The sequence below is a fragment of the Oceaniovalibus sp. ACAM 378 genome (assembly GCF_008085915.1).
Lineage (GTDB): Bacteria > Pseudomonadota > Alphaproteobacteria > Rhodobacterales > Rhodobacteraceae > Oceaniglobus.
Map to the genome: position 1 here is coordinate 171,741 of NZ_VSJK01000005.1, position 57,671 is coordinate 229,411.

A 57,671-nucleotide genomic window follows, 5' to 3' on the forward strand; every position below is an offset into this window, starting at 1 on the left:
CCTGTCGCTCAGCGAAGACTTCAGCCCCGCCAGATCAACGACCTGCGGCGCAGCGTCAGCGAGGCGGCGGATCACGCCCTGTACAGCACTATCCTGCCCCTCTTCCCTGACGCGGAACGAGATCGCATCCGCGCCGCCCGCCAGCGAAGTTTCAATCGTGACGGGCCGCGCGCCAGCTTTGCGGATCGGGCGACGCCAGACCACATCATCCAGCGCAAAGGCGCCGTCGGGCAAAGCACCGGCCAGACGCGCTGCTGCCGCGGCCAGTTCCAACGACACCACCCCGGGCAAAACCGGATCGCCGCCCACATGATGATCAGACAGCACGAATTCATCGCCGCTCAGCACGCTGCGGAAACGACATTCGCCAAGCGTCGAGATATTGCGCTGCAACAGCGGGTGAAGCGGTCCGGCCTGATCCTTGGCGCCCAAGGACAGGTCCATCCAGTGCCGCTCCCGCTCGAACGGATAGAGCGGCGCGTGAATCCGGCGGCCCGGTGTGGTCAGCGAGGTTGGCCAATCGTCCACCTGCCCCGCCACCCAGTCCTGCGCCGCCGTCAGATCGAAATCTGCGCCACTGGCCCCGACGATCACTGCGGCAGGCAGATCGGGCCCGTGGCCTTCAACGGTGGCAATAATATCGTCAGCGCTGTTGCCCACAACGACACAGCGCATCGCCATATGGTCGCGCCCCGATTGCAGCGTGAAGGCAAGGTCGCCAAGGGCATCGCCGCCGTCGCGCAAATGCTGCGCAAGCTGCGCAACCCGCTGCGCCAGGGCCGCTGTGCTGCGCGCCGAAACAGGCAAGACCACCGTCCCGCCGGGCGCAGCGGCCTCGGAGCGAGCGGGCGGTTCTTCCAGCACAACATGCCCATTGCTGCCGCCAAAGCCAAAAGAGCTGACGCAGGCGCGGCGTGGTGCGTCCGTACGGCGCGGCCAATCCGTTGGAGTCCCTTGGATATGAAATGGCGACCCATCAAGTTCGATCAGCCGGTTCAACCGCGAGAATCCAACATTGGCCGGCCGCCGTTCATGGTGCAGCGCCGCCAGCACCTTGACGATTCCGGCAACACCCGCCGCACCTTCCAGATGGCCGATGTTGGTCTTGACCGAACCAATACCGCAGCGCCCCGCGGCAATCGCGACTCCATGATCCCGCGCCAGCGTGGCGAAGGCTTGTTTGAGGCCGGAAATCTCGATCGGATCGCCAAGGGGTGTGCCGGTGCCATGTGCCTCGATATAATCGACGGTGTCGGGTGCCACCCCCGCCGCATTATGGACCTGAACGATCAGTTCGGCCTGCGCAGCCGGGTTCGTCACGGTCAGAGAATTCGTCCGCCCACCATGGTTGATCCCGACACCGCGGATCACCCCATGGATCGGATCGCCCGCTTTGATCGCTGCAGCCAGCGGGCGCAGCAGTAAAACCGCGCCGCCTTCGCCGCGCACATAGCCGTCTGCCGCCTCGTCGAAAACGCGCGCCTGCCCGTCTTTCGACAGCATCCCCGCCTTGGAAAAAGCGATGAAATGGTTGGGCGACCAGACGAGGTTGACCCCGCCCGCCAGCGCCATGTCACATCTGCCATCCTGCACCGCGATCACTGCATCATGCACTGCCGTCATCGACGCGGCGCAAGCGGTGTCATTGGTCACGCTGGGGCCTCGGAAATCGAAGAAATGCGAAATCCGGTTGGCGATGATCGACAGGGAAATGCCGGTGGGCGTATAGGCGTCAAGCTGTGACAGGTGCTTTTCCAGCAGCTCGGCATAGTCCCAATGGCACACGCCCATGAAGACACCCGTGCGGCTTCCGGCCAGATCGGAGGCGCGGTATCCCGCATCCTCCAACGCGTGCCAGCTCATCTCAAGCGCGATCCGCTGCTGCGGGTCCATCCACGCCGCTTCGCGCGGCGAAATGCCAAAGAATTCCGCATCGAACCGGTCGGCGCCTTCGATGAATCCAGCGCGGGTGCTGGCGGTGAAATTGCCCTTTCGCGGATCGCCCAGAAGGGCGCTGGCATCCCAGCGTTCGGCGGGCACCTCGGAAATCATCGAGCGTTCGCCATCAAGCACGTCCCAGAACGCGCCCATGGTTTCGGCGCCCGGAAGCCTCAGGCCGATGCCGACGATGGCGACCGGTGCACGGCGCGGGGAAATATCGTCCGCGCTCACGCCAGCGGCCCCAGCATCGCAGACACCCGGCGGTTCAGCACCTCGGCCGCACCTTCAAGCAGGCGCAATCCAATCTCATCAGCATGGCGGGCACGCCAGTCTTCGATTTCCGTGCCCGTGGCAAAGGCGTTGAACGCGCCTTGCGCCGGGCCGCAGTGCACCTGGAAATCCACCTTGTGATCCAAATCACCCTGCAAGGCCCATTGCGTCGTATCCTTGAAATACCTGCGAAAGATCAGCGCCATCCGATGCTTTGGCATACGCTCGGCCCGCTCAATCTCGGCCGCCGGATAGCTGCGCGCGACGTCTTGGAACACAGCGTCCAGATCGCGTCCGAAATACCGGTCTTCGATCTGGCGGCGCAGTTTCGCATCAAGAGCGTCGATGCTGTCATACTGACGATACAGACCCACAAGGCGTTCCGCCCGCGCCGGAAAGAACACACCTTTCTTCAACACCTGCACCTTCGAGCCAAGCTCGAACATCTCACCCGAGGGGGCATAGGCGGTATCGTAGACCGCAATGCCCTGCAGCATATCCTTGACCGCATCGCTGGTGCCTGCCTCGGCCGTGCATTGGTTGATCGAGCCTGTGACGATGAAATCAGCGCCCAGCATCAAGACGGCTGCCACCGCCTCGGGCGTGCCGATACCGCCGCCTGAGCCCACGAAGATCGGACCGAAATCAGCGAAACGCCGCATTGCCGCATCCCGCAACCCCAGAATCGGCGGTAGCAGCGCAAAGGGCATCCCCTGATCGGTGTGGCCGCCAGAATCGGATTCGACGCAGATCGCATCGGCCATGGGCACTTGGGCCAGCAGATCGGCCTCGTCCCGGGTGATCGCGCCCGATTGCAGCAGCCGTGCGACGATGGCTTCGGGCGCTGGGGCAAGGAATTGCGCCGCCACATCGGGACGCGACACTTTGGCGATGATCCGGTTGGTGGCCCGCGTCACGCCACCGTCGCGCCGCAACCCCTTGGCGCGGTAGCGTACAAGCGCCTGCGTGACCTCCATGAAGGCCGAAGCCTCAACCATGCGCACACCTTCGTCGAGCAGAAGATCGGTCAAATCGTCCTCAAGGTGGGGGCGGTTGACATGGGCGATGAAATTGACGCCGAAGGCATCGTCAGCCCCGAGGGCAGCCTTGATGTCACGAACCGCGCTGCGGATTTCATCGCCGGGCAGGCCCGCCGCCCCAAAGAACCCCAAAAGCCCGGCGCGTCCCATCCGAACGACAAGATCGACCGACGCGATCCCTTGGTACATTGCCCCGCTCACATAGGCATGGCGCAGCCCGAAAGCATCGCAGAACCCCCGCGACCCCAAGTTCTCGACGGTGAACCGGCGGGCGCGCGGTGTGTCCGATGCGGCATTACAGAGCGTTTCGCGCGGCGCGCTGATTTCAGCAGCGGGCAACGGCCCGGCCTCGATCTCGGTTCGCTTGAACATCGGTCTGACGACGGGCGGGCCGTCCGGGCCGAGCTCGATCGTATCGCCAAACCTTACCCCCTGCGCCATCAGATAGCGCAGACTGTCCGACCACCTGACAGGTGCCGTGATCTGTTCGATCAACCGGGCGCGCAGACTGGCATCGTCGTGCGGGCGCGCAGTGACGTTCGAGATCACCGGCACCTGAAGCGGGGCAAATTCTGTCGCGGCGATATCATGCGCAAAGGCGTCAGCCGCGTCCTGCATGAAAGGCGTGTGAAAGGCCCCGCTGACCGGCAACATGATATAATGGGTCGCACCCGCAGCCAAGAACGCAGCTTCGCCCGCCTCGACCGCTGCGCGGCGGCCTGACACGACGATCTGGCGTGGTGTGTTGAAATTGGCTGGGTAAATATCGCTCAGCCCTTCGCGCGCGATCAGATCGTTGATCGCCCCGGCGTCCAACCCCAGAATCGCCGCCATCCCGCCGCCCGACGCCTGCGCCATCAGCGCGCCGCGCCGCATGACCAGCCGTAGCGCTGGGCCGAACGCCAACGCGCCGGCAGCAAACAGCGCGACATATTCTGCAACGCTGTGCCCCAGGACAAAATCGGGCACCGCGCCGCCATCTTTGCGGTATTGCAGGTATTTCAGGGCGTTGACGACGAATAGCGCTGGCTGGGTGAATTGCGTCTGGCTCAATTTTTCGATCGGGCCGCTGCGGCACAATTCGGCGATGTCATAGCCAAGGATATCACCCGCTTCCGCAGTATATTGCGGGAAAAGATCGAAAAGTGCTGCGCCCATGCCGAGCCGCTGAGCGCCTTGGCCCGGAAAGAGAATTGTCGTCATTTACCCATTGGCTCTTCGTTAAAATCGCTGCCGCGACGCACCCATTCGACTTTTCCCAGATCCATCTTCACCACACGGTCGGCCACCCCCCAATATTTTTCATCATGGCTTGTCACGATGACAAGTTTCCCCCGATCTCGCAGGAGAGGGATTAAGGAATGGTAAAAATAGTCACGAAAATTGACGTCCTGCTCGGCAGACCATTCATCGAACACGTAAACCGGTCGATCCTCAAGCAGTGCTGCGATCATCGCAAGGCGCTTGCGCTGGCCGGTGGACAGGTGCAGCTGATCGAATTTTCCATCCGCGAATGTCACCTTTCCGGTCAGACCCATCTCGTCAATCAGTCGGTTCACCTGTCCCGGCGCAATATGCTCAAGCCCGTAAAGCCGGTCGAACAGGTGAAAGTCCACAAAAACCGACGAAAACAGCTCGCGGTAACCGGCCATGTTGGCCGGTGTCACTGCGACTTGATCGGCGCTTATCCACCCTGATCGCAGCGGATAAAGCCCGGTCAGCATACGCAGTGCGGTGGATTTACCGCTGCCATTGCCGCCGACGAAAAACACCACCTCGCCGCGATCAAGCGTCAGATCCAGAGGGCCGACCGCATAGGCACCCGGATCGGTGGCATCATAACTGAACCTCGCCCCGTTCAGCGATATGGCTTCAAACCCGCTGAACTGCGACGCCGCTGCGCGGGCCTGATCGGGGGTGATGCCCGGAGAGCGCGACAGTTCGCGTTCGACCGTCAGGATTGATTGCAGCCCCGCCTCGGCCCGCAGAAACATCGGCGACTGGGCCAATGTCACCGAAAGGGTGCCCATGCAGAACAACAGGATCGGGATCAGTTGGAATATGACTGCCTTTTGCCCCGTGGCGTATTCAGGAAAGACAAACACCACAAACCCGAGCATCGCAAAGGTCGCCAGACTGCCCAACAGGATCAACGCGACCCAGTGCTCCACCGATTTCACCAACAGCCGTTCCAGCGCATAGGACCGTTTGCGATAGGCGGCGTCGATTGCTGCGGCCCGGCGGGCGTTCAGGCGCAGTTCCTTGGCGCCGTGGATGATATCGAGGATGGTATCCATGGTGCGCGCCTGCATCCGCTCCACATGGCGCAGCACATCGGCAAACCGCCGGTTGATCGCGCGATAGCCGACCGCGCCCAGCCCCACCGTGGCAATAAAGATCACGAAGGCCAGCGGCGACAGATACAGAAGATAGATCAGTGAGACCCCCAGCAGGATCATCTGTTGCAGCGCCTGAACAATCAGCGGGAAGGTGACGGAAAGATGGTTCGTCTCTTTTGCGACGAGAGAAAACAGCCGCCCCCGGCCCAACCCGTCGGCCACCAAAAGCTCAGATTTGCGCAGGTCATCGGCAATCGTCAGGCGCTTGCGGGTCAAAAGATCCTCGACAATGGCCATGGAGCGCAGCAGCGAAAACTGGTTCGCGGCATAATAGATCACAAAGGCACCGGTGAACACGCCCCAGGCAAGGGCGCTTGGCGGTGCTCCGTTCGAAACCGCCTCGGCGACACGGGTGATCACCACGATCAGCGCGGCATTCGCCAGTCCGGCGATCAGGGTAAAGCCCAACATCGCCCGCAACTGCGCCCTTTCGGCGCCGCGCAGGAATTCAACCAGCGCCATCGTTCACCTCCGGCGCGGGCAGAACCATTCCCAGATCAAGCTCCAGCCGCCTGTCGCAACAATCCCAGTACCGGTCGTCATGGGTCACGGCCAACACGGTTTTGCCGCGCGCCTTCAGCCCGGGCAGAAGTTCGGTGTAAAACAGGTGGCGGAAATGGGCATCCTGATCGGCGGCCCATTCATCCAGCACATAGATTTCCCTGTCCTCCAGAAGCGCGACAATCAGGGCCAGACGCTTGCGCTGACCGGTGGACAGATCGCGTGTGGTAAACCGTCCGTCGCGGTATTCTACCTTGTCGGTCAGCTCCATACGCGCGATCAGACGGCTCACCTCGGTCGGGTCGACGTCCTCCAGCCCGTAAAGCCGGTCGAACAGGTGAAAATCGGTGAAGATAACTGAAAACAGCCCGCGATAGGCGTCAATCTGATCTGGCGTGACCGGCTTGTCATCGCACAGGATACGCCCTGCATCGGGCCGGTAAAGCCCGCACAAAAGCTTGAGCGCGGTGGATTTTCCGGTGCCATTCCCACCGGTCAGGAACAGGATTTCACCTCGGTTCAGCGACAGATCCAGCGGCCCGGCGGTGAATGGCACAGCGCCGGTTTCGTCGACGTAATGAAACACCACACCGTCCAGCGCGATTGTGGTGAAACCGCCAAACGCGACGGGCGAGTCCGCCGTCGGCGCAGCGCGGGGCGCAGGATCGACCAGTCGGCGTTCCAGCGCGTAAAGATGGCCCAGCCCCGCCTCGGCCCGGCCGATCAGCCGCACCACCGACATCATCGCGGCAAACGGGCCAAGGGCAAATACGGTGGCACCGACGATCTTGTAAATTGTGTCGGTGTACCCGCTGAAAAAGATCGGCAGGACGAACACCACCATCCCGACCAGCAAAAAGATGAACGCATTGCTGAACTGCAAAAGCGCGACCCACCGCGCGCCAAGTCCCATCACAGTATCCTGCAACTGACGCGCGCGGATCTCGAAATGCGCGAACAACGCGTCGTTCTTGTCAGCGTTCAGGCGGATTTCCTGAAACCCCAGCGTGAAATGCGACAGCGTGGCAAGCATGTCAGCCTCGCGGTGATGCACGTCGACCATCGAAGCCGCCAACGCGTTCTGCCGGTTGATGAAAAAATACATCGCGAACAGGGTGAACCCTGCCACCAGTACGAAGGAAATCAGCGACAGCGTGGCGATGTACAGCAGCAGGAACAACAAAAGGAAACCGCTCTGCGCCGCACCGATCAGCAATGGCAGCGTTTGCGCCAACTGGTCGGTTTCCTGTGAGACGGTGACGTGGATGTCCGCCTCGCCCAGGCGTTCGAGGGTGCGCAGGTCCGCGCGCGCCACTTTGCGAACCAGCCGCCGGCGCGTTGCCTCAATCCTGCGCTGCACAAATCGGTTGGCAAAAAGCAGCGAGGCCCGGTTGGTCAGCAGGAACAATGTCAGAACAAGTGCATAAACCACGATCAGCCTTGGGCCGATATCAACGCCCGACCACAGCCGCTCGGCCGCATGGTTGATCAGCCCGACAAGCCCGGCATTTGCCAGCCCCGCCACTCCGGTCATTGCGATGACGAACCGCCTGTCGGCCGGTTCCCCTTCGTTCAACAGACGAAGAATGTTGTTATGCGACATTAACCCCCGCCCAAACCTTGATAACGACGGGCCAAGGGCGCACCCTGACCGCGTTGATCTTCCGTGCGCCGATCTTGTCGCAGTTACGGGAAACGACCCCTCTCCCGTATTATTAAAAGCTGACGCACAGTCAATGGCGCTGTGTATTTTTCAAGCATTTGCCTAATGTTACATGGTTATTTCAATCGACATGCTTCCCATAGGGCGTTTGAGTGACTAGGAGTGTGACTGCCGACCCCCTCAGACATACGGGTGCCATGACAAAGATCCGCGATTTCATCGAAGAGCAGTTTCTCATCGAATTTGACGAATCCTTTCCCGCAGATTCCGACCTGTTCAAAGAGGGGGTGATGGATTCTTTCGGCTATATCCAGATGATCCGTTTTCTGGAAAAGGAATACGGCGTGACGTTCAGCGAACAGGAAATGACCGGCGACGTGATGGTCAGCCTGACGCAGATCGAACAGGCCATCGCCCGCAAGACTTCGGTCCCGGCAAAGATCGGATAGCGTCGGATGTGCGGCATCGCCGGATTGTGTGCCCCCGCCATTGGCGCCCCTGCCCTGACGCAGGACGTGACGCGCATGCTGGCGCGGATTGGCCATCGCGGGCCGGACGGGGCGGGTTATGTGGCGGACAATGGGTTTGCCATGGGGGCGGTGCGTCTGGCGATCATCGATCCGACAGCGGGTGCGCAACCGATCAGCGATGAAACCGGGCGTTATTGGATCTGCTACAACGGTGAAATCTACAACTACCGCGAATTGCGCGCCGAACTGGTGGCGCAGGGGCGGCGTTTTCGCACCCGTTGCGATACCGAAGTCGTGTTGCAGGCCTGGCTTGCCTGGGGGCCTGCCTGTCTGGCCCGGTTCAACGGTGGTTTCGCCTTTGCGATCTATGACAGCGAAACCGGCGCGGTGTTTCTTGCGCGTGACCGGTTTGGCAAGCGGCCGCTGTTCATCGCGCGGCAGAACGGTGCGCTGTATTTCGCCTCCGAGATGAAGGCGTTTCTGGCCATTGACGGCTTCAGGTTTGAGCAGGACCCGGCACAGGTGGCTGCGATTCTGGCGCAATGGACGCCGCTGCCCCACCAATCCGGATTCCGCGATATCGACGCCCTGCCCATGGGCTGTTGGATGAAATGGCAGGCCGGGATCGCCACAGTACACACCTATGACAACCTGCGATTCGATCACGGCCCCGCTGTGACAACCGAGGCTGAGGCGCTGGAGCGGATACGCGACACCCTGACCGACAGCGTACGCCTGCGGTTGCGCAGCGACGTCGAGGTCGGCGTGTATCTCAGCGGTGGCGTGGATTCCGCGATCATCGCCGCCCTTGTGCGCGATATCACCGACAAGCGGCTTGCGACATTCTCGGTTGAGTTTGAGGATGCCGAATTCGACGAATCCGCCGATCAGCGCAGCGTCGCCGCACATCTTGGCACCGATCACCACGCGCTGCGCATCAGCCATGCCGATATTGCCGACGCCACCCCCGACGCGGTGTTCCACGCCGAGATGCCCGCATTTCGCAGCGCCTTTGTGCCGATGTATCTGTTGTCGCGCCGCACACGCGACGAAGGGATCAAGGTGATCCTCAGCGGTGAGGGCGCTGACGAGGCATTTCTGGGCTATGACCTGTTCAAGGAAACCATGCTTCGCGAGCATTGGCACAGCTTGTCCGATGCCATGCGCCGCGACCGGCTGGCGCGGCTTTACCCGCATCTGTCGCACTATGGCGCCGAAGATATCGCCGCCGTCGCCGGCCTTTACAGCCAGTTCTCGACCGAACGGATGCCCGGTCTGTTCTCCCATGAAATGCGGTTTCAGAACGGGCGGTTCTCGGCCCGGTTGATGGCGGGCAAGGATGATCCCTTTGCGTCAATCGCCGCCCTTGTCGCCGACGAAGACGGATTTGCCGGGCTTTCGGCGGTGCAAAAGGCGCAATGGCTGGAGTATAAAACGCTTTTGCCCGGCTATCTTCTGTCGACCCAAGGCGACCGGATGAGCCTGGCGCACGGGGTCGAAAACCGCTGCCCGTTCCTTGACCCGGCGGTGTTCGCGCTGGCCAATGCCACCAATCTGAAATTTGATGACGGCTACACCGAAAAACGCCTGCTCCGCGAGGCATTTCGCGGCAAGGTGCCGGACTCGATCATCGACAAGCGCAAGTTTCCCTATCGCGCGCCCGATGCCGCCGCGTTTGCGGCGCACAGGCCCGATTACCTTGATCTGATCCTGAGCGATGATGAACTGGCGAAAATCCCGTTCCTTGACGCACGCTTTGCCCGGCGCTTGGCGAACAAGGTGCTTTCCCGCCCAGCGGGCGAGGTGTCGACCAAGGAAAATCAGACCTTCATGTATCTGCTTTCGATCACGCTGCTGCATCGCAGCTTTGTCCGGCGCGAAGGCCAGCCCACACCCTGCTTGCCGCCGCTTGAACGCGCGATCGATCTGACCAAGGGGCGCGTCACGTCTCCCATGGGAGTTTGAGTTCGGTGACATAGCGGCGGATGTCGGCAATCACATCCGCGTCGGCGAAAATCGCGCGGTTTGCGTCAAGCGCGCGGGCGCGGTCGGCCACAGGATCGCCGGTGATCCCGCCGAGATACGCCTTGTACTGCGCGATGGCCGGTTTGCGCAGGTGACGCAGCCGCGTCAGGTGCTGGCGCAGCGCCGTCTCGGGATCGTCGGCCACAATATCGACCAGCCCCGCCGCATGGGCGGCGGCGGCACCGATTGGCCGGGTCATCAGCGTCAGGTAATGGGCGCGCTGCCGCCCGATCCGCTGCACAAGGAACGGCAGCACGCAGGCCGGATAAAGCCCGAACAAAAGTTCGGACAATCCAAACGACGCGCTGCGACCGGCAATGGCAATGTCGCAGGCGGCGACGAACCCGACCCCGCCCGCATTGACCCGCCCGTGAACCAGCGCGATGGTCACAAACGGGCCCTGAGCCAGCGTCAGCCATAGATCGTAAAGCGGCGCGGGATCGCCCGCCGAACCGCTGGACGATACCGCCTGAAAATCGCCGCCGGCGCAAAACACCTCGGCACCGCCCTCAAGCACAATCACCGACACAGCATCGCTTGTGCATCGGGCCAGAACCTCGCCTATCTCGGTGATCATTTGCGCATTGATGGCATTGTCGGCAGCGGGCCGGTTCAACCGGATCCGGCACACAGCTTCGGCGGTGGTGACTGTGATCGTTTCGTGGCTCATGGCGCACCGATTATCAGCGCGGTCGAAATACCGCCGAAGCCAAAGGAAAACTTCAGCGCATGGTTGATCGCATGGGTTGCGCCGCCCGGCCCGACCCAGCCAAAGTCAGGGTCCAGCGGCGTTTCAAGGTTGCGCGTGGGGTGCAACCGTCCCTCGGCCATCTGCATCAGCACCGCTGCCACCTCGACAACGCCCGCCGCCGACAGGGGATGCCCGGTGATCGATTTCGTCGCGTTGATCCGGGCATGGCCCAGACCCAGACTGCGATAAGTCTCAATCTCGGTTGCATCGCCTGCGGGTGTGCCAGTGGCGTGGCCGCTGACATAATCGATATCGGCTGCGGTCAATCCTGCCTCGGCCAAGGCGCGTTCGGCCGCCTGTACCTGCGCCGCGCTGCAAGGTTCGGGGCCGCGCGTGCCGTCGGCCACCTGCCCCGCGCCAAGCAGACGCCCGAGGATCGCGCCGTCGTCGACATCGCCGGAGCGTTGCAGCACCAGGGCGGCGCAAGCCTCGCCATACAGAAAACCGTCGTGGTCACGATCCATCGGCCGACACGCCCGTCCGGGGCTATCGGCAAAGTGCGGTGCGCCCATGGCCCCCATCGCGCGCAACGCCTGAAGGTCATGCGCGCCCGGATCCTGCATGGCGCCAATGACGATACAGGCATCCACCGCGCCCGCCCGCAACGCCTCGGTCGCCGAAATGATCGCAACCGCTCCGCTGGCCGAGGCGGCGCCGACCGTGCGCGCGAAACCGCGGATCGCAAACGCCGCCGTGCAAAGCCCGCAAATGTCGGTATCGAGAAACATATGCCCATGGCGCGGCGGTACATAGACCAACCGGTCGCTGTAAGCGCGCAGGGCCAGCGCCTGTTCCCGCGCCATCAGGTTCGTGCCTCCGACGATCAGCCCGATCCGCTCCGGCGCAACGGCATCAAGCCCCGCCTGATCCCAGACCTCAGCCAGCGATGAAAGTGCAGCCCGTGCCGAAAACGACGCAGTGCGTGCCTGCCGGGGGGGCAGAATGTCGGGTGGATCGGGCATCTCGACACCAAGGAAAGGCGGCGTATCAGCGGGAGATTCGCGCCCTTCGCGCCGCAGCACACCGAACAGATCGGGCGCATCGAACAGGGCGTGACGGAACGCCGGTTTGCCGTGCCCCGCCCCGCAGCCAACGCCGATTCCGGTGATGGCAATATCCATCCACTCAACCGCCGCTTTTGGCCGCAAGAAGATCGGCCAGTTCGCCAATGTTGCGCGGGCCATGCAGATCGACCATCGGCACCTTCAATCCAATCTCCTCCAACGCGGCGAGGATGATCTCGCTGCGCTCCATGGAATCGACTCCGAGATCGGCCAAAACGTCACCCCGCGCGATCGGGTGGGTTTCAAGGTCAGGCACCGTGTCGCGGATCTGCGCGACGAGAAGGCCAAAGATGCGTTCGCTGTCCATTTATCTTTTCCAAAGCGACCCTGCGTCAGGCCCAGATATAGTTGCGGTGGTAACTGTCGATACTATCAAGAACAAGCCGCGCGCCCCCGGTATCGCGCCAGGCCGCCGGAATCAGATGCCGGTTGATCTTTGCGTCGCGGGTGCCAAACCGCACCGCCGAGGCGCCGGACAACAGCGTTTCATATTCGTCAATGCTCAGGCTGTGGCGGTCGTCCAGAACGCGGGAAATATTCATTGCGCCCAGTCGCGCCGCCCCTTGTGCATCAACGACACCGCTGAAAAACTCAGAACAGCAACCGGAGCCATAGGAAAACAGCCCGACGCGCAGCGGTTCAGACAGATCAACGGTGTCAATCATCCCGGCCAGCGCGAAAAACACCGATCCGCCCGCCGTATTGCCGACCCGTCTGCCATAGGTCAGGCTGGGCGTCAGCCGGGCTTTGAAATCGGCGGCGATGTCATTTGGCGGCGCCTTGTAGTGTTTGCGCATCAAGTGGCGATGCGCTCCCTTGACCATGCCGCCAAACGGCGTGTGAAAACACAACTGGTCAAAGGTCTCGCGAAAATCGGCCCCCTCCACCCGGCGGGCATAATCGTCAAACGCGCCAGCGCAGCAGTCGAGATAGGCCATCAGCGAAAGATCGGCATCCCCCGCCTCGGTGTCGGGGCCGGGGCGGCAGGTGTCCATCACCTCGAACGCGTGGTTGCCATAGGCACCCGCATCCAGCCGCAGGATGTGGGGCGTGTCCGACACCACCATCGCGGCAGCCCCGGCGCCCGACGTCGGTTCGGAATAGGCCCATTCCTGCACCGCGTTCCCGTCAGCCAGTGCAAAGCGTGAAATGTCGGTCGTCACCACAAGAGCCTTGGCGCCGGGTGATGTGGCCGACAGCACGAAATTTGCCGCCATCTGGAGACCCGCAGCACCGGAATAACAGGCCTGCTTGATCTCGAACAACCGACAGTTCGGCGCAAGGCCGAGGTGGCGGTGCAAATAGGTCGAAAGCGATTTGCCGAAATCCAGCCCCGATTCCGTGCAGGTGATCACCATTTCGATCCGCGCGCGCTCGGTCTCGCTCATCGCGTCTATGAGAGGTTTGGCGGCGTTGACGGCAAATGTCACCGGATCCTCGAATGGCAGGGCGACGGCCTTTTCGCTCATCAACAGGTTTTCGAACCGCGGCAGATCCAATCCCCGGTGATCGCACAAGGCGCGCACGTCAAGACAGGCCGTGCCGCCGAAGAGGTTCAACGCCTCGATACCCACGGCCCGGCTCATACCCGCGCCTCCAGACGAATCGGCAGGTGGGCAAGGCCGCGCGCGTTCATCCGATCCAGCCGCCATTGCGGCGCACCCGCCGGGGCAATCACGGCAAAGCGATCAAACATCGCACCAAAGGCGATCTGCGCCTCAAGCCGGGCAAGCGGCGCGCCGATGCACACATGCGGTCCACCGCCGAACGTCATCTGAGCGTTGGCAGCGCGGCCAAGATCCAGCGTGTCGGGCGCATCGAACCGCGCCGGATCGCGGTTGATCGCACCAATCAGGCCGATCACCGGCGCGCCCTTCGGGATTGTCACGCCCTCAACCTCGAAATCCTCGCGGGCGACGCGCAGGATCATGTTGCCGCCGGGCTCGAGCCTTAGAAACTCTTCGATTGCGGTGCGCATCAGCCCCCGGTCTGCCGCCAGCCGGGCCATGGCGTCGGGATCGCGCAGCAGCAAAAGCATTCCGTTGCCGATCAATGTGACGGTGGTTTCATGGCCCGCCACCAGCATCGACACGAGGTTGGTCAGCGTTTCCTCTTCGTCCAGCGTACCATCGGAATGGGCTGCCATGGCCATGTGCATCAGGCTACCGGGTGCGCCGGGTTCGGCAATACGAAGGCGAAGGAAGGATTTGAAGTCGTCCAGCGCTTGCAGCGCCTCAAGCTTTTCATTCGGCCCGATCAGGATATCGCCGATCCGGATCAACGAAGCGCTCCAACCCGCGATCTGCGAGTCCATGCTTTGGGGAATATCGAACAGGTCGCACAGCACGCGCAGCGGCAGGGGGGCTGCAAAATCCTCGATAAAGTCGATCTCGCCCGAGTCGGGCATCGCAGCCAGCAATTCATTTGCGCGCCGCTGAATCGCGGGGGCCAATGCTGCCATCGCCTGCGACCGAAACGCCGGTTCATACACTTTACGCATACGCCGGTGATCGGCCCCGTCGCAGTTGATCATCTGCGGCTGGAATTCCGAGAACAGGCGGAATCCGTTCGGGTCCGCCGCGGCATAGGCCGGATCGTTCCACCCGCCGATCCAGTTGCGGGTGTCGCGCCCCATTGCGGTGGATTTCGCAATCCGCGCAAAGGCGGCGTGACCCAGCACAAAGAAGATGCCGGTCGCCGCGTCACGCTGTACCGCGCCGCCTTGGCGCAGCCTGGCAAGGGTCGGATAGGGGTTTTCCAGAAATTCCCTGTCCGACAAGATCGCCCACCAGTCGGGCGCGGTGCCCTCAACCATTTAAACACCGGAAATCGCCGCCCCCCGCGCCGAATCGCTGCGTATCAAGCTGCCTGACCGGTGCACCACCAACGGCCAGAGGCTGCGCTGACGCCGGATCATCCGGGACCCTGATCGTTTCCACCTTGTACAAAGCTTCGGCAAATTCCGCCTCGGCCGTCCGAGCCTCGCCGCCGGATCGCGCGCCAAGATCCCGCAGGTCGACCGCGCCATCACGCGGCCGCGTCACACAATGGGCGGCAGGATCGTCTGAGAAGGCCTCATGCCTCGAAAAATCCACCCCATGAGGATTGATGCAAAAGAGTCCGGTTCTGTCAGGCAAGGTCGTCGATTGGGCCATGTGCATCTTTTTCCGTTTACATTAAGAAGACATACGGGAACTCACACACGCCCGGAGCCACGACTGTTTCCCATCGGTTCAACGGCGTCAACTCGAATGGCAGGCTTTGCATGAAGGTAAGGGCGATCAGCGATCTGCACCTTGCGAGTGCCGTCAACCGCGATGCACTCGAGGCGCTGGCGGACCACGGCGACGACTGGCTGATCGTGGCGGGCGATGTGGGCGAGAAATTCGAACACCAGCGTTTCGCCTTCGAAACCCTGACGCGGCGGTTTGCGCGGGTGATCTGGGTGCCGGGCAATCACGATCTCTGGGCAATCCCCGAGGAACCGGGCGCGCGCCCGATGGCCGGGCAAGAACGCTATAACGCATTGGTCGATTGTGCACGCAGCTTTGGCGTGATCACCCCGGAAGATCCCTATCCGGTGTTTGACGGCGCTGGCGGGGCCCGCCTGATCGCGCCGCTGTTTCTTTTATACGATTACAGTTTTCGCCCCGATCATGTGTCGCGCGACGAAATGATTGCCTGGGCGCGTGAGGGCAATGCGGTCTGCGCCGATGAAACCTTTCTCGCCCCCGATCCCTGGTCCAGCCGCGAGGCATGGTGCGCCCATCGCATTGCCGTCAGCGAGGCCCGGCTGACCGCCCTACCCCCGGATCTGCCGACGATTCTGGTCAATCACTATCCGCTGCGCGCCGATCTGATCACGATTCCACGAATTCCACGCTTTGTCCCATGGTGCGGCACACGGCAAACCGAGGATTGGCACCGCCGCTTTAACGCCAGCGTCGTGATCTCGGGCCACTTGCACACCCGTCGCACCGATTGGCGTGATGGCACGCGCTTTGAGGAAGTATCGCTTGGCTATCCCCGCCAATGGGATCAGCGCCGGGGTATCGCGCCCTATCTGCGCGACATCTGGCCGCCACCCATGGCGAGCGCCAGCACCTGATCCAGCGGCGCCGGTCCACCGCAAATCTCCAGCGTCAAGGGGTGCGGGTGGCGCATCGCCAACGCCAGCGTGTGATCCCGCCCGGGATCGGGCCGCACGAATCGCCAGAGCGCCGGGTCATCGCCCAAAGCATCGTCAAACCGGATCGTGCAGTCTTCAAGCTGAAAGGAAAACGCCTGTAACGGCTGCGAAAGCCCCTTGCCGATCGCCTTTACATAGGCCTCTTTCAGGGTCCAGAATGCCAGAAATGTTGCGACTTTCCGGATCTCGGGGGCAGCAGCCAGAACAGCCTGTTCGCAGGGGGCAAAATGGCTTTCCGCCACAGCAATCGCCCCGACGTTGCGGTCCAGCCATTCAACATCGACGCCGATATCGTGATCCACCGTCAGCGCCGCCGCCGCCATCCCCCGCGTGTGCGAGATATTGATGCGCAGGCGTGTCCCGCCCGGTCCGGCGATCACTTCTGGCTTGCCGTGATCACCCGTCTCGAAGGAAAAATCGCAGGGCCTGCGCCCGGTGCAAAAGGCCAAAAGACTGCGGCAAAGCGCATGCGCCAGAATGTAGGAATGGCGGTCACGTTCGAAATGAAAGCGGGCGGCGCGGGTGCGTTCTTCGGGACTGAGCAGCCCGGCCAGCACTTCCCAATCGCCCGGCGCGATACACTCGGTTGCCAGCCACCACAGCGCAACGCGATCCCGGCTCACCAACACGTTGCCACCCTGCACCGGCCCATGCGACAAGAAGCCTTCGTCAATCGGATCGATGTTCATGGCTTCCATTCCTTCGGATCTTCCTACTGCGTTCTGCTTTTCCGGGCAGGGTTCGCAGTATTTTCATATGGCCGCCGGGATGATGCAATCACAACCGGTGTTCCGCCAATGGATGGAGATCGGCGACGCCATCGTTCACCGCGCCGAAGGGTTTTCGCCCCTTGCCATCATCTATGACAAGGCCCGCGGCAAACACGAGGCTTTCGATCAACTCGAACACTCTCACCCTGCCCTGTTCATGGTGCAATTCGCGCTGGCCAAACAGGTTCAGGCGCTTGGCCTGCGTCCCGATCTTCTTTTGGGGATGAGTCTTGGTGAATTCGTCGCGATGAGCGTGGCAGGCATGATTCCGTTCGAAACCGCCCTGCTGGTCATAGCGCGCCAACCACGGGTGTTTGACAGTACGGTGGCCCCCGGCGCGCTGATCGCGCTGCTTGCCTCGCCTGCCGAAATTGCCGCCGTGCCCGGGATCGAAAAGATTGCCGAGATTGTGGGTGTGAACGGCGCGCGCCATTGCGTTCTGGCCTGCCTGGAAGCCGCGCGCGCCGATGTCACGGCAGCGCTCGACCGAGCCAAGATCGCACACCAGCGTCTGCCAGTGCCCTTTGCCTTCCATTCCCGCTGGATCGAGGGGGCAAAAGACCGATATTTGGCCTCGGTTGCCGATCTGCGGCTGGAGACGCCATTCTGGCCGGCCTGGTCGTCGCGCCTCGCTGCTCCGGTGCACCGGGCCGATCCCGCCCACCTCTGGCAGATCGTGCGCGGCCCGATGCGGTTGCGCGAAACCGTGGCAGCGATCGAGGCGCAGGGCGGCGCCCATTACATCGACCTCAGCCCGACAGGCACGATTGCGGCGATCCTTGGTCAGGACGCCACAAAGGGTCCGTCGCGCCGCACGGCCCTCTTGTCGCCCTTCGGCAAGGACAGCGCGCGACTCGATTCCCTGATGGCGCTGACCTGATGACTTTCTCCGGGAAATGCGAGGGGAATATGGGCGGAAAAACACGAAAGTCCGCCCTATGATGCCCTAGGAGAAGTGCGGCGCGGCGATCCCGCGAAATGCAGCACTTTTCAAGGGTTGGGCCGGCATGGCGTTATGCCAACGCACTATTTTCGCAAAGGCAACCGGCTCGCAGCTCTTGGCAGATTGCATTACAATTGCCGGACGGCCAACGGGAACGGCGTGGGTTATGGTTCGCCACTCGGGGTCTGTTCCAGGGCAAGCCGTGCAGCGCGCCAGCCGGACAAGTGATGGGCGCGCAGGATTTCGCGCAGAAGTGGGCCTTCCCGCCGGACAAGGGCATCGAGGATCTGCTCGTGTTCGCGCACGGCGCGATCCCAACGGTTCAGATCATTATTGCCGGCAAAGCGGAAGCGTCTGATCCGCGCAGATTCTCCTGCGTAAACCCGGGACAAGGCGGCATTTTGCGCTGCATCGATGATCTTCTGGTGAATTTCCTGGTTCAGATGAAAATATGACATCAACTCGTGGCTTTGGAAGGCCTCGACCATGCGCTCGTGGAGTTGGGTGATTTCTTCGATCGCTTCGGGCGTCGCGCGTCGTGCTGCGCGTTCGGCGCCGATGCTTTCAAGGCCGATCAGTATCTCGATCGAATCCTCCACGGCTTCAAGCGTAAGCGCCACGACGGTCGCGCCGACGTTGGGCCGGATCGACACCAACCCCTCGCCTTCGAGCACCTTGAAGGCTTCGCGCAGGGGCGTGCGCGAAATATTCAATTTCTCAACGAGGATCCGCTCATTGATCCGGCTGCCGGGTTTAAGTTCTCCGCTGACGATCAGGTCGCGGACGTGTTCCGTCACAAAGGCTGAACGCTGCCCGTGGCGCGGTTCGATGATTGGGGACGGAACTGACATGGATACCTCCGATTTCCTGCAATTACCCTTGCACCGCACGAAACTCAAACAAACGTTTGACGTACTTTATTTTGCATGCAATACGCTCGCTAACTGATCAAGTATCATGGATAGTGTGTAATTCCTTCACATATTGCATGCAACTAGATCAAATAATCTGAAAACGACCACCTTTGGCAGGGTCGCGATATACGAACGGAACGCACGGATGAATTATCACACGTATTTCAACCGACAGGGGCGCACGGTCGAGTGTTGCATCATCGGCACCGGCGGATTCGGGCGCAGCTTTCTGGCTCAGGGGCTGGTCGTGCCGGGGTTGTCTGTCCGGGTGGCCGTCGACATTGACGCAGAGATCGCCGCCGAGAGCCTGCACAACGTGGGTATCGAGCAGAGCAATATTCGCATTTGCACCGATATCGAGACGGCCACGCAGGCATGGAAAGACGGCGCCTTTATCGCGGCGGGCAGTTACGAGTTCGTCGCCGCCCTGCCTGTCGAGGTGGTGGTCGAGGCGACCGGCAATCCAGAGGTCGGAGCGCATCACGCCCGCCTTGCAATCAAGGCCGGGCGCCACGTTGCGATGGTTTCGAAAGAGGTCGACAGCGTGGTCGGCCCGGGACTTGCCGCCATGGCGCGCGACGCAGGCGTGATCGTGACGCCGGTGGACGGTGACCAGCCCAGTCTTTTGATCGGGCTTATCACATGGGCCGAGGTTCTGGGCTTCGAAATTGTAGCGGCTGGCAAATCCAGCGAATACGATATGGTCTATGACCGCGACACTGGCGTGATGACCTGTGACGGCGTGGCATTCAACGTGCCCGATTTCGCAGGGCTGGAGCAATTGGGCGATGCCGATTGCGCCGATATGGTTGCCCGCCGCACTGCCGCAACCAAAGCGCTGCCGCAGCGCGCCGTGCCTGATCTGTGCGAAATGACCATCGTTGCCAATTCTTGCCGGATGCTGCCTGACCGCGCCGACCTGCATTGTCCGATCGCCCGTATCGATGAAGTGCCGGCAATCCTTTGTGAAGAAAGCGACGGCGGCATCCTGTCAAAGGCTGGCGTTCTGGACGTATTCCATTGCTTGCGCCGCCCCGATGAAATCAGTTTTGCAGGCGGTGTGTTCGTCATCGTACGCTGCAAACATGCAGAAACATGGGACATGCTGCGCGGCAAGGGTCATGTGGTCAGCCGCAATGGCCGGACTGCGATGATCTATCTGCCGCGGCACCTTTTGGGGATGGAAGCCGCCACCAGCATCTTTGAGGTGGCCCTGAAAGGCGTGTCTTCCGGGGCCGAGATCCTTGAGCACCATGCCGACCTGATTGCCGTCGCCGATCGCGATTTCGAGGCTGGCGCACATCTTACCATGGGCGGGCACCACCATTCGATTGAGGGTGTGTCATCCCGGATCGTCGCCGGAACGCCGCTTGACGCACAGAGTCCGGCGCCATTCTATCTTGCTGCCAATTGCAGCTTGCGGCAGGCGGTGAAAGCCGGACAGCCGATCAGAATGTGCGATCTCAACCTCGACCAAAACAGCGCCCTTCTGAAACTGCGCCAAGAGCAGGATCAGAGATACGCCAAAACCGTTGATGATGCAGTAAATCCAAGGGAGGAAAAACATGCATAATACGATCCGTAGACTTGTTATTGGACCGGTCATGGCCACCATGGCGCTGACCGCGCCCGCGTGGGCCGAAGACAGCTTTCAGCCGCCGAAAATGACGGCTTTTGTGGCGGCGGGTGCCGGTGGCGGAACTGACAATTTTGTCCGCACGATCCAGCCAATGCTGGAAGAGCGTCTAAAAACCAATATGACGGTCATCAATCTGCCTGCTGCTTCGGGCGTTCTGGCGCACCAGCGCACGGCAAACAGCGAGCCGGACGGAACATCGCTTGATTTCGCGTCGACGACATTCATCACCAGCCGTGCGGCAGGTCAGAACCCGGTGGGTCTGGACCAACTGACCCCGGTTGCGCGTATGCAGTCGGACGTGATGATGCTGGTCGTCAATCCTGAAAAATACGACAACCTTGAAGAATTCATGGCCAACGCCCGTGAGAATGGCCAGAAGGTCGTGATCGGCGGAACCCATGCCGCCAGCGTGGACCGGATGGCCTTTCTGGGGCTGAACAAGCAGGCGGAACTCGAGCTCAGCTATATCCCCTACGATAATGAAGGCAGTGCCTCGGCCAGCCTGCTGAGCGGTAATGTCGACGGGATGATGAATGAGATCAGCGCGATTCAAGGCTATATGGAAGCGGGCAGGATGAAGCCGATTCTGGCGTTCTCTGCTGAACGTCTGGACGCCTATCCTGATATCCCGACGACAGCCGAGAATGGCTGGGATCTGACATTCGGCAACGAACGTGGCGTTTTCATCAACGCCCAGACCGACCCTGCAACCATCTCGGCCATCGAAGCCGCGTTCAAGGACATCTTCGACTCCGAGGAATACCAGACCTATGCAAAGCGCTCCAATCTGGACGTGCGGGCCGGCTGGCTTGGAAGCGCGGATTATCGTCAGGCTCTGGAAAAGGACCTGGCCTTCTTCGAAGAGCTGATGGCAGACAACTGATCTGACCCCGAAAGCGCCGCACGTCCGCTTTGCCAAGGCATGGGGGGCGTGCGGCGCCCGTCACCTTGGATCAGGGGCGATATTCTGAATTCGTAAGGCAAAAAAGGAATCACGCGATGACAGCACGTTTGTATGCGTTTGCCATCAGCACCGCCGTGATCGGTCTTTATTTCCTCTGGCAGGCACTGCAATTACCGGGTGGCGCCGAGGTGACCACTCTGATCGGGCCACGCACCTGGCCCCTCGCGATCCTGATCCTCATGCTGGGTCTTGTCGCCGTGATGTTCCTGTTGCTTGCCCGGAAGGGTGCCAGCTATTTCGGAACGTCCGAGGTGCCCGAGGATGCGGTTAACGGCGAGATTGATACCAATGTTGCGACTGTGCACCCCTGGCGGCATGTCGGAGTTTTGGGCCTGACCATAGCCTATACCGTTGCGATGGAGTTCACCGGCTATCTGATTGCGACCGCAGTCTTCGCCGTCGCAGTCAATATAGTTTTGGGCGAACGCAGGCCGCTTCATATTGTGATGACGACTGCCGCCGCCATCGTTCTGGTTGCACTGGTCTTCGACCGCCTGTTGAGCATCCCGCTTCCCTGACAGTTATAGAAAACCCGCTGGAAAGGGTTCGCAATGTTTCAAGATCTTCTCGGGGGCCTCTGGGTTGTTTTGCAGCCCATCAACCTTTTGATCCTCACCTCGGCGGTTCTGATCGGGTTCGTCGGCGGCGCGCTGCCCGGTATCAGCGGCGTGATCCTTGTCGTGATCCTGTTGCCGGTGACCTATTCGATGGAGCCAACCGGGGCTTTCATGCTTCTAACCGCGATCTATGCGTCCAGCGTTTTCTCGGGGCTGATCACGGCGATCCTGTATCGCGCACCCGGCACCCCCGAGGCGGTGATGACGGCAATTGACGGCTATCCGATGACCCAGAAAGGCGAGGCCGGCAAAGCGCTGGGGATCGGAATTCTGTCGTCGGCTATTGGCGGCATGTTCGGCACACTTGTGTTGATATTGGCGACGCCATTTCTGGCCGACATGGCATTGCAGTTCTCGTCACCCGAATTTTTCGCGCTGGCGGTTCTGGGGCTGACGGTTGTGGCATCGCTTGGCGGCAATCTGTTGTTGGGGCTGATCGGGGTCTGCATCGGATTGATGATCGCATCCGTTGGGATCGATCCGCTGACCGGAACGATCCGGTTCACCTTTGGCAGTCTGCACTTGATGGGTGGGGTCAACCTGATCCCGGTGATCATCGGTCTTTTCGCCATCTCTGAAGTGCTCAAACGCTGTCAGGAAGGGGATATCCACCTGACCAGCAAATCCTTCAAGATCAAGATATTCGACTGGCCGGTCATTCGTCAGATCCGGACGACGATCGTCCGCTCGTCCATCCTCGGCACGGTGATCGGCATTCTGCCCGGCATCGGCGCATCGACCGCAGCGATGGTCAGCTACAGCGAGACAGTGCGCTGGTCAAAGGATCGCAGCCGCTTTGGCAAGGGCGCCCCCGAAGGAATTGCCGCGCCCGAGGCCGCCAATAACGCCGCCGCCATGGGCGCGCTGGTACCTCTGTTTGCGCTGGGGATTCCCGGTTCGGGCACCACTGCGGTGATCTTGGGGGCCTTCATCGTCCATGGTCTGACCCCCGGGCCGACCTTCATGTCTGGCAATAATGAACTGATCTATGCGGTGTTCGTCGGTCTTATGATGGTCAACGTGATGATCCTGGTGTTCTCCAAACCGTTCATTGCCGTCCTGTCCAAGCTTTTGGATGTGCCCTATTCGGTGCTGGGCCCGATCATCGTGATCTGTTGCGTGGTGGGCACCTATTCCGTGCAGAATTCGATGATGGACGTCTGGCTTATGCTGGGGTTCGGAGTGGCGGGGTTCTTGTTGGAAAAGATCGGTTTTCCGCTGGTGGCGATCATCCTTGGCGTCGTTCTTGGCCCCATCGCGGAAAGCGAATTGCGTCGCTCACTGGCACTGTCACAAGGCGATCTGTCGATCTTCGTGACCCGCCCGATCAGCGCAGTTCTGCTTTTGATTGCCTTCGTGTTGGTCACCGTGACAATAGTGGCGCCAATTCTGCGCCGCAAACGTGCGCGGCGCGATGAAACAGCGTAAGCGGATCTGAGGATGTTTGACATGATGCCAAATCGTAAATCGAAAACCGTGTTGAATGCTCGGGGTCACAGAACATGAAGCTTGGCTGTATCGGTGACGATTTTACCGGGTCTTCGGATCTTGCGAATATGCTGGCGAAAGAGGGAATGCGGGTGACGCAGTTCACCGGCGTGCCGGACGGCCCCGCCCCTGACAGTGTTGATGCGGGTGTTGTCGCCTTGAAATCGCGCACAATCCCGGTGGAACAGGCCGTGCGCCTGTCGCTTGAGGCGCTGGAATGGTTGCAGGCGCAGGGCTGCACGCAGTTCTTTTTCAAATATTGTTCCACTTTCGATTCCACCAAAGAAGGCAATATCGGCCCGGTGATCGATGCGTTGATGGAGAGGCTCGGTGCCTCTTCGGTCATCGTATGTCCGGCGTTCCCCGCGGCGGGCCGCTCGGTCTATCAGGGGCACCTGTTCGTCAACGACACGCTGCTGTCGGAAAGCGGGATGGAGCATCACCCCCTGACCCCGATGACGGACCCCGACATCCGCAGATGGTTGGCGCACCAGACCGGTCACGGCGTGGGCCATGTGCCTGCCACTGTGGTGTTCGAGGGTCCGGAAGCGATTGCAAAAGCAATCACCGCCGAGACGACAGCGGGCCGTCCGATCATCGTTGTGGATGCGATCCGCGACGCGGATCTGCGCCAGATCGGTGCGGCGGTAAAGGAACTGCCGCTTATTACCGGAGGTTCAGGCATTGCCTTGGGTCTTCCGGCCAACCTGATGTCCAGAACAGAACTGGCAGCGCCCGACACAAACTGGACAGGGCTGCAGGGCCCGGGTGCGATAATCGCCGGTTCGGCCTCGCGGATGACCCGGGCACAGGTTGCCCGCTGGTCTGAAAACCACCCGTCTTACGAGATCACGGCCGAACAGGTGATGGAGCAACAGATCACGCCCGAAGACGCCGCCCGCTTTGCGTTGGACGCGCAATCCACGGCGCTCATCTATTCATCTGCCGATCCTGAAACCGTCAAGGCGGCGCAAGAAAGATTTGGCCGCGAGGCAGTCGCCGGCAAGCTGGAGGAATTTTTTGCAGAAACCGCCCGGCAATTGGTCGCCGGTGGCGTCAAGCGGCTTGTCACTGCAGGCGGCGAGACATCCGGCGCAGTGGTCGAGGGCCTGAAGATCAAGGCGCTCCGCATCGGCCCTGAGATCGCACCGGGCGTTCCCGCAGTCGCCGATCAAGGGCGTGATCTGGTGCTGGCGTTGAAATCCGGCAATTTCGGTGATGAAGACTTCTTCGAGAAGGCGCTTGCCGTTCTGGAGGGGAAGTCGTGAGTGAGATCAACAAGCTGCGCGAATCCGTCTGTATGTTCGCGCGGTCGCTCCACGGGCGGGGGCTGACCCATGGGTCGACCGGAAACATCTCTGCCCGCACACCCGATGGCGGGCTGCTGGTGACGCCGACGGGCACATCCTTCATGACGCTGGATCCGGCAAGGCTCAGCCGCTTCGACGCTGACATGAACCTTGTGGAAGGCGACGCACCCACCAAGGAAATGCCGCTGCACAGCGCGTTCTACGAGTCTCGCTCGACCACCGGGGCGATCGTTCACCTGCACTCCTGCCACTCGGTCGCGCTCTCGATGATGCCCGACGCGGACGAGGATGACTTTCTGCCGCGATTGACGCCCTATCCGATCATGCAGCTCGGTCGGGTAAAACTGCTGCCCTATTTCATGCCGGGTGATCAGGCGATCGGCGACGCAATTCGCGGCTTGGCGGGCAAACGTGCGGCGGTGATGTTGGCCAATCACGGGCCGGTTGTCGCGGGCAAAACTCTGGAGGCGGCCGTCAATGCGATCGAGGAGCTTGAGGCTTCGGCCCAGCTTGCCATGATGACACGCGGCCTGAACCCCCGTGGGCTTTCCGACGATCAGGTCACGACATTGGTAAAAACCTTCAACGTCGCGTGGGACAGCTAGTCTTCCGGGTTTTCTCAATCGCCAGCCATCTCGTCGTCACCTCGAAAACTGGATAGACCTTACCCTGACGATGAACCACTCCAGTCAATCCAATTCAGTCACATGAAGCGCGAGTTCCAGGTCTCGATATAGCGGTTTTTAGCCGGGATCAGGTGTTCGCGGCAAAGCCGGACCAGCGTGTCGCGATCTCCGCGCCGCATCGCGTCGATCATCGCCAGATGCGCCCCGGCAGCCCAGTCCTGATAGCTGCGGTCACTGGCCAGAATCGAACGATATGCGTGGGACTTCTGTGCATGCGTATCGATCGCCGCAATCAGGGCCGGGTTGCCGCAGAGTCCGAAAAGGTGGCGGTGAAATTCAAGGTTGGTTCGGAATGTTTCGCGATGCAGACCTGCATCGATTGCGGCGACATGCCGTGCCTCGATTTCCGAAAGATTGGCGAGCTCGTCGTCCGGCACCGGAAGCGCCACCAGTGACGCCGCGTGGCCTTCAAGCACATCGCGCACGGCGTTGATGTCCTCGACTTCCTGCGCACTGTAGAAACGGACGACCGCACCGCGGTTTCGAACCCTCTCAACCAGGCCGAGGCGCTCAAGATCCATGATCGCTTGCCGTACGAGATGACGTTTGACCTTAAAACGGGCGGCCAGGTCCTCTTCTATCAGTCGTTCGCGCGGTTGAAGCCGGCCAAGAACGATGTCCTCTTCGAGAGCGGCCGCGACGGCGGAACTGGCGTCTTCACCGGTCAGCCTGATCTCGGATTGCTTTGCCTCGCCGAACATTTCGATGTCATTCCTCTTTGTCTTCGCCATCACGCCTGACACATCGCTTGTGGCCCCCTGTGCTGATTGTCAATCGACCGGGCCGCAGTGCCCGGGGATCTATGTCATTCACCGGTGCTGCCGCCGATGTTATCATCCGCAGCTTTGGCGTTGCGGTTTGGCCTTCTGATCAACTTTGAGAGCGAACCGAAAAACGGCGTCGCCTGCAACATCGACAGGAGTGCAAATATCAGAAGGACCGCTGAAATCGGATTTTGCAGGAAGATGCCGTAGCTGCCTCCGCCGATCAACAGGGACTGCTGCAAGGTCGTGTCAAGGATCGGACCCAGGATCAGGCCGATCACCAGCGGTGGCGTCGGGATGCGGAAGCTGTCGAAGGCCAGTCCGATCATGCCAAAGGTGATCATCAGCCCGATGTCGAAGATCGAGTTGTTGATCGCGTAAGAGCCGATGACTGACAGCACCACAATGACCGGGCCCACCACTCGGTTGGGCACGCGGGTGACGATGACGCAGACCCGGGTGAACATCAGGCCGACAAAGAACAGCGCCACATTGGCAAACAGCACCGCCCAGAGCAGCGTATAGGTGACGTCGCCATGCTCGGTCATCAGCGATGGCCCCGGCAGGATACCATGGACCATCAGACCGCCCATAAGCACCGCTGTCGAAGACGAACCGGGAATGCCAAGCGCGATGGTCGGGATCAATGCGCCGCCCACCACGGCGTTGTTGGCCGCCTCGGGCGCAACGATGCCAGCAGGGCAGCCGGTGCCGAATTCGGCCTTGTTCTTTGCGAACCGCTTTGCCTCGTTATAGGCAAACCATGACGCCGTGTCGCCGCCCGTCCCCGGGATCAGGCCGACGAAAATCCCGATCAAGCCGGACCGCACACCATTGGGAAACAGCGTGCGGAACTCGCTAAAGGTCGGCAGCATTCGGTCGCTTACCTGCGATACGCTGGCCGCGGCGTTGGCATCGCCCTTGGCGATCAGCCGGACCGCCTGGGGGATCGAGAACAGCCCGATCAGGGCCACGGTGAAATCAATCCCGCCGAAAAGGTTCAACTGGTCAAAGGTGAAGCGCGGCGTTCCGGTTGTCAGGTCCATCCCCACCATCGCCAGAAGCAGGCCGATGGCGCCGGACAAAAGCCCCAGAACGGGCGAACCCTGCGAGAGCGACCCGATTATCGTGATCCCGAGCACTGCGACCGCGAAGATCTCGACCGGGCCGAAATTCAAGACGATCCGTCCCAAAAGCGGCGCGACAGTCAGAAGCACCACAGAAGACATGATGCCGCCGATCAGCGACGCGGTCAGCGACAGTCCGAGCGCCCTGCCCGCCTGTCCTTTCTGCGCCATTGGATAGCCGTCGATCACGGTGGCGGCGGCCGCTGGCGTGCCGGGCGTTCGCAGCAGGATCGCGGCAATCGATCCGCCATACATTGCCGCGAGATAAAGCGAGGCAAGCATCGCCAACCCGGTTTCGGGCTTGAGCGAATAGGTCAGCGGTAAAAGCAGGGCGATGGCCATCGTCGCCGACAGCCCCGGCATCGCACCGATGAACATCCCGATCATCGTTCCCGCCAATATCGCGAGAAGGTTCGATGGCTCGACGACGTTGGCGAGCCCCACCATAAGCAAGGATTCGTTCATCTGGTGCCCTCAGAAAACTGGAAAAAGCGGAATGGACAATCTCAGAAACCAGAAGAAGACCAGCCAGATGAACACAGTCACCGTGCCCGCCGTCGCAATGGCAGCAACTCGTCCGATGGGGCGCAATATGAGAAACGGGATCAGCATGAACAGCGGCGTCGCGATCAGATAACCGACCATGTTGATGCTCAGCGCGTAGATCAGGATCAGCGCGAGAAAGGCGCCTCCGATGCCGACGGCCCGCCAGTCCGGCGCGGGAAAGACAACCAGCGTTCCGGCAGCGCGCTGTCGGCGCCAGTCGAAAAGCACCTGCACGATGGCAAGGCAGGCCAGCAACACAACCACCCATCCGATCAGATCGGGAAGCCGCGCGGCGGTTTTGGGATAGTTCACCGTCTGACTGCGGAACACCGCGACAAGCAGGATCGCGGATAGCGAAACGAATATCTGTCCCATCTTGTCGCCTCCTATCGTTATTGCCGGTCCGGCGGGGTAGCGCGCCCCCGCCGAACCGGTACTGATCATTTGGTCTCGGTCATTTGGTCTCGATTACTTGGCCTGAACCTCGTCTTTGATCTCAGCCCAGATGACGCGATATTCGTCTTCCTGACGTTTCAGCATGGCGGTATAATCATCGCCAGCCACGAAATCGATGTTCAGCGCCTGCTCTTTTGCCGCCTTCTGGAACGCCGGGTCATCCATCACGCGCTGCATGGCGGCGATCATTGCCTCACGGTCTTTTTCTGGGAAATCGCCGGGGCCGCTATAGCCACGCGACGAACCCGCGACGAGATCATAGCCCAGTTCGGTGGCCGTGGGCACGTCAGGTAGCTCTGGCAGCCGCTCTTCGGAAAAGACGGCCAAGGCGCGCAGATTGCCCTCTTTGATCTGCTGATAGGTCACGCCGACATTGGTAAAGCTGGCGTCGATCTTGCCGCCCATGGCCGCAGTCCACGACGGGCCGTCACCCTGGAACGGAACCTTCTGGAGCTGGACCCCTGCCGCCTTTTCGAATTGCAGTGAGGTAAAGTAATCGTCTCCGCCAACGCCCGAGTTGCCCACGGTCACCGTCGAGGGTGCTGCTTCGGCTGCCGCCACGAAATCGGCGAAGGTCTGGAACGGGCTGTCGGCTGCGACCACGGCGATGCCGGGGTCTGTAACGATGTTGGCGATCGGTGTGATCTCGTCCAGCGTATAGGTGATGGAAGGATTCATGATGTAGTTCGTCGTCAGCATCGGCGTATTGGTGATGCTGATCGTCGATCCGTCCTTCGGCGCCTGTTTGGCCAGACGAGTCCATGCGATGGCCCCCGTCGCGCCGGGAATGTATTGATTAACGAAGTTGACACCAAGCTGTTCGGCCAGGAAAGGCTGTACCAACTGGGCCAGAGCATCCGACCCGCCGCCAGCCTTGAAGCCCTGCATGACCGAGACTTCTTTCTGACTATAGCCGCTGTCCTGAGCGTGAACCGCGCCTACGACGGCGGTTGTGGCGACCAGCGCCGTGATAAGTGTCATTCTCATAATGAACCTCCCGATTTCAATTCCCAGCACTCCTCCAAGCGCATCGTGCTGTACTATTCACACCGAGACCAATTCTGTCAAACATATTGTTGACAATACTGGGCGATTTCGTGTCATCTGAATCCTGACGCTCAAGAATAGGAGAATTTACGATGTCCGATGAAAATCGCGGCCTGAAGCAAGGATTGACCAGTTACGGCGATGCGGGGTTCTCGCTTTTTCTGCGCAAGGCGTTCATCAAGGGCATGGGGTATTCCGACGATGCGCTGGAACGGCCGATCATCGGCGTCGTCGACACTTTCAGCGGCTATAATGCCTGCCACGCCAACGTTCCCGATCTGATCGAGGCGGTGAAACGCGGTGTGATGCTTGCAGGTGCCCTGCCGGTGCCGTTTCCGACGATTTCGATCCACGAATCTTTCTCGCACCCGACCTCGATGTACTTGCGAAACCTGATGTCGATGGACACCGAAGAAATGATCCGCGCCCAGCCGATGGATGCTGTCGTTCTGATCGGCGGCTGCGACAAGACAGTACCGGCACAGCTTATGGGTGCACTCAGCGCGAATATCCCGGCCATCCAGCTTGTCACGGGACCGATGCTGACCGGAAGCCACCGTGGCGAACGCGTCGGCGCCTGCACCGATTGCCGCCGGTTCTGGGGTCGCTACCGCGCCGACGAAATCGACGATCAGGAAATTGCCGAGGTCAACAATCAACTGGTGCCCGGAGCAGGCACATGCGGCGTGATGGGGACAGCCTCGACCATGGCACTGGTCACCGAAGCACTTGGAATGATGTTGCCCGGTGGCGCCACTGCCCCAGCTGTCTCGTCCGACCGGCGCCGGATTGCCGAAGCCACAGGTGCCTGCGCCGTTGCGATGGCGCGTGACGACCGCAAACCTAGCGGGATCATGACGCAACACGCCTTCGAGAATGCACTGACTGTACTTCTGGCCACTGGTGGGTCGACCAACGGTATCGTGCATCTGGCCGCGATGGCGGGCCGGGCCGGTCTGTCGCTTGATCTTGATGCCTTTGACCGCATTGGCCGCAAGGTGCCGGTGCTGGTCGATCTCAAACCCTCAGGCCAGCACTATATGCAGGATCTTCACAATGCGGGCGGGTTGGTGACGATCCTGCGCGCGATCCGCGAGCATCTTCATCTGGATTGCGTCACAGTCACTGGACGGACGCTGGGCGAAGAGATCGACGCCGCGCCTGCCAGCTTTGAGCAGGCAATCGTCGCACCGGTCTCTGCGCCGATCTATCCAGAGGGCGGTATGGCCGTCGTGCGCGGCAACCTCGCCCCCGGTGGCGCAATCGTGAAACAGTCGGCGGCCAGTCCAGACCTCATGCGGCATCGCGGTCGCGCCGTCGTCTTTACCTCGGTCGAGGATATGGCGGAACGGGTCGACGCATCCGACCTCGACGTGACCGGCGATGACATTCTGGTGCTGCAAAATGCCGGTCCGAAGGGCGCGCCGGGCATGCCCGAGGCCGGGTATATGCCGATCCCGCGCAAGCTCGCCCGCGCCGGGATCAAGGATATGGTGCGGATATCGGATGCGCGGATGAGCGGTACAGCTTCGGGCACCATCGTGTTGCACGTCACGCCCGAAGCCAGTGACGGCGGACCGCTGGCGCTGGTGCGCGACGGCGACATGATCGAACTTGACGTTGCAAAGCGGAGCCTGACGCTGGATGTCGCCGAAGATGAACTTGAGCGGCGCCGGGGTGAGATCGTACCGCGCCAACATGCAGGGTCGGATCGCGGGCATCTGAAATTGTTTCTCGACTCGGTGCTGCAGGCTGACCAGGGCTGCGATTTCAATTTCCTCGTGCCGGTCGCTGTCGGAAAAGTTCCCGTTACGGAGGGTTGAGCGACCCCACCACGCATTGCTTCATGCGTGGTGCCCGCTGCCACGCGACGACATCATGCTCGTCGCGTGGCAGGACATAACTCTGATAACGCCCCGTAAAATCACCAAATCAAATGCGGTGATCGCCAGCGAATGACACCCGTTCCCGGTGAAGTCTGATACTCAGAACGAGCGGCGTGAAGTGTCGGGCATTACCAAAAGATCACGGGTCATTTCAGACAGATCGCCGATACCCAAAAGCGCCATGTTCCGGTCGATTTCGGCCGACAGGATATCCATCGCATACCGTACACCGGGTTTGCCGGCGACTGCGGCGGCGTACAACATCGGGCGTCCGACAAAGACGAACTGCGCCCCGAGTGCCAGCGCCTTCAGAACGTCCGTGCCACGCCGCACGCCACTGTCGAGCATCACCGTCATATCGCCCGCGGCTTCGACAACCTTTGGCAAAGCCGAGATCGCAGAGACCGCGCCATCGAGTTGCCGCCCGCCATGGTTCGAGACGATGATACCGTCGCAGCCAATAGCGCGGGCGCGTTCGGCATCTTTTGGCGACAGAACACCCTTCAGGACAAAATTACCTTTCCAGCGGGCACGGGCGGCTTCCACGTGATCCCAGCGAAGCTGTTCGCGCCCCGAGAATGACCGCACCAGATCACGCGCAAGGATCGGTGGGCCGCGATCCACATCAAGATTTTCGAAATGCGGCATGCCATGTGTCCGCAGGGTCTTGAACGCGGTGCCCAAAAGCCAGGCGGGATGTGTCGCCCCCTGCCAGGCAAGCTTTGGTGTCGGTTTCAGCGGCGTCGCGAACCCATTTCGCAAGTCGGTTTCGCGGTTGCCATTCACTGCGACGTCCACGGTGATGACCAATGTGTCGAACCCGGCGCGGGCGATCCGGTCGGTCATGCCTAGTACGCGTTCTTCGTCGCCCGGAAAATAGGCCTGAAACCACCGGCTCTGCGCCTGTTCGGCGACCCGTTCCAGCGATGTCAGCGAGGTCGCGCTCATCATTGCGAGGGTTCCGCAATCGGCGGCGGCCTGTGCCAGAACGACATCGCCGTCATAGGCAGCCAGCGCGCTTAAACCCATCGGCGCGATTCCGAAGGGCCGATCATATTCTTTGCCAAAGATGACAGTTTTCTGGGACCGCCCGATATGACCCCGCAGCGAATTGGGCACAAAGCCAATCGCGGCGAAGTCCGAGAGATTGGCGGAATGGCTTCGCCCCGACTCGGCCGTCCCCGCGACATAGTCAAAGATCGGCTTTGGCAGGTGACGCCGCGCGGCGGCCTCGAAATCATCCAGTGAAAAGGCCCGGCGCAGCCTGCGGGGGGCTGATGCCTTCATCCGCTTGGATACGGCGGGCTCAAAGCGGGGCGCCGATGCCTCATTAACTTCAGTTTGCGACGGCATTGCAGATTCCTTCACTTTTTGATCGCTCCGGTGTTAAGCTTCGCGCAACCCCGGTCGCGACGTCGGTCACGATCTTGCGCCCAGATTCAAAAGAACCTTGCGGACAATTTCAGTCCCGACCCGTTCCAACCCGCCATTCGTCGAAGCGCCAAGGTGCGGCAGTGCGAGAAAACCGGGCTGTTGCAAAAGCGGATTGTCCGGCTCAGGTGGCTCTGTCGCAAAGACATCCGATGCCGCGCCGGCAAGATGCCCAGAGGCAAGAGCGTCGGCCAGCGCAGCCTCATCGACGATCCCGCCACGCGCGCAATTCACGAGATACGCGCCCTTTGGCATCGACGACAGCGCATCGGCATTGATGATATTCCTCGTGGCCGGCAAAAGCGGCATGTGCAAAAACACAATCTCGCTTTGACGCAGCAAAGCGTCCAGACTGTCGACGCGCGCCACCCCCGGCACCGGCAGATCACCTGTCAGGTTTCGCGTATAGGTTGCCGTCGACGTCCCGAAGCCATTCACAAGGCGCCGGGCGACCGCCTGCCCCACGGCACCGAAGCCCGCAATTCCGGCCTCCAACTCGCCCAGATCCCAACCGACACGAAGCGCCGGATCGACCGCTCTGCCCTCACGCATCGCAAGCGTGATCGGCAGGATGTTTCGAATGAGCGACAGGGCAAAACCAATTGCAAGGTCAGCCACGGCTTCCGCGTTCGCCCCGGGCGTTGTTTCGACCGCGATACCCCGTGCCGCAGCGGCTTCCACATCAATGGCATCAACCCCGACGCCATGCTTGCCGATCACCTTGAGGTTCGGACAGGCCGCGATTTCTGCACCGCTCAGCGGGCGAATGCGTACGATCACCGCATCACAGGCCGACGGGAACGGGTCCGCCTCCGTCAGAATATCCGCCGATTGCCGCAATAACTCAATCGCATTGGGATGAATCGTGCCAAGCACATGGACAAGCGGACGCGCGGTCATACCCAATGCAACCGCCCAAAACGACGCGCAAAAGCCCGGGTCGCATCTGTACAATCGTCTGAACGTTTCGCAATCACATCCTGCTCCCCCACTTTGGCCACCGATATGCTTGAAATATCGTTATCAATATTGTTGACAAAGCTCTAGCAAAAAATTGTGAGATGCCGTTGGATCCAGAGTGCTCTCAAAAAGCCAATAGAACCCTGCCGCCCAACCACCTGCCGGATCTGTCCATCGCACCGGCTGAATTCGTCAAAGGGTTGCGGCTGCAAGCCAGCGTCATAGTGACGCCCGGACCGAATTCAGCCCGGACGCGCCAATTCCGCCAAGGTGCCTGACGCGGAAACTCAGACGCTCACAGAACTTCGTTTCTGCCCCTGACAACGGCGGCAGAGCGCCACACCTGCCACCATTTCACCGTCGCAGCAGTGCCCGTCGGACATCACGGGCCATAGAAGATCCCCACCAGCCAGAGCGGAACCGCAGGAACGTAGGTGACGAGCAACAGCACCGCAACCAGCACTCCGATGAACGGCAGGTTGGTGCGGGTTGTCGCCCACACGTCCGTCTTGGCAATCGAGCAGGCGGTGATCAGCACGCTGGCAACCGGCGGTGTCTGCTGACCCAGCGCGATGTTCAACGTGAGCAGGATGCCGAAATGCACCGGGTCGATCCCCATCTCATGGACCAGCGGCATGAAGACCGGCACCGTGAGGATAATCGCCGCGGCCCCATGCAGGACCATGCCGACGCCAAGCAGGAAGACGTTGATGATCAGCAGCACCGCGATCTTGTTGGTGGTGATCGTGGTGATCCCCTCGGCCAGCCGTTGTGGCAACTCGGTCTCGGTGAGGTAGAGCCCGAGAACAGCCGAGGCCGCGACCAGAAGCATCACAACCGCAGTCTGACTTACCCCGTCCACCAGCGCGTCATAAAGTTTGCGCGCGTTCAACTCGCGATAGGCGAAAGTGCCGATCAGCAGGGCCGCCAGCACCGCGATTCCGGCGCCTTCTGTGGCGGTGACGATCCCGCCGAAGATACCGCCAAGGATGATGATCGGCAAAAGCAGCGCCCAGCCGGCGCTTTTGAAGGTCGTCCAGACCCGGCACAGATTAAATGCCTCTTCCCGCGGCAGGTCATAGCGGACGGCGAAATACCAGCTCAGCGCCATCAGGCCCGCCGCACCCAGAAGGCCCGGTATGATACCGGCGACGAAAAGCTGCACGATCGAGGTGTCGGAAAGCGCACCGTAAAGGATCATCGGAATCGACGGTGGAATGATGATTGCCAGCGAGGCCGAGGAAGAGGTGATCGCGGCAGCAAAACGCGGCGAATACCCCCGCTTCTTCATCGCCGGGATCAGGATCGAACCTGTTGCGGCCACGTCGGCCACCGCCGAGCCCGAGATTTCGGCGAAGAACAGCGAGACGCCGACATTCACCATGGCCAGACCGCCACGCACGAAACCGATCAGCGAGGATACGAAATCGATCAGGCGGGTCGAGATTCCGCCGGTGTTCATCAGTGCCCCTGCCAGAACGAACAGCGGGATCGCGATCAGCGGAAAACTTGTCGCGCCGTCATAAAGCGACAGCGCCCCGTTCAGAAACCCGAGGGAGCCGTGCAGCAACCACACCCCCAGCAGCGCCGAGCCAAGGATCGCAACGGCGATGGGCACGCCGATCGCAATCATCAGGAACATCGAAAAAATGATCATCGCTTCGGTCATGGCTGACGCCCCTGCTTCAGTTCAGCTTCAGCGCGCGCGATTTCATGTGCGATTTCCTGCGCTTCGGGGTCTAGCCCGGCATACACGTCGCGCAAACGCGCGGGTATGGTCAGCAGCCTCCCCAGAACCATCAGCGCGGCGCTGACTGGCAGGATTCCCTGCACGAACCAACGCGGCACGAAGCGCACTGTCGTCATCATCTCGTTGCCGAAAATACCCAGGATCAGCCAGCCCGACCATGTGACGATGGCAAAGATGGCGATAAAGATCGTCTCGCCCGTCCAGAACAGGACAAGGCGACCGCCGGTCGGCAGGCCGAACAGCAATCCGTTGAACCCAAGGTGCGCATTGCGCAGCGTCGCCAGTGCGGCCCCCAGAAAGGTGATCCAGGCCAGCAGGACCACGGCAACTTCGTCATACCAGATCAGCGATTCGCCCGAGTATCGGAAGGCGACCCCGGCAAGGATCACGCAGGTCAGGGCGACAATCAGGGAAAGCGTCACGACTTGCAAAACCATGTCGAGCGCGCGGGAAACTATTGAAATCATTACAGTTGCCTGTTTAGGACGGACGGAGCGACGCCATTTAAGGCGCCGCCCCTGCCCATTATGAGCCGTCAGCCAGCGACAGGGCCTGATCGATCATTGCCTGACCGTTCTCGACCTCTTCCGCGAACTTTTCGTACAGCGGCTTGGACGCTTCGACAAATGCAGCGCGGTCGGTCTCGTTGACCTCCATGCCACCGTCCGTCAGCGTCTTCAGAAGCGTGCTGTCCTGCGCTTCGCCCTGCTCACGCGCCCACAGGGCGACTTCGGTAGCGGTTTCGGCCAGCACGGTCTGGATCTCGGGGTCCAGCTTTTCAAACGCGGCGATCCCAACAGTGGGATAGGCCGGAGAATAGACGTGGCCCGACATCGACAGGTACTTCTGAACTTCGTTCAGTTTGCCACCGGCGATATTGGTCAACGGGTTTTCCTGCCCGTCGATGACGCCGGTCTGCAGGGCGACGAACACTTCGGAAAATGACATCGGCGTCGGGTTGGCGCCGTATTCCTTGAACATCGCAACCCGCCAGCTGGAGTTTGGCGTGCGGATTTTCAGCCCGTCCAGATCGGCGGGCGTGACGATGGGGCGTTCATTGTTGGTTATCTGGCGAAAGCCGTTTTCCCAGATCGCCAGCGGGCGGTATCCCTGTGCCTCGGCGGCCGGAACCAGAACGTCCTTGAACAGCGTTTCGTCGATCCGCGCCAGATGCGCGCGGTCCTTGATCATGAACGGCAGATCAAAGATCGCGTATTCTGGTGCGATTTCCGGCATGGTCGAAGACGGCAAGGTGATGGTCATCGTCCCCAGCTTGATTTTCTGGAGCATGTCCTTGTCTTTGCCAAGCTGGCTGTCGGCAAAGACCTTGACGACGGCCTTGTCGCCCAGCTTTTCATTGGCACGACGGGCGAATTCGCTCGCCGTCTGCTCTTGAAGCGATCCATTCGCAGCGGAAAGACCAAAGATGATCTCTTGCTGTGCGATGGCCGGTCCCGCGACTGCGAGGGTGGCCAGAGCAAAAACAGTATGTCGTAGTTTCATGTTATCTCCTCCCAAAAGATATTCGAAGCCTGTGAAATTTTAGCTCCAGTCGTCCGTGCCAGCGCGTATCCGCCCGATCAGGGCAGGAAGGGCGCGGCGAAGTTCGCCGTGATCTTCGGTCCCGGTTGTTTCTTTCTGGTGCGCGAGCAAGGCCAGCTTACGGCCCAGCCGCACGGCGTTGAACGTCGCGCCGGTGTCGGCCTTGCCCTGCCCCGCAATGTCATAGGCGGTGCCGTGGGCCGGGGTGACGATCGGAAACGGATATCCGGCGATCAGCGTGACGCCCCGATCGAACCCGAGAAGCTTCATCGCGATCTGCCCCTGATCGTGGAACATCGTCAAAACCGCATCGAACTCACCCTTGATGGCCCGCACGAACACCGTATCGGACGGCACCGGTCCCGTCACAGACATCTGTTCGTTTCGCGCACGTTCAACGGCGGGCGCGATGATATCGTCATCCTCGGTCCCGAAATTGCGCCCATCTCCGGCATGGGGGTTCAACGCGGCGACGCCGATGCGTGGCCGCTCGAATCCCGCGCCCTTCATGATCTGCGTGGTCAGTTTCAGGCTTTCATAGATCCGATCCGTGCTCAGCGCGTCCGCCACTTCACGCAGCGGGATATGCGAGGTCACCCGGGCATTCCAAACTTCGTCAAGGACATTGAATTCGCGCCCGGACTGCTCCGCACTGATGGTCGCGTTGATAAAGCCGATTTCGTCGACATAATCAGGCTGCGCAAGGCGCATTGCGTGCTTGTTGAACGGCGTAAAGAACACCAGATCGGCAAGGCCCGCTTGGGCAATCGCCAGTGCCGTGCGGAAATTCTGGACCGACCCGCGGCCCCCGGCAGCACTCGCCTCGCCCATCGGCACATCGGCAGGGTCGCAGTTGCCCATATCCAGCAGAACCGACCCTTGCGGAAGGTCGTCCAAAGTATCCGCCGAAACCCGGGGCAGATTCAGTTCGATGCCAGCCTGCGCGCAGCCAAGCTCCAGCACACGAGCGTCGCCGATCACGATCATTTCCCCCGCTTCGATTGCAGGGTCGGCAAGGACCTTGGCAGTCAGCTCAGGTGAAACACCTGCTGCATCGCCGATGGCGAACGCTATCTTCATAGGACCTCACGAATATCGAGAACAGATTATCTGATCTGGATATTATATACAAAATCGAAACGTTCAAGTAAAAGATGTGAATTCTTCGAAGCGAACGCTAGTATCTGAGCATGGAGTACCCTGATGACTGACCCTGACATGCAGACCGACACGGATCATCCACTGGCCGTTCGCAAGGAAACGCTGCACGATCAGGTGGCCAGCCGGGTGCGCGACCTGATTATTGAGGGTGTGCTTGAACCCGGAAGCCGGATCGATGAAACCACGCTGCTGAGCCAGCTTGGCGTCTCGCGCACGCCCTTCCGGGAATCCCTGCGCACACTTGCCGCCGAAGGCCTGATCGTCATCCGGCCCTCACGCGGCAGTCAGGTGCGCAAACTCAGCCCGTTGGAAGTGCATTCCATGCTGGAGGTTCTGGCGCATCTGGAGGGGTTGATCGGGCGGCTGGCTTGCGAGCGGGCTTCGGATGCCGAAATCAAGGGTATGCTGGACCTGCACCGCCGGATGATAGCCTTTTACGAATCCCGCAATCGGCTTCCCTATTACAAGCTCAATCAGGAGTTCCACAGCCGGCTGGCCGCCCTAAGCGGCAATCCGACTCTGGTCGAGATTCAGGCCAACATTCAGGCGCGTCTCAAACGGATTCGGTTCATGGGGAACGCCACGCCCGAACATTGGGCAAATGCGGTGTCGGAACATGAGGAAATGATCTCGGCCCTGAAATCAAGGGACGGTCCGCGGCTTTCATCCGTCATGGAGCGTCACCTCGTGAACACCTGGGAGAGGGTGCAGGACAGCCTCTGAGCAGCCCGCGCTGGCGAAGCCTTACGCAGGACCGGGCGCCGCAGCTTCAAGGTTAGGCGCTCGGGACAGTTCCTGCGCGGCCAATGGTTCAGCTATTGCATCGCCATTTGGAGCTGTGCCCGAATCAACGTGATGCCCCGAATGGGGTCGTTTCAGAGGCTGCCGATGGCAGAGCGATCGGCAGCACCCCCCGAGCATGCAAGCAAACCGGCGAGATCGGTCGCGCCGGTGAAATTATCGCCAGTGCAGCCCTGAACAGTCAGCGCTTACACCTCGCCCGGCAGCTTCAGACCGACATTGCGGGCATAAACCTTGGCCACCGCCGCATCGTCTTCGCCGCCAAGCCCCTGATCGGCGGCGGCTTTGAACTGCTGTAGGGCGGCCGCCGTGATCGGCGCGCTGAATTTGGCGGATTTGGCAATATCCAGAACGATGTTCAGGTCTTTGGGCCAGATGTTGATTGAACTGCGCGGCGTGTAATCGCCATCCACGATATGAGGTGCGCGGTTTTCCAGCATCCAGCTGGTACCGGCGCACTTTGAAATCACCTCGACAAATTTGTCGGGGGTGACGCCCTGGGTCATACCAAAGGTCAGCGCTTCGGCCATGACAGCGATATGCACGCCCGCCAAAAGCTGATTGACCGCCTTCATCGCCGAGCCTGCTCCGGCGGCGTCGCCCAGTTCAAATACGGTCTCAGCGGTCGCATCCAGCACGCCGCGCGCCGCCTTGAACGCCTTGGGCGTGCCGGATGCCATGATCGACAGCGCACCCTGTGCGGCCTTGAGTGCCCCGCCGGATATCGGTGCGTCAAGGTAATGCACCCCGTGTTCGCCGCAGCGCGCCTGCATCGCCCTTGCGAATTCGGGCGGTACCGTCGCACAAGCGATGACCACCGTACCCGGCTTCATCCCCGGCACGACGCCCGCCTCGCCAAACAGCACTGCTTCGGTCTGCTGGGCGTTCAGCACGACAATCGCAACGGCGTCCAGCTCGCCCACGACATCGGACAGGTTGCCGGTGCTGCCCCCTTCTGCCGCAAACCGGGCCATGGCCGCCGCGTTGATATCCACCCCATAGGTGTGATGCCCTGCGCGCAGAACCGACTGCGCCATGCCATAACCCATGGAGCCAAGACCAATAACAGCGATGTTTTGAGAAGCAGACATAGGGCATCTTTCATTCAGGGAGAGTGGATTTGCCCATAAGGTGTTTCAGCAGGGACCAAAGAACAACCGCAATCGTGAGAGCAACAGAAATGACAGCTATCGGACGCTCCCGAGCACCGATCGGGTTCAACTGAGCCTGGGATCAACCCTTGACGGATGGTGGTGGCGAGCGTGACGCCGGGCCCACGGTATGCCTCACAGTGATCGCGCCCAGCCGCGGGCGCATAGACTTGGTTTAGTCGCTACGCTCATCCCCGTTTGAGCTGACACGCAGAACATCGGCGACGTTTTCCCTGTTCCTATACTCTGGCATAACATCCGAGATGGATATCAAGGCAGCCGCGTGGGTATCCCGAACTTTTCGCCAACTATCAGCACAAGGCCTTGATCAAGCGTCAAATTTCCGAACTGCCGCGCTTCGCCGCCCGACAGCCAACCCGGGGATGAATCCGGTCCCACCCTGCAAGCGGGTGCGCGTTTTCAGTCCGGTTCTGGCAAAAAGCGAACCTGGGACACACCGTGATTTTCTGCGGCCCGCATCCGCTCGCGCTGGAGCCCGCGGATCTGGCGCATTACCGTCAGCGCGCCGATCCACAGCAACATGTGGAACAGCACGAAGGGTTTGTAGAAATCGGCCTCGGCAAAGATGCGGATCGTGACGGCGGCAGCTTGGCACAGAAAGAAAATCGCCGGAATCGTACCCAGCGTCATCGCACCACGCAGAGTCCAGCCAAGGGCCCAGACCATCGCCACAAACGTCATCCCAAGCCCGATCAGCCCCTGGTGCACGGCAATCTCGTAAAAACTGTTGTGGAAGTTGAAGGTGGTGCGCGAACCCTTATAGAAATCCTCGTGGATTTTTCGGATCAGCGGCGATTCGTCATAGCGCCAGAACCCGCCGGACCCGACGCCCAAAAGCGGTTCTTCACGGATCTGATCCTCGGCATAGGTCCAGAGCACGGTGCGTCCGGTCATCGACCGATCCTTGCCAAGCGCGTCAAGCGTCGAGCCGACCACATCACCCAGCGGATTGGCGAGAACCCAGGCGGCCAGCCCGGTGACTGCCGCCAAGGCGATGCAGATCGCGGCCAGCCGGAGCGGACGCAACCATTTGCCCAACAGCACCGGCGACGCCAATAGAACCCCGCCCGCCGTCGCTGCGGCAAGGACGATGGCGGTCGCCGATTGGCTTTTAAAGATCAAAAACAGGCTGAGCGTGGCAAGCACTGCGCCGATGCTGCGGAACTTGCGCGGCGCACCCCGGTCCAGTGTGATGGCGACGGCCGCAGTCCACAGGATCACCATATTGGTACCCAGCATGTTTTTGTGCGGAAACAGACCCGGCACCATCTGCCCCGTACCCAATCCATAAAGAACGTTGAGCACCGCTACGGTGCCGGTTGCCGCAAGAACCGAATAGAGGATCTGGCGTGGTTCAAGCGAGAGCACGATCACATAACAGATCACCATGGTCAGCATCAGATACACCGAGGTCTTGAACGCGATCATTGGTTCTACCGCCCAAAGCGGTGAGATCATGCTCCACAGCGGCAACAACATGATCGGCAGCGATCGGGCCATGAGCCACGCCATCTCGGTCCGGCGCTGCCACGCGCGCACCGCGAAATAGAGCGCCAGCGGATACAGCAAAAGCTCGTCACCGCGAAACTGCACAAAGGTCACGAGGATCCATAGTGTCACGGCAACGGCGTCACACTGCTTTACGGCGATCCGCAGAACCAAGCCACGGGGCTCGGAGGGAGCCGCTCCAATCCCTGTTTGAATGTCGGGCGTGATCGTCATGCGCTTCTTCCGTCTTGAAATTCCGGCTTGTCGGGCTCGGCAGGCTTTCGGCAGGTTGTTGGCGACGCGGCGGTCTTCTGCTGTATATCGTAGACAGGACTTTATACTATTTCTACCATCCGGTCGCGTGGAGACGTTTTCGGTCGGGCGCGAAACAACTTTTACAGAAGGACATTCCAACACGATGGTCGAATTGTCTTTCCCTTTCGCGACCTGCCGGTGCTGCCGATGCTGATTGATGGCCATGTACATCTTTATCCCGGTGTCGATCGCGGAGCTTTTTTATCCGCCGCTGCGCACAATCTGGCGACGGCCGGACGGCGGGCGGGACTGAACACGGAGCCTTTCGCGCTTTTGCTGACCGAAACGCCGCGCGAAACCGGGTTTGACGATCTGACTGCCGGGCGTGATGTACCGCTGGGCTGGCGCGTGGAACTGTTGCCCGACGATCCGCTGGCGATCCGGCTGCACGGCCCCGACACGCAAGCTCTGGTGCTGGTGGCAGGGCGGCAGATCGTCAGCGCCGAACGGCTTGAGGTGCTGGCAATCGGATATCGCGGCGCTGCTCTGGATGGTCAGCCGCTGGATGACGTACTTCGGACACTTCGCGCCGAGGGACGGCCCGCGATCCTACCTTGGGGTGCGGGAAAGTGGTTGGGCGCACGCGGCGCGCGGATTGCCGCGCTGGTCTCGGATGGCCTGCCGACGGGAGTGTTTCTTGGCGACAACGGCGGGCGTCCCTTGGGCTGGCCCGCGCCGGGGGTCTTTGCCGCTGCCGGTCTTGTTCTGCCGGGCAGCGATCCTTTGCCGGTTTTCGGTGCCTGGCGGGATGTCGGGCGCTATGGTTTTCACCTTTCGGACGCAATCGATCCGGCGCGCCCGGCCCGGTCGATCCTGTCCGCGCTGTTGGCCCTCCGGCATCAGCCGACGATCATCGGGCGGCGCGTCGCCCTGCCCGGGTTTGTCGCCCGCCAGATCCGGCTGCGCGTTTCATGAGCGGACTTAATCGTGCCTCGCTGGCCACGCTTTCGGCACATCCCTACGATGTCCTTGTCGTCGGCGGCGGGATCTATGGTGCCATGGCCGCGCGCGAGTCGAGCTTGCGCGGCCACCGCACCGCCCTGGTCGAGCGGGGCGATTTCGGCGCTGGCACTTCGTTCAATTCCCTCAAGATCGTGCACGGTGGCATTCGCTATGTGCAACATCTCGACGTGATGCGGCTGCGGGCTTCGGCGCGGGAACGTGCGTTCTGGCGTCATGTCGCGCCTGATCTGGTGCAGCCGCTGGATTTCACCGTTCCGCTGACCGGATTCGGGATCAAGGGGCCAGTGGCCTTCGCGGCGGCGGCGGCGCTTTATACTGCGCTGTCCACGGGATTGCGCGGGCCGGACTTTGGCGGAACGGGCGTGATCAGCGCGGCGGCAGCGCAGCGACATCTTGGCGGCTTTGCACCCAAAGGGTTGACCGGCGGCGGCGTCTGGCGTGACGGACAGATCCAGGACACCGGGCGGTTGCAGATCGCCGTGCTTTCGGCAGCGGCGCGGACGGGGACGGACATCGCCAACCACATGGCGGTCGATGGGTTTGTGCACCGTCGCGGTCGGATCGAAGGTGCCGCCGTGACCGACCGTATCACCGGCGAATCGGGCGAGATTTCGGCCCGTGTCGTGTTGTCCTGCACGGGCGAAGCGGCCGGATCGCTGGCCTCCCCGGTGCTGACATCCGATGCGCGTGCCAGGTTTCCGGCCTTTGCGCGCGCTCTCAACATCGTCGTGCGCCGACAGATCGGCAACCGGGCGCTGGGGATCGTTGGCTGCGAAGGGTCCGATGCCGTTATCGACCGGGGCGGTCGGATGTATTTCCTCACGCCTTGGGCCGGGTTGACGGTGATCGGAACCCACGAGGCGCCCCTCCCCGGCCCCGATATTGATCCCGACACCGCTGTCGCCGATTTCCTGGACATCCTGAATCGCGCCTGTCCGGATCTGGCCCTGACGATGCAGGACGTGTTGCACGTCTATGACGGCATGATCCCGGCAGATGTGGACGATGACCGGAACCACGCAGTGCGCCGCCGGACCGCGGGAACGCTTCTGGATCACGCGTCCGACGGAGCGGCAGGTTTGGTCAGCGTGATCGGGGTGAAATATACCACTGCACGTTCCATCGCTGCCCGCGCGATGGATACCGCGGAAAGGCATCTGGGCGGCGACGTATCAGCAAGGGTCCGGCGGCGCAGCCTGACCGAAAAGCTGCCGCAAGTTGCCTCTGCATTGGTCGATCCGGACGATTGCGCCGCGTTGGCCGCCCGTATGGAATACGCAATGCGCCAGGAAATGGCGATGACGCTAGAGGATGCGGTAATGCGGCGGATGCCACTTGTCGAGACGGGAGCCCTTTTGGGGCCGGACGGACCGGCCCGGTGCGAACGCCTGAAAAAGATCGCGCGGACGCTTGGTTTGCCGGGTGATTCGTTCATGTCCTGACACACCGCGCAAAAGGCAAAGTGGTGCCCCTGCCGCAGATATGGTTCTGGCTTAAGGGAGAATGCGCCATTTGAAATGCAATCCCCGCGTGAAACTGGCAATGATTAAGGCGTAATTGCGGCATTTTTCTCGACAAAACGCTTTACCGAAGGTTAACATAATCTTCACGAGGGCATGATTTTTGCTTTGTCGTTTCTTTAGGGGGAATTTTACAACCCAATGCTTATAAAGACTTTTTTCCTGCAAGGGACTATTGGATATGCACCACTTTTCCTACATCTTTGAAAGTATAGACTTCAACGCATTCATAGATGACCCTCGGCTCAAACGGGTTTTTGACGCTGTCTTTGCGGGTCTTGCACTGATCTTTGCCCTGCCCTTGCTGGCGCTAATCGCAATTGTCATCATTCTGGTCAGCCGGGGCGCACCGATCTATTCGCACAAGCGCGTCGGTCTTGACGGGCGTACCTTTGGCTGCCTGAAGTTCCGTTCGATGGTTTCGAACGCCGACGAAGCCCTGCAAAATCTGCTTGAAAACTGCCCCGACGCAGCCCGTGAATGGCAGGCGCAGCGCAAGCTTCGCAACGATCCCCGCATTTTGCCGGTGATCGGACATTTCCTGCGCCAATCCAGCCTTGATGAGCTGCCGCAGTTCGTCAACGTACTGCTGGGGGACATGAGTGTCGTGGGGCCGCGCCCGGTGGTTCAAGACGAGTTAGAGAAATACGGTTCGAGAAAGAGCCTGTATCTTTCGGTCCGTCCGGGTCTCACGGGGCCATGGCAGATCGGAAACCGGTCAAACGAAACCTATGAGAACCGCGTGAAACTGGATGCTTTCTATGTTGCAAATCGCAGCATGGTCACCGATCTCGCGATCATCCTCGCCACTGCACGGATGTTTCTGCGCGGTCGCAATCGGGATGCATTCTAGAGCCTGTTGCGTCAAATCGGATTCGGGAAAGACTGCGAATGCATTTGCAGGAATGGCTCTATTTTCGCCGCCGCAGGCAGCGCAGCCACCAGCCAGCGACGAACAGCAGGCCGAGCTGCGACAGGATCGCGCGCCACGCCGGGCGATGGACAAAAATGGCGTCGATTTTCACGGTATCTGCGGCGACAAATTGGCCCCGCACCGACACAACCTCTGCGTCTGCCGGGACGGCGCCCTGCAAGACAAAGGTTTCGCCCGTCCAGGCCCGCAGGCGCGCCACGCCGTCCGGCCCGATCAGCATTGGGGTGCGGTCGAATTCAATCGCTTTACCTAGTCTTTGCGTCCCGACATCAAGCGTCGCAGCAAAATGCAGATCGGCACGTTTCGCGCCGGGCATCAACACAACGGGCAGCGACAGCCAGACAAGCATCAGCGCCCCGGCCAACACGGGCCGTGTCGTGGGACGCAGCACCGGCCGACCGCGCACCGGCTGCACGGCCCAAAACGCATGGAGCGCGACGGCAACCCCTGCCACCGACAGCCCAAGGCTGATCGGGCTCTCAGGCCAATACAGTCCAAAATTCACCAAATCCCACGAAAATGGTGCGAAAAACAGCGCGCCATTGGCCCATTTCGTCTGTGTCGCATCCAGCAGCAAGTGCATCACAACACCAACGGCCAGAATCACGAAGGTCCGCCCCGGACGCCGCGATAGAAGCGCCAGCGCCGCCCCAAGGATCAGCGTCACCAACAGGCTGCTTTGCACGGCGACGTAAAGGCGTAACGGGATCGCCGGTATTTCGGGCACGAGAACGGTCGCCGCCCGCTGTACGATCCACGGGATGTCCGGCAACACGCAGCCTGCAAGAATCCATTTGAAATCCGCATCACGCAGGAAACCCCGCGTCGCAAGCGTCTGAACGGCGATATGGGCCAGTGTGTTCGGCATGATCCGTCCGATTTGTCCTTTCCGCCGAACCCCGGCATGGGTTTCCCCCGGCACGGCGGTTCAACCGTGGGACACAAAGCCCCAGAACCGCGCCGCCAGAAAGGTGCCCGCCGGCACCACAAGGATCGCCACGGCAAGTGCTGCGGGTTCCGGGATCGCCTTGGCTGCACGCAGAAATGCCAGCAACCCGTTGTTCACCGCAAACCCCGCAAGTGCGATCACGCCATAGCGCCACGCCGACCGCCCAAAACCGTCCGACAGGCCGAAGGTGAAATGGAAATGCCCGACCAGACCGGCGACGAAAGCCACTCCAAACCCCAGGGCGTTGCTTTGGAAAGCGCCCGCGCCCATGGCGAGGGTGGCCATCGCCACGCCAAGATGCACAAGTGTGGCAATCCCGCCCACGATGGCGAACCGCAGCGCCTTGGACAGCTCAACCCGAGCCGATGGTATCGGTGACGTCTTGACCATTGCGATAAACCCCCTGTGCCAGATAAAGTGGGCGGCGTTTCGTCTCAAGGAACAGCCTCGAGAGATACTCACCGATCACCCCGAGCGACATCAGCTGAATGCCCCCCAGAAACAGGATCGCCACCATGATCGAGGCATAGCCGGGAACGTCGCGTCCGAAAATCAACGTGCGCACCACGATGGCCGAGGCATAGAACACCGAAATCACCGCGACGAGACATCCGACATATGTCCAGATCCGCAATGGCAGGGTCGAAAAACTGACGATGCCGTCCAGCGCGAAATTCCACAGCTTCCAGTAACTGAACTTGGTCTCACCCGCCGCGCGTTCGGGTCGCACGTAATCCACACCGACCGACGGATAGCCGACCCAGGCGAACAGACCCTTCATGAAACGGCTGCGTTCCGGCAGCCGCTTGATCGCCTCCACCACCACGCGGTCCATCAGGCGGAAATCCCCGGCATTCGGCGGCACTTCGGTCTGCGACAGATGGTTGAAAAAGCGATAGAAAAGCCCCGCGGTCGTCCGCTTGGCCATCGTGTCGCTGGCGCGGTCCGAGCGCAGGCCATAGACCACGTCATAGCCGGCGCGCCAGCGCTCAAGGAACGCCAGAATCACCTCTGGCGGGTCCTGAAGGTCGGCGTCCATCGGCACGATGACATCGCCCGTGGCATGTTCCAGACCGGCGGTCATCGCGATTTCCTTGCCGAAGTTGCGGCTCAGGTTGATGACAACGACGCGCGGATCGCGGGCACTCAGCTCCAGCAAAGTCTGAAGCGTGGCATCGGGCGAGCCATCGTTGACGAAAACCATCTCGATCCGGTGGCTCGACAGATGCGCGTCGACTGCCGCGACGAACAAAGCGATGGATTCAGTCTCTTTGTAACACGGTACCACCAGCGAAATCAGCGGATCGGCCACGCGCGGTCGGGTTGGCAAAAGCGGTGCCGGTGCCGGTAACGGCAGCGATTTGGTTTTGATGCTATTATGTTGCATCTGACCGCACCCATTTGGAATAATATCGGCCACCCCTGTCACCCGGCGGTGCGGCAGTGCGGGTAAATCCCGCCTCCGCCAGGGCTTCGAGGATCGGACCATACAGCGCTGCCTTGTCGCTCTCCATCGCGCCGCGCTCGATGGTATAGACCAACAGGATCAGCGAACGGGTCTGGGCGAGCGCGCGGATGTCCACAGCCGCCGCACCCCAGCTTTCGGGATCCGGGGCCAGCAGGTAAGCCGGGGTCGTCGGTGGCAGCGAATAGGCCGCCGCCAGCACCGTGCCGCGCCCGTTCCCCGAATCGATAATCAGCAGGCTGTCCTGCGGGCCCGCGGCTTCGATCTGGTCGCGCATTGTCAGGAAGTAGTTGCCGCCCCGCGTGCCGATCGCCTCCCATCCGAAATTCTGCGCGGCAATCTGGGCGATGATCAGGATTGCCGCCGGGGCCATGCGCAACCATGCCCGCCCGCCGCCCGTCGCGCGGTCCAGCGCCGCCCCGGCCCAAAGCACGCCGCTGGCCGCAAGAAAGCTGAGGAACGGCGCAAAGAACAGGAAATACCGGAAGGTCATGAACCAGCGATCCAGAAGGATCGAGGCGGCAAGGAAACAGGCAATCCCCACCGCGGGCACCCAGAGCGCAAGCCAGGCAAACGCGCCAGAGGCCCCGGTGCGCCGCCACCTCCACAGGCATGTTACGGCCCCCGCGATCATCGCCAAAAGGACGATATCGCGGCCCCGCGCCTGAAGGAGGTTCGGCGCATCTGGCCAAGCGATCGAAAAGACCTGCGCAGGCACAAGGTTCGACGCCCCCCTGATCCAGTCCAGGATTCCGGCGAACCCGGTCATCTGCTCCGGCCGGGTGGTCATCTGCACGATCAGGACCGGCACCCACGGAGCGAACAACAACGCGCAAAGCACAGGTCCGATCAGCGCGAGCCCCTGCCGATCGCTTATCGCCCGCAAAACGCGCCACCCAAGAATCGGTACGACGACAAACAGCGCGAAATAATGCGTATAAAGAAGCGCGGCGCAGGCCAGCCCGACCCCTGCTTCAAGGCGCAACCGGCTCGGGGTGGTGCGGGCGGCGTCAGCCAGCGCAGACAAGGACCAGGCTGCGATTGCGCAGAGCATCGCCAGCGCATAGCCGCGCGCGTCCTGCGCGCTGGAACTCGCCGCAAAGGACAGCGCGAAAACCGCCGCATACACACCCCGATGCGCAGTGCCCGTGCGCCCCAGCGCCCACCAAAAAAGCCATACCGACAGCGCCACCAGCGCGACCGACACGCCCCGCGCCACCATCAATCCACCGCCGAAGATCACCCCGGCAAGGTGCACCAACACAAAGTAGAGCGGTGGATGCACGTCGGTCTCGGCGTAGCGACGGACCAGCTCGGACAGATTGGTTGAGCCGTTGAAGAAACGCCCGATATCGCCCAGCACGATCAACCCGTCGGGGGCCAGGACGAACTGATCGGCGGCAAGCGTCTGTAGCGTGATCGCCTCGTCAAACCAGATCGAGCGTTGCAACGCGCCAAACACCCAGAGAAGAACCAGGGCCGCGAACGGCAGGGCCGGGTGAAGTTTTATGGGCATCCAATAATATCCGGAGCGAAAAACATAAAGCTAATGGATTTACCCTAGCATCCCCTCATCGGTTCGCGCAATCGCGGCGGCGCCCTCTCATAAGCGGGTCAGCGGCTGCTCCACTGCGGCCCGGATCTCGGCGCAGGTCTGGCGAAAGCGGGAATCGGGCCGCGACAGCAACATTTGGCGGCGCGCCGCGATATCCGGCGCGTCCAGCCGTGTCAGCAGCGCACACAACTCATCGACCGATGGTGTCGGGATCGTCCAGCCCAGCCCGTCGCCCACACGGCGGCCGGTTTCGGTTCCGGCGACTGCGACCGAGGGACAGCCATAATAGCCCGCCTCATAAATCCGGTTGGGCAGCAGCCAAGTTGAATTGGTGCCCCATTGCCAAAGGTCCTGACTCCAGACCAGATCGCAATCGGCATAGATCCGGGCCAGACCGTCGGGATAGGCATAGGGGCCAAGATATCGCAGGTTGGGATTCGCAGCGAGCGTTGCGTCGAAGTCCGGCAAGGCGTGACGGTGCACGATACCGTGCATCCGCACCTCGATCCCGTCGCCCAGACGGCGTGCCGTTTCCGCCAGGATTGCAAGACTGCGCGCACAACGCAGCGCACCAACCCACCCCAGCACCAACGGATCACCCTGCGCACGGGGCTTTACCGCCTCGGGCGCGGGGCGAAAGGCAGGGCCCGGCCCCAGCCACAGCTTGTTCTCCAGCAATGCCACCGGCCCCGACCAGCCCTGCAAAGGCGCGAAATAACGCTCCACGAAAGCCGGAGACGAGACGATCAACGCCGATGTGCGGGCCAATAAGCGCCGCTCGAACGCGCGCGCCACACGCCCCTTGCGGCCCGGATTCGTCATCAGTCCGTGAATGTCGAGACATTCATAGATCAGCGGCGGCGCGGGCCGCATCATGGCGCGGGCCGCTGTCGCGATGGCCAGCATATCGAGGTTGCGCGCCACGATCACATCGAAACCCGACAGCCGTTTGCGGTGCCGGGGCAATGCCGCAATCGCGCCCGCGATGGCACTCAAACGCTGTCCCATTGCCGCATGTCGGGTCGTGCCAAGGTGGATATTATCCCAGAAAACCCCAGTGTCGGGCCCCGTCCCCTGCCCGTCCCGCCGCATGGTCGCGGCGCTCACGTCAAAGCCACAGTCGGTATAGGCGCGGATTCTGCGGATGTGCGAAGGCTCTGATGCATCGAACCCGAAAAACAGGAGGCGCGTGCGCCGTGTCTGCGCGCCATCAACAGCAAGGGGCCGGACAGGAGACGGTATCAGGGCGCTTTCCTTGCGATATCGGACGGTCCGCGCGCATTGTCGCGGCATCTTATCTGTTTGAACAGTGGATATTTAGCATGGCGTCGCGGGGTCGTCCAACCCGGCAGCCCGGTCACCCCCGCGGTTTGCATGGGTCGTCACGTTCGGTTAACGGCATCGTCGGCGCTTCGGATGGGCTGTCACGCCCGCTGAACAGGCCCAGTCCCAACCGCGCGATCCCGGCGATATCACCGAAACGCCGTGCCGCAACCGCTTCGCGCAGACGCCACCGCAGCCCCCGGTTCAATGCGCGTGCAATGGCGGCACCGGGAGGGCCAGACCGGGCCAGATGGGCCAATGTGTGCCGAACCTCAGGTATCATGGCCTGAACGATGCCGTGCTTGCCCCCCATGGCGCGTCGGCAGATCGCGACTTCAAGCTCACTCAGCGGATGCTCCGGCGCCACCTCGGCTGCGGCGCCGAAATCCTCGCACGCCGCCGCCCAATCGGTTCGGCGCGCATAGACACACGCCCGCTGCAATAATCCGGCGCGGCGGACGGCGTCGGGCGTGCCCTCAAACAGCGCCTCATAAAGCGACAACGGAACGCTCTTCCGGAAGGGTGCAAAGACGTCACGGTCCGCAATCTGCCAGACCTCGCCCGAGCGCGCTGCGGCGTGCCGCGCTGTCGCAGGGCCGCGTGCGCCGTCGTGCTTGCGTTGCAGGAACACTGCCTTTTCCGTCATCACCACCGGCGCCCGTACTGCCAGTCGGACGATCATGTCATAGTCGATGGAGCGCGGCAGATCTTCGCGGAATCCACCGACCGCCTCATAGGCCGATCGACGCACCAGCGTGGCATTCTGGAACAGAAAGATATCCTCAAGCAGGTGACGCAGGACCGATCCCTGCGACAGGTCGGGCCAATAGCCCGGCCCCCGTTCGATCCGCGCCCCGGTCCCGGGGTCGGTGTGAAAACGCCGATAGCTGCCGCCCGCGACGTCAGCGTCGGATCGCGCCCCGAGAAGCCCGGCCAGCGTTTGCGCAGCATCAGGCAGAGCAATGTCGTCGTCGTCGCAGATCCAGATCAGACTGCCTGTCGCCTTGGCCATCGCAGCGTTCAGCGCCTGCGACTTGCCACCGTTGGCGGATCGAAAATAGCGTACCGGCCCGGCGGCGGCCCGCGCCACCGTTTCGGTCGCGTCGGTCGATCCGTCATCCCAGACAATAATCTCGTCTACCGGGCGCGTTTGGCTGGCGATCGAGGCGAGTGCTTCGGACAGATACACCGCCCGGTTGTATGTGGGCACGATCGCCGTGATTGTTTGGGCCATTAGGTGCATTTATCCTTCGACGGACGGTGCTGGAACGTGCTAATTATTCAAACAATTGATAATCGGAGCCGAAGAGGCAAGTCAGCTTTTCTGCACCCGGTGAAATTTATTTCGGGACCTAACAATGTTCGGACACGCAAACCCGACGCCGTTTTTCCGTTTCACGACATGTGTCGTGCTTTGCCTTGCCCTGTTTCAGGGGCTTGCATTGCCGGGATACGCGCAGACTGTCGGCACACCGACAGGTGAAACCCCAGCGGGGGCAGACCGGACCAACGGCGACGCTTACGAATTTGGCCCGATGGACCAAATCCAGTTGCGCGTGGTCATATGGGACAACAACGCCCTGACCTTTCGCAATCTCGAGGTGGTCAGCGGAACCTATGGTATCGGCACGGACGGGCGGGTCATGCTGCCGATTATCGGCGGTGTCGCGGCGGCAGGGACACGCGCCGACGATCTGGCCGATGATATCGCCGAGGCCTTGAAAGAGCGTATGGGATCGCGCGAAGCCCCCAGCGTCGCCATTGAAATCGCCAGCTACCGACCGGTCTTCGTGCTGGGCGATGTCGCGCGGCCCGGCGAATACGCCTTTCGACCCGGCATGCGCGCGATACAGCTTCTCGCGCTGGCAGGCGGCTATTACCGGCTGTCGGAGGCAGGTAGCGGGCGGCTTGAACAGGAGACCCTGAACGTCACGGGCAACCTGCGCGAGCTTGAAGTCAACCTTGCGACATTGCACGTCCGCAAGGCGCGGCTGGAAGCGGAATCCGCCGACCGCGCGTCGTTCGACCTGCCCGATGGCGTAACACATCCCGGCGGGCCCGACTCCGTGAACGCGATCCTTGCCCGTGAGCGCGAGATCTACGAAACCCAGCTTGAATCCCATGCGCTTCAGGTTGAATCTCTGCAATCCAGCCGGGCGCTGCTTGTGCGTGAGGTCAGTGTTCTGACGCAAAAGCTTGAAGCGATCACCCGTCAGGTCAATATCATGGCCGAGGCGGTGGGGAACCTTGAATCCTTGCTTGCCCGGGGGCTGACACGTTCGCCCACCCTGCTCAATTCCCAGCGCGCGCTGTTCGATCTTGAGGCGCGCGAGCTTGACGCCGAAAATCAGATATTCCGAGCCACCCAGTCGCTGCAAGAGGTCGAGCGCACCCTAAACGAGACGATCCAGAAAAAAACCCGCGAGAATCTGACGCAACTGCAATCCATCAATACCGAAATCGACCAGCTTTTGTCACGCCGCGAGACGCAGCGCGGCCTGCTGTCCATCACGCAGCAGGCCTCGCTGCTGATGGATACTGCCGACACAGACGCGCCAGTGCCCGTCTTCCGGATCGCACGCGACGTGGGCGGGGCTTTCGTGAGCGAAACAGTGTCTCCCGACGCCATACTGCGGCCGCTCGACACGCTGGAAATCAGTCTGACCGACAATGAGGTTTCGCCATCGAACTAATGGCACGACACCATCCCCGCCGGCCCGGTTGCCGGATATGCGGTGGCGCCAATGGGCGCGGTGGCATGCGTCTGGTCCATGCGATGCGCAAACTATCAAGGGGCGTGTTATAATGCTTGATGCCAACGTCTTCTGGACCTCCGACGAATTGTCGATTCGCCCCGAAGTGTCCGTGGTTGTGCCGATGCACAACGAAGAGGACAGTGTGCGTCCACTTTACGATGCAATCGTCGCCGCGCTGGAGCCCGCTGGTATCGACTTTGAACTCTTGCTGGTGGATGACGGCAGCGGCGACGAAACCTGTGCGCGGGCCGGAGCCATCGCCGCCGAGGATCCCCGTGTCGCGGTCATGGAGTTTCAGCGCAACTTTGGCCAGACCGCCGCGATGCGGGCCGGAATCGAATATGCGCGGGGCCAGTATCTTGTGACGATGGACGGCGATCTGCAAAACGATCCGGCAGACATCCCGATGATGCTGGACAAGCTGCACGAGGGGTACGATCTGGTCGTCGGCTGGCGGGTCAAACGCAAGGACAAGGCGCTGTCGCGCAAGTTGCCGTCCAAGGTCGCCAACTGGCTGATCGGCAAGGTGACCGGCCTGCCGATCCGCGACAACGGCTGTTCGCTCAAGGTGTACCGCGCCGAGGTGATCAAGGCGGTGCCGCTGTATTCCGACATGCACCGGTTCATCCCGGCGATGACGATCCCGATGGGCGCGCGGATCGCTCAGGTGGGCGTGCGCCACCATGCCCGCCAGTTCGGGGAATCGAATTACGGATTGTCGCGGATTTTCAAGGTGCTGCTGGATTTGTTGTCGATCAAGGCGTTGCTGTATTTCGGGCGCCGCCCGCTTTCGGCCTTCACGATGTCCGCTGTGGTCGTGGCGGGCCTTGCCATCGTCTCGGCGATCTTCATCGGGACGACAAGCGGTGGATCACAGGTGGTGCGCATGACGCTCTCTGGTCTTTTCGGCGTCACGGCAGTGTTTCTTTTTCTGTGCGGCGTGGTGGTCATGCTTGCCTTCCGCAACGCCGCCAATCTGATCCGCGGCAAGGATGAGCGGACTTAAAACGAAAAAACGGGGGTTTTCACGATATGAATCGTGCCATCAACAATGATTCGCCGCACGAACCGGCGCCCGGGCTGTCGGTTGTCGTTGCGGTCGACGGCGCACCTGATCTGCCGGCCATGCTTGCCGCTTATCGTCCTTCGCTGGACGCGTTGGGCCTATCCTACGAAGTGTTTTGCGTTATCAACGAGCGCGACACCGAATTGCAAAGATCGCTCGAGGATCTGTCCCAGGGGTGGGACGAGCTGATAATCATGGGCCAGCGCACCTGGGTAGACGAGGATGCCGCCCTGCTGAAGGCAGTCAACCGAAGCCGCGGCGACCATGTGCTGACCTTGGCCGGCTGGCCCGAGATCGACCCCGCCGCCCTGCCCCGATTGATCGCGGCGGCACAGGATGCCGACATGGTTGTGGCCGCCCGCGAGGGGCGACAGGGATCGTTGCGCAACCGCGTACTGCAATGGGTTTTCGCACGGTATTTTGGCAATTCGGTTTCCGATATTTTCTGCCGCACGCGGATCACCAGGCGTGTGGTGCTGGAAGAAGTCAGCGGTTTCGGTGTGCGCCAGCATTTCCTGCCCGCCATCGCAAGCGAACTGGGCTATTCGGTGACCGAAGTCGTCGTCCCTCAGGCCGACCGCGATGCGCCGGGGGCAGCGACCTTCGTGTTCAAGCCGTTCGCGCATTTCCGGGCGCTGTTCGATGCGCTGACGCTGTATGTGGTGTTGAAATTCCTCCGCCGTCCGCTGCGATTCTTCGGGGCGATCGGTCTGCCCATCCTGCTGGTCGGCTTTGCCATCACGATGGTTTATCTCATGGCGCGAATCTTCGGCGCTGTGGCATTGGCCGACCGGCCGGGGCTGATCTTTGCGGTTCTCATGATGGTATTGGGCATCCAGGTGATCGCGCTGGGGCTGGTCGGAGAGATCATCGTGTTTGCCAACAACCGGAAATTACGACAATATTCGGTGAAAGCGCTGATCCGGCGTAAACCGTCCGGCAACTGACCTGCGCGCTGCCGATTTGCTACACAGTTTCCACTTTTTCCGTAACGTTCCCTCGGCATTGCGCACCGTGCCGCTTGAGGCGAAGTCTTGCGCCTGCTATCATATGATGGCCTGAACGTCGAATTTCCGACACCTGCATTCGGGCGACAGGCGTGATTGAACGTCTTATTATTGTACTTAATTTTTGCATTTCTCAAGGCAGACCATATCGGCGGCGAGGTCAGCATTGTGAAGGAATGATGGGTTTTGGATGAACAACGAGACGAATGGCAGACTCGGACGAACGGCCATTGGCCGCAATCTTGAATATAGCGATGCCCCGCGAGACGATTCATTCACCCTTAACCTTGGTGACATAGCCCGTATTCTGTGGCGCAACGTCTGGATCATCGCGCTTTGCGCAGGCTTGGGCGGTGCGATCGCCACCTATCTGGTGCTGCGGATCACGCCGATCTATGTGGCCACGGCACAGATCCTGCTGGGGCAGGAAAACCGGGCGGATGACGCGCTCGGATCGCTGTTCAAACGTGCGGATCGTGACAACGGCGAAATCTATGGCGAAATTTCAATCATGACCTCGGGGCGCTTCCTGTCTCGGGTGTCGGAAACGCTGGCTCTTGCCGATCTGCCGGAATTCAACCCTGCCCTCGTGCCCGCGCCCCCGGCACCCTCGCTGTTTGCGACCGCAACTGAAAGCCTGAAGTCCTCGATCAAACAATTGCTCGGCAAACAGGATGCAGATCCGGAACCGGCCGCCCCGCAAGACGGCGATATCGCTCCCGGGGTGCCCGCCAGCGGTGCCGACCGGGTCCGCTCGGCCGCCACCGCCGAACGGTCGGTGCGCGGCGATCAGGCGGTCTATGTCGATACCCTCGCAAGACGGTTGAGCGTGCGCCAACAAGGTAACTCGTCGGTTCTTGATATCCGGTTCACGTCTCCCGATCCGATGGTTGCGGCGGCGGTGGCGAACACCGTCGCGGATCAGTACATAACCTTTCAGCTTGAGGATAAGCTGGCATCGATCAAGCGCCTGACCGACGGGTTGGACAAACGCATATCGGACATGCGTAGCCGCCTCGAAGCCTCGGAACGCAGCGTGATCGCCTTCCGCAGTCAAAGCCTTGACGGTGACAGTGGCGGCACGGATTGGATGGACCAGCAACTGGGCGAATTGTCGAGCCGTCTGGTCAACGCGACCGCGCAACGCTCCGAGCTGGAGGCCGAAAGGACGCAGATAGCATCGTTGATCAAGGAACAGGGTGCCGTGGCGGCCGCCGGTGTTCTCGACTCGGACCTGATTCGCCGTCTGCAACAGGAACAGGCGGAATCCCGACTGCTCGAGGTGCGGCTGCGCGACCGGTTCGGCGACACCAGCGGTCGGCTTGAGGATATAACCGATCAGATCGCCGAGACCGACAAGGCCGTCGAAAACGAGGTCAGGCGTATTCTCGCAGAGATGGAAAACAAGGTCGCCGTAGCGGCCGCACGCGAGGCGTCGGTCCGGCGCCAGTTCAAAGAGCTGGAACAGGCCTATCTGGGCTGGGCGCGCGAACAGATCGAGCTTTCCGAACTTGAACGCGAACGTGACGCCAACCGTCTGATTTATGAGACCTTCCTGACCACCTTTACCCAGAGCACCGAGATGGTCACGTTGCAGGCCGCAGATGCGCGGGTGGTCAATTATGCCGAACCGCCGCTCAGTCCTGCCGCCCCGCGCAAGAAAATAAGCGTTGCGCTGGGCCTGATCGCCGGTCTTTGCGCCGGTCTGGGCGTTGCATTTCTGCGCGCCTTTCTGGACACCTCGGTGGATGGCCCCGCCAAGCTGCGCCGCCTGCTGGGTGGCGTGCCGGTCTACACCACAATCCCGGTTGCCCGCGGCATCCTGCGCCGCATGGACCCGATCAAGGCGATCGGTCAGCCACGCAACGCAGCGCTGAAAGAATCAATCCGCACCCTGCGCAACATGCTGATGATCGGGCGCGCGACCTCGGGGTGGAAGATATCGGTGATGTCGGCCTTGCCCAACGAAGGCAAAACCACGACCAGCCTGCTGCTGGCCCAATCCGTGGCGCAAACAGGCAAGAGCGTGATTCTGGTAGAAAC

48 protein-coding genes (2 of these 48 cut by a window edge) are annotated in these 57,671 nt (G+C 61.3%); 19 read left to right on the forward strand and 29 right to left on the reverse strand.

Going from position 1 to position 57,671, the window contains the following annotated elements:
- The 4 genes in view from FQ320_RS08220 to FQ320_RS08235 are tightly spaced (each overlapping or abutting the next) and all read right to left on the reverse strand, a layout consistent with a single transcriptional unit that may run on beyond the window.
- On the reverse strand, positions 1-2,172 hold the start of the coding sequence (locus FQ320_RS08220; protein WP_148471236.1) for an SDR family NAD(P)-dependent oxidoreductase. 17,805 nt of this gene lie to the left of the window's left edge; 2,172 of the gene's 19,977 nt are visible here — the first part of the coding sequence; the start codon lies at positions 2,170-2,172; its stop codon lies beyond the left edge, outside the window.
- Positions 2,169-4,454, reverse strand: a complete 2,286-nt coding sequence (gene fabD / locus FQ320_RS08225; protein ID WP_148471237.1) for an ACP S-malonyltransferase — start codon at positions 4,452-4,454, stop codon at positions 2,169-2,171. Before fabD ends, FQ320_RS08220 begins: the two co-directional genes overlap by 4 nt.
- Positions 4,451-6,112 (reverse strand): ATP-binding cassette domain-containing protein, encoded by a 1,662-nt coding sequence (locus tag FQ320_RS08230; protein ID WP_148471238.1) that lies wholly within the window; start codon positions 6,110-6,112, stop codon positions 4,451-4,453. Before FQ320_RS08230 ends, fabD begins: the two co-directional genes overlap by 4 nt.
- On the reverse strand, positions 6,099-7,754 hold the full coding sequence (locus tag FQ320_RS08235) for a cyclic peptide export ABC transporter (protein ID WP_148471239.1): 1,656 nt from the start codon (positions 7,752-7,754) through the stop codon (positions 6,099-6,101). Before FQ320_RS08235 ends, FQ320_RS08230 begins: the two co-directional genes overlap by 14 nt.
- A 257-nt stretch (positions 7,755-8,011) precedes the next feature.
- On the opposite strand from FQ320_RS08235, the gene FQ320_RS08240 reads away from it, so the two are divergent.
- Complete coding sequence (locus FQ320_RS08240) at positions 8,012-8,263, forward strand: phosphopantetheine-binding protein (RefSeq protein WP_148471240.1); 252 nt, start codon at positions 8,012-8,014, stop codon at positions 8,261-8,263.
- Positions 8,264-8,269: 6 nt separating this feature from the next.
- The gene (gene asnB / locus FQ320_RS08245) at positions 8,270-10,249 is read left to right on the forward strand and encodes an asparagine synthase (glutamine-hydrolyzing) (protein ID WP_148471241.1); all 1,980 of its coding nucleotides are present in this window, start codon (positions 8,270-8,272) and stop codon (positions 10,247-10,249) included.
- Here asnB and FQ320_RS08250 read toward each other — a convergent pair.
- Genes FQ320_RS08250 through FQ320_RS08270 form a run of 5 tightly spaced genes read right to left on the reverse strand, consistent with a single transcriptional unit; the run spans position 10,227 to position 14,939 of the window.
- Complete coding sequence (locus FQ320_RS08250) at positions 10,227-10,979, reverse strand: enoyl-CoA hydratase/isomerase (protein ID WP_148471242.1); 753 nt, start codon at positions 10,977-10,979, stop codon at positions 10,227-10,229. The genes asnB and FQ320_RS08250 overlap by 23 nt on opposite strands.
- Positions 10,976-12,181, reverse strand: coding sequence for a beta-ketoacyl synthase N-terminal-like domain-containing protein (locus FQ320_RS08255; protein ID WP_187393824.1), 1,206 nt, complete (start codon positions 12,179-12,181; stop codon positions 10,976-10,978). The genes FQ320_RS08250 and FQ320_RS08255 overlap by 4 nt, the downstream gene beginning before the upstream one ends.
- A 4-nt stretch (positions 12,182-12,185) precedes the next feature.
- Positions 12,186-12,431, reverse strand: a complete 246-nt coding sequence (locus tag FQ320_RS08260; protein WP_148471244.1) for an acyl carrier protein — start codon at positions 12,429-12,431, stop codon at positions 12,186-12,188.
- A gap of 25 nt (positions 12,432-12,456) precedes the next feature.
- Positions 12,457-13,710: a hydroxymethylglutaryl-CoA synthase family protein gene (locus tag FQ320_RS08265; RefSeq protein ID WP_148471245.1), complete on the reverse strand. Its 1,254-nt coding sequence runs from the start codon at positions 13,708-13,710 to the stop codon at positions 12,457-12,459.
- Positions 13,707-14,939 carry a cytochrome P450 gene (locus FQ320_RS08270; RefSeq protein ID WP_148471246.1) on the reverse strand — a complete coding sequence of 411 codons (1,233 nt, stop codon included), beginning with the start codon at positions 14,937-14,939 and terminating at the stop codon, positions 13,707-13,709. The genes FQ320_RS08265 and FQ320_RS08270 overlap by 4 nt, the downstream gene beginning before the upstream one ends.
- 450 nt (positions 14,940-15,389) lie before the next feature.
- On the opposite strand from FQ320_RS08270, the gene FQ320_RS08275 reads away from it, so the two are divergent.
- Positions 15,390-16,232, forward strand: coding sequence for a metallophosphoesterase (locus FQ320_RS08275; protein WP_148471247.1), 843 nt, complete (start codon positions 15,390-15,392; stop codon positions 16,230-16,232).
- On the opposite strand, the gene FQ320_RS08280 is transcribed toward FQ320_RS08275, so the two are convergent.
- Positions 16,184-17,002, reverse strand: coding sequence for a 4'-phosphopantetheinyl transferase superfamily protein (locus FQ320_RS08280; protein WP_222861581.1), 819 nt, complete (start codon positions 17,000-17,002; stop codon positions 16,184-16,186). The two genes, FQ320_RS08275 and FQ320_RS08280, sit on opposite strands and share 49 nt — an antisense overlap.
- Here FQ320_RS08280 and FQ320_RS08285 point away from each other — a divergent pair.
- Positions 17,001-17,963 carry an acyltransferase domain-containing protein gene (locus FQ320_RS08285; RefSeq protein ID WP_187393825.1) on the forward strand — a complete coding sequence of 321 codons (963 nt, stop codon included), beginning with the start codon at positions 17,001-17,003 and terminating at the stop codon, positions 17,961-17,963. The genes FQ320_RS08280 and FQ320_RS08285 overlap by 2 nt on opposite strands.
- A gap of 227 nt (positions 17,964-18,190) precedes the next feature.
- On the opposite strand, the gene FQ320_RS08290 is transcribed toward FQ320_RS08285, so the two are convergent.
- A complete protein-coding gene (locus FQ320_RS08290; protein WP_148471249.1) occupies positions 18,191-18,877 on the reverse strand; it encodes a GntR family transcriptional regulator in 687 nt (228 codons plus the stop codon).
- 208 nt (positions 18,878-19,085) lie between these two features.
- On the opposite strand from FQ320_RS08290, the gene FQ320_RS08295 reads away from it, so the two are divergent.
- The 6 genes from FQ320_RS08295 to FQ320_RS08320 all read left to right on the forward strand — a co-directional run bounded on the left by FQ320_RS08295 (position 19,086) and on the right by FQ320_RS08320 (position 25,563).
- Positions 19,086-20,513 carry an NAD(P)H-dependent oxidoreductase gene (locus FQ320_RS08295; protein ID WP_148471250.1) on the forward strand — a complete coding sequence of 476 codons (1,428 nt, stop codon included), beginning with the start codon at positions 19,086-19,088 and terminating at the stop codon, positions 20,511-20,513.
- Positions 20,506-21,462, forward strand: coding sequence for a tripartite tricarboxylate transporter substrate binding protein (locus FQ320_RS08300; RefSeq protein ID WP_148471251.1), 957 nt, complete (start codon positions 20,506-20,508; stop codon positions 21,460-21,462). Before FQ320_RS08295 ends, FQ320_RS08300 begins: the two co-directional genes overlap by 8 nt.
- A gap of 116 nt (positions 21,463-21,578) precedes the next feature.
- Positions 21,579-22,061, forward strand: a complete 483-nt coding sequence (locus FQ320_RS08305; RefSeq protein ID WP_148471252.1) for a tripartite tricarboxylate transporter TctB family protein — start codon at positions 21,579-21,581, stop codon at positions 22,059-22,061.
- 33 nt (positions 22,062-22,094) lie between these two features.
- Entirely contained in the window at positions 22,095-23,588 is a 1,494-nt protein-coding gene (locus FQ320_RS08310; RefSeq protein ID WP_148471253.1) for a tripartite tricarboxylate transporter permease, read from the forward strand.
- Positions 23,589-23,662: 74 nt separating this feature from the next.
- On the forward strand, positions 23,663-24,916 hold the full coding sequence (gene otnK / locus FQ320_RS08315) for a 3-oxo-tetronate kinase (protein ID WP_148471254.1): 1,254 nt from the start codon (positions 23,663-23,665) through the stop codon (positions 24,914-24,916).
- Positions 24,913-25,563, forward strand: coding sequence for an aldolase (locus FQ320_RS08320; protein ID WP_148471255.1), 651 nt, complete (start codon positions 24,913-24,915; stop codon positions 25,561-25,563). The genes otnK and FQ320_RS08320 overlap by 4 nt, the downstream gene beginning before the upstream one ends.
- Before the next feature lie 98 nt (positions 25,564-25,661).
- On the opposite strand, the gene FQ320_RS08325 is transcribed toward FQ320_RS08320, so the two are convergent.
- From FQ320_RS08325 to FQ320_RS08340, 4 genes are all read right to left on the reverse strand, one after another.
- Positions 25,662-26,375 carry a GntR family transcriptional regulator gene (locus tag FQ320_RS08325; protein ID WP_222861582.1) on the reverse strand — a complete coding sequence of 238 codons (714 nt, stop codon included), beginning with the start codon at positions 26,373-26,375 and terminating at the stop codon, positions 25,662-25,664.
- Positions 26,376-26,449: 74 nt separating this feature from the next.
- Complete coding sequence (locus FQ320_RS08330) at positions 26,450-28,000, reverse strand: tripartite tricarboxylate transporter permease (protein WP_148471256.1); 1,551 nt, start codon at positions 27,998-28,000, stop codon at positions 26,450-26,452.
- 9 nt (positions 28,001-28,009) lie between these two features.
- Positions 28,010-28,456 carry a tripartite tricarboxylate transporter TctB family protein gene (locus FQ320_RS08335; RefSeq protein ID WP_187393826.1) on the reverse strand — a complete coding sequence of 149 codons (447 nt, stop codon included), beginning with the start codon at positions 28,454-28,456 and terminating at the stop codon, positions 28,010-28,012.
- Positions 28,457-28,549: 93 nt separating this feature from the next.
- A complete protein-coding gene (locus FQ320_RS08340) occupies positions 28,550-29,524 on the reverse strand; it encodes a tripartite tricarboxylate transporter substrate binding protein (protein ID WP_222861583.1) in 975 nt (324 codons plus the stop codon).
- Between the two features lie 152 nt (positions 29,525-29,676).
- Between FQ320_RS08340 and FQ320_RS08345 the strand changes: the two genes are divergently transcribed.
- On the forward strand, positions 29,677-31,407 hold the full coding sequence (locus FQ320_RS08345; RefSeq protein ID WP_148471258.1) for an IlvD/Edd family dehydratase: 1,731 nt from the start codon (positions 29,677-29,679) through the stop codon (positions 31,405-31,407).
- Between the two features lie 162 nt (positions 31,408-31,569).
- Here the strand turns inward: FQ320_RS08345 and FQ320_RS08350 are convergent, their stop codons facing one another.
- From FQ320_RS08350 to FQ320_RS08375, 6 genes are all read right to left on the reverse strand, one after another.
- On the reverse strand, positions 31,570-32,823 hold the full coding sequence (locus FQ320_RS08350; protein WP_255509424.1) for an alpha-hydroxy acid oxidase: 1,254 nt from the start codon (positions 32,821-32,823) through the stop codon (positions 31,570-31,572).
- Positions 32,824-32,889: 66 nt separating this feature from the next.
- Positions 32,890-33,801 (reverse strand): NAD(P)-dependent oxidoreductase, encoded by a 912-nt coding sequence (locus FQ320_RS08355; protein WP_148471259.1) that lies wholly within the window; start codon positions 33,799-33,801, stop codon positions 32,890-32,892.
- Between the two features lie 442 nt (positions 33,802-34,243).
- Entirely contained in the window at positions 34,244-35,530 is a 1,287-nt protein-coding gene (locus FQ320_RS08360) for a TRAP transporter large permease (protein ID WP_148471260.1), read from the reverse strand.
- The gene (locus tag FQ320_RS08365; RefSeq protein WP_222861584.1) at positions 35,527-36,078 is read right to left on the reverse strand and encodes a TRAP transporter small permease; all 552 of its coding nucleotides are present in this window, start codon (positions 36,076-36,078) and stop codon (positions 35,527-35,529) included. The genes FQ320_RS08360 and FQ320_RS08365 overlap by 4 nt, the downstream gene beginning before the upstream one ends.
- Before the next feature lie 58 nt (positions 36,079-36,136).
- Positions 36,137-37,114, reverse strand: coding sequence for a TRAP transporter substrate-binding protein (locus FQ320_RS08370; RefSeq protein ID WP_148471261.1), 978 nt, complete (start codon positions 37,112-37,114; stop codon positions 36,137-36,139).
- Positions 37,115-37,153: 39 nt separating this feature from the next.
- Positions 37,154-38,233 (reverse strand): 4-hydroxythreonine-4-phosphate dehydrogenase PdxA, encoded by a 1,080-nt coding sequence (locus FQ320_RS08375; RefSeq protein ID WP_148471262.1) that lies wholly within the window; start codon positions 38,231-38,233, stop codon positions 37,154-37,156.
- A gap of 123 nt (positions 38,234-38,356) precedes the next feature.
- On the opposite strand from FQ320_RS08375, the gene FQ320_RS08380 reads away from it, so the two are divergent.
- A complete protein-coding gene (locus FQ320_RS08380; RefSeq protein ID WP_222861585.1) occupies positions 38,357-39,037 on the forward strand; it encodes a GntR family transcriptional regulator in 681 nt (226 codons plus the stop codon).
- A gap of 266 nt (positions 39,038-39,303) precedes the next feature.
- On the opposite strand, the gene ltnD is transcribed toward FQ320_RS08380, so the two are convergent.
- Entirely contained in the window at positions 39,304-40,206 is a 903-nt protein-coding gene (gene ltnD, locus FQ320_RS08385) for an L-threonate dehydrogenase (protein ID WP_148471263.1), read from the reverse strand.
- 480 nt (positions 40,207-40,686) lie between these two features.
- Positions 40,687-42,009, reverse strand: a complete 1,323-nt coding sequence (locus tag FQ320_RS08390) for an O-antigen ligase (protein WP_187393828.1) — start codon at positions 42,007-42,009, stop codon at positions 40,687-40,689.
- Between the two features lie 228 nt (positions 42,010-42,237).
- Here FQ320_RS08390 and FQ320_RS08395 point away from each other — a divergent pair, with 228 nt between their 5' ends.
- From FQ320_RS08395 to FQ320_RS08405, 3 genes are all read left to right on the forward strand, one after another.
- A complete protein-coding gene (locus tag FQ320_RS08395; protein WP_148471265.1) occupies positions 42,238-43,005 on the forward strand; it encodes a hypothetical protein in 768 nt (255 codons plus the stop codon).
- Entirely contained in the window at positions 43,002-44,495 is a 1,494-nt protein-coding gene (locus tag FQ320_RS08400) for an FAD-dependent oxidoreductase (RefSeq protein ID WP_148471266.1), read from the forward strand. The genes FQ320_RS08395 and FQ320_RS08400 overlap by 4 nt, the downstream gene beginning before the upstream one ends.
- Positions 44,496-44,754: 259 nt before the next feature.
- Positions 44,755-45,426: a sugar transferase gene (locus FQ320_RS08405; RefSeq protein WP_148471267.1), complete on the forward strand. Its 672-nt coding sequence runs from the start codon at positions 44,755-44,757 to the stop codon at positions 45,424-45,426.
- A 58-nt stretch (positions 45,427-45,484) separates the two neighbouring features.
- Here FQ320_RS08405 and FQ320_RS08410 read toward each other — a convergent pair whose 3' ends face one another.
- The 6 genes from FQ320_RS08410 to FQ320_RS08435 all read right to left on the reverse strand — a co-directional run bounded on the left by FQ320_RS08410 (position 45,485) and on the right by FQ320_RS08435 (position 52,033).
- The gene (locus tag FQ320_RS08410) at positions 45,485-46,375 is read right to left on the reverse strand and encodes a hypothetical protein (protein WP_148471268.1); all 891 of its coding nucleotides are present in this window, start codon (positions 46,373-46,375) and stop codon (positions 45,485-45,487) included.
- 60 nt (positions 46,376-46,435) lie between these two features.
- Positions 46,436-46,846 (reverse strand): GtrA family protein, encoded by a 411-nt coding sequence (locus FQ320_RS08415; protein WP_148471269.1) that lies wholly within the window; start codon positions 46,844-46,846, stop codon positions 46,436-46,438.
- Positions 46,809-47,843, reverse strand: a complete 1,035-nt coding sequence (locus FQ320_RS08420) for a glycosyltransferase family 2 protein (RefSeq protein ID WP_148471270.1) — start codon at positions 47,841-47,843, stop codon at positions 46,809-46,811. The genes FQ320_RS08415 and FQ320_RS08420 overlap by 38 nt, the downstream gene beginning before the upstream one ends.
- On the reverse strand, positions 47,833-49,437 hold the full coding sequence (locus FQ320_RS08425; RefSeq protein WP_148471271.1) for a glycosyltransferase family 39 protein: 1,605 nt from the start codon (positions 49,435-49,437) through the stop codon (positions 47,833-47,835). Before FQ320_RS08425 ends, FQ320_RS08420 begins: the two co-directional genes overlap by 11 nt.
- Positions 49,438-49,524: 87 nt before the next feature.
- Positions 49,525-50,721, reverse strand: a complete 1,197-nt coding sequence (locus FQ320_RS08430; protein WP_370513042.1) for a glycosyltransferase — start codon at positions 50,719-50,721, stop codon at positions 49,525-49,527.
- Positions 50,722-50,833: 112 nt separating this feature from the next.
- On the reverse strand, positions 50,834-52,033 hold the full coding sequence (locus FQ320_RS08435) for a glycosyltransferase (RefSeq protein WP_148471273.1): 1,200 nt from the start codon (positions 52,031-52,033) through the stop codon (positions 50,834-50,836).
- A 124-nt stretch (positions 52,034-52,157) separates the two neighbouring features.
- Between FQ320_RS08435 and FQ320_RS08440 the strand changes: the two genes are divergently transcribed.
- From FQ320_RS08440 to FQ320_RS08455, 4 genes are all read left to right on the forward strand, one after another.
- Entirely contained in the window at positions 52,158-53,492 is a 1,335-nt protein-coding gene (locus FQ320_RS08440) for a polysaccharide biosynthesis/export family protein (protein ID WP_148471274.1), read from the forward strand.
- A 112-nt stretch (positions 53,493-53,604) separates the two neighbouring features.
- Entirely contained in the window at positions 53,605-54,561 is a 957-nt protein-coding gene (locus tag FQ320_RS08445; protein WP_148471275.1) for a glycosyltransferase family 2 protein, read from the forward strand.
- Between the two features lie 26 nt (positions 54,562-54,587).
- Entirely contained in the window at positions 54,588-55,568 is a 981-nt protein-coding gene (locus FQ320_RS08450) for a glycosyl transferase family 2 (RefSeq protein WP_148471276.1), read from the forward strand.
- A gap of 250 nt (positions 55,569-55,818) precedes the next feature.
- Positions 55,819-57,671, forward strand: partial view of a polysaccharide biosynthesis tyrosine autokinase gene (locus FQ320_RS08455; RefSeq protein ID WP_148471277.1) — the 5' portion only. It continues 451 nt past the right edge of the window; 1,853 of the gene's 2,304 nt are visible here — the first part of the coding sequence; it begins with the start codon at positions 55,819-55,821; its stop codon lies off the right edge, out of view.

Coding starts and splice junctions, on each gene's coding strand:
- fabD (WP_148471237.1), bottom strand. CDS start 4,454: ATGACGACAATTCTCTTTCCGGGCCAAGGCGCTCAGCGGCTCGGCATG.
- FQ320_RS08230 (WP_148471238.1), bottom strand. CDS start 6,112: ATGGCGCTGGTTGAATTCCTGCGCGGCGCCGAAAGGGCGCAGTTGCGG.
- FQ320_RS08235 (WP_148471239.1), bottom strand. CDS start 7,754: ATGTCGCATAACAACATTCTTCGTCTGTTGAACGAAGGGGAACCGGCC.
- FQ320_RS08240 (WP_148471240.1), top strand. CDS start 8,012: ATGACAAAGATCCGCGATTTCATCGAAGAGCAGTTTCTCATCGAATTT.
- asnB (WP_148471241.1), top strand. CDS start 8,270: ATGTGCGGCATCGCCGGATTGTGTGCCCCCGCCATTGGCGCCCCTGCC.
- FQ320_RS08250 (WP_148471242.1), bottom strand. CDS start 10,979: ATGAGCCACGAAACGATCACAGTCACCACCGCCGAAGCTGTGTGCCGG.
- FQ320_RS08255 (WP_187393824.1), bottom strand. CDS start 12,181: ATGGATATTGCCATCACCGGAATCGGCGTTGGCTGCGGGGCGGGGCAC.
- FQ320_RS08260 (WP_148471244.1), bottom strand. CDS start 12,431: ATGGACAGCGAACGCATCTTTGGCCTTCTCGTCGCGCAGATCCGCGAC.
- FQ320_RS08265 (WP_148471245.1), bottom strand. CDS start 13,710: ATGAGCCGGGCCGTGGGTATCGAGGCGTTGAACCTCTTCGGCGGCACG.
- FQ320_RS08270 (WP_148471246.1), bottom strand. CDS start 14,939: ATGGTTGAGGGCACCGCGCCCGACTGGTGGGCGATCTTGTCGGACAGG.
- FQ320_RS08275 (WP_148471247.1), top strand. CDS start 15,390: ATGAAGGTAAGGGCGATCAGCGATCTGCACCTTGCGAGTGCCGTCAAC.
- FQ320_RS08285 (WP_187393825.1), top strand. CDS start 17,001: ATGGCTTCCATTCCTTCGGATCTTCCTACTGCGTTCTGCTTTTCCGGG.
- FQ320_RS08280 (WP_222861581.1), bottom strand. CDS start 17,002: ATGAACATCGATCCGATTGACGAAGGCTTCTTGTCGCATGGGCCGGTG.
- FQ320_RS08290 (WP_148471249.1), bottom strand. CDS start 18,877: ATGTCAGTTCCGTCCCCAATCATCGAACCGCGCCACGGGCAGCGTTCA.
- FQ320_RS08295 (WP_148471250.1), top strand. CDS start 19,086: ATGAATTATCACACGTATTTCAACCGACAGGGGCGCACGGTCGAGTGT.
- FQ320_RS08300 (WP_148471251.1), top strand. CDS start 20,506: ATGCATAATACGATCCGTAGACTTGTTATTGGACCGGTCATGGCCACC.
- FQ320_RS08305 (WP_148471252.1), top strand. CDS start 21,579: ATGACAGCACGTTTGTATGCGTTTGCCATCAGCACCGCCGTGATCGGT.
- FQ320_RS08310 (WP_148471253.1), top strand. CDS start 22,095: ATGTTTCAAGATCTTCTCGGGGGCCTCTGGGTTGTTTTGCAGCCCATC.
- otnK (WP_148471254.1), top strand. CDS start 23,663: ATGAAGCTTGGCTGTATCGGTGACGATTTTACCGGGTCTTCGGATCTT.
- FQ320_RS08325 (WP_222861582.1), bottom strand. CDS start 26,375: ATGGCGAAGACAAAGAGGAATGACATCGAAATGTTCGGCGAGGCAAAG.
- FQ320_RS08330 (WP_148471256.1), bottom strand. CDS start 28,000: ATGAACGAATCCTTGCTTATGGTGGGGCTCGCCAACGTCGTCGAGCCA.
- FQ320_RS08335 (WP_187393826.1), bottom strand. CDS start 28,456: ATGGGACAGATATTCGTTTCGCTATCCGCGATCCTGCTTGTCGCGGTG.
- FQ320_RS08340 (WP_222861583.1), bottom strand. CDS start 29,524: ATGAGAATGACACTTATCACGGCGCTGGTCGCCACAACCGCCGTCGTA.
- FQ320_RS08345 (WP_148471258.1), top strand. CDS start 29,677: ATGTCCGATGAAAATCGCGGCCTGAAGCAAGGATTGACCAGTTACGGC.
- FQ320_RS08350 (WP_255509424.1), bottom strand. CDS start 32,823: ATGCCGTCGCAAACTGAAGTTAATGAGGCATCGGCGCCCCGCTTTGAG.
- FQ320_RS08355 (WP_148471259.1), bottom strand. CDS start 33,801: ATGACCGCGCGTCCGCTTGTCCATGTGCTTGGCACGATTCATCCCAAT.
- FQ320_RS08360 (WP_148471260.1), bottom strand. CDS start 35,530: ATGACCGAAGCGATGATCATTTTTTCGATGTTCCTGATGATTGCGATC.
- FQ320_RS08365 (WP_222861584.1), bottom strand. CDS start 36,078: ATGATTTCAATAGTTTCCCGCGCGCTCGACATGGTTTTGCAAGTCGTG.
- FQ320_RS08370 (WP_148471261.1), bottom strand. CDS start 37,114: ATGAAACTACGACATACTGTTTTTGCTCTGGCCACCCTCGCAGTCGCG.
- FQ320_RS08375 (WP_148471262.1), bottom strand. CDS start 38,233: ATGAAGATAGCGTTCGCCATCGGCGATGCAGCAGGTGTTTCACCTGAG.
- FQ320_RS08380 (WP_222861585.1), top strand. CDS start 38,357: ATGACTGACCCTGACATGCAGACCGACACGGATCATCCACTGGCCGTT.
- ltnD (WP_148471263.1), bottom strand. CDS start 40,206: ATGTCTGCTTCTCAAAACATCGCTGTTATTGGTCTTGGCTCCATGGGT.
- FQ320_RS08390 (WP_187393828.1), bottom strand. CDS start 42,009: ATGACGATCACGCCCGACATTCAAACAGGGATTGGAGCGGCTCCCTCC.
- FQ320_RS08395 (WP_148471265.1), top strand. CDS start 42,238: ATGCTGATTGATGGCCATGTACATCTTTATCCCGGTGTCGATCGCGGA.
- FQ320_RS08400 (WP_148471266.1), top strand. CDS start 43,002: ATGAGCGGACTTAATCGTGCCTCGCTGGCCACGCTTTCGGCACATCCC.
- FQ320_RS08405 (WP_148471267.1), top strand. CDS start 44,755: ATGCACCACTTTTCCTACATCTTTGAAAGTATAGACTTCAACGCATTC.
- FQ320_RS08410 (WP_148471268.1), bottom strand. CDS start 46,375: ATGCCGAACACACTGGCCCATATCGCCGTTCAGACGCTTGCGACGCGG.
- FQ320_RS08415 (WP_148471269.1), bottom strand. CDS start 46,846: ATGGTCAAGACGTCACCGATACCATCGGCTCGGGTTGAGCTGTCCAAG.
- FQ320_RS08420 (WP_148471270.1), bottom strand. CDS start 47,843: ATGCAACATAATAGCATCAAAACCAAATCGCTGCCGTTACCGGCACCG.
- FQ320_RS08425 (WP_148471271.1), bottom strand. CDS start 49,437: ATGCCCATAAAACTTCACCCGGCCCTGCCGTTCGCGGCCCTGGTTCTT.
- FQ320_RS08435 (WP_148471273.1), bottom strand. CDS start 52,033: ATGGCCCAAACAATCACGGCGATCGTGCCCACATACAACCGGGCGGTG.
- FQ320_RS08440 (WP_148471274.1), top strand. CDS start 52,158: ATGTTCGGACACGCAAACCCGACGCCGTTTTTCCGTTTCACGACATGT.
- FQ320_RS08445 (WP_148471275.1), top strand. CDS start 53,605: ATGCTTGATGCCAACGTCTTCTGGACCTCCGACGAATTGTCGATTCGC.
- FQ320_RS08450 (WP_148471276.1), top strand. CDS start 54,588: ATGAATCGTGCCATCAACAATGATTCGCCGCACGAACCGGCGCCCGGG.